Annotated in this window: 54 protein-coding genes (2 of these 54 cut by a window edge); 33 read left to right on the top strand and 21 right to left on the bottom strand. The window is 47.1% G+C overall.

The window, feature by feature from the left end:
* The 15 genes from D9Y29_RS05710 to D9Y29_RS05640 all read left to right on the top strand — a co-directional run.
* A protein-coding gene (locus tag D9Y29_RS05710) for a SusC/RagA family TonB-linked outer membrane protein (RefSeq protein WP_127125889.1) crosses the window boundary here: on the top strand, positions 1 to 2,558 show its 3' portion. Its footprint begins 661 nt before the window's first position; 2,558 of the gene's 3,219 nt are visible here — the last part of the coding sequence; the start codon falls outside the window, past its left edge; it ends in the stop codon at positions 2,556 to 2,558.
* A gap of 18 nt (positions 2,559 to 2,576) precedes the next feature.
* Positions 2,577 to 4,139 carry a RagB/SusD family nutrient uptake outer membrane protein gene (locus D9Y29_RS05705; RefSeq protein ID WP_127125887.1) on the top strand — a complete coding sequence of 521 codons (1,563 nt, stop codon included), beginning with the start codon at positions 2,577 to 2,579 and terminating at the stop codon, positions 4,137 to 4,139.
* 18 nt (positions 4,140 to 4,157) lie between these two features.
* Positions 4,158 to 4,985, top strand: coding sequence for a hypothetical protein (locus D9Y29_RS05700; RefSeq protein WP_127125885.1), 828 nt, complete (start codon positions 4,158 to 4,160; stop codon positions 4,983 to 4,985).
* 21 nt (positions 4,986 to 5,006) lie between these two features.
* Entirely contained in the window at positions 5,007 to 6,596 is a 1,590-nt protein-coding gene (locus D9Y29_RS05695) for a glycoside hydrolase family 31 protein (RefSeq protein ID WP_127125883.1), read from the top strand.
* A gap of 47 nt (positions 6,597 to 6,643) precedes the next feature.
* Positions 6,644 to 8,161 carry a DUF4832 domain-containing protein gene (locus tag D9Y29_RS05690; RefSeq protein WP_127125993.1) on the top strand — a complete coding sequence of 506 codons (1,518 nt, stop codon included), beginning with the start codon at positions 6,644 to 6,646 and terminating at the stop codon, positions 8,159 to 8,161.
* 25 nt (positions 8,162 to 8,186) lie between these two features.
* Entirely contained in the window at positions 8,187 to 10,133 is a 1,947-nt protein-coding gene (locus D9Y29_RS05685; RefSeq protein ID WP_127125881.1) for a right-handed parallel beta-helix repeat-containing protein, read from the top strand.
* A 14-nt stretch (positions 10,134 to 10,147) separates the two neighbouring features.
* Entirely contained in the window at positions 10,148 to 10,579 is a 432-nt protein-coding gene (locus D9Y29_RS05680; RefSeq protein ID WP_127125879.1) for a hypothetical protein, read from the top strand.
* A gap of 99 nt (positions 10,580 to 10,678) precedes the next feature.
* On the top strand, positions 10,679 to 10,942 hold the full coding sequence (locus tag D9Y29_RS05675; RefSeq protein ID WP_127125877.1) for a hypothetical protein: 264 nt from the start codon (positions 10,679 to 10,681) through the stop codon (positions 10,940 to 10,942).
* Between the two features lie 102 nt (positions 10,943 to 11,044).
* Positions 11,045 to 11,644 carry an RNA polymerase sigma factor gene (locus D9Y29_RS05670; RefSeq protein WP_127125875.1) on the top strand — a complete coding sequence of 200 codons (600 nt, stop codon included), beginning with the start codon at positions 11,045 to 11,047 and terminating at the stop codon, positions 11,642 to 11,644.
* 95 nt (positions 11,645 to 11,739) lie between these two features.
* Entirely contained in the window at positions 11,740 to 12,909 is a 1,170-nt protein-coding gene (locus D9Y29_RS05665) for a FecR family protein (protein ID WP_127125873.1), read from the top strand.
* A 164-nt stretch (positions 12,910 to 13,073) separates the two neighbouring features.
* Positions 13,074 to 16,352: a TonB-dependent receptor gene (locus D9Y29_RS05660; protein WP_127125871.1), complete on the top strand. Its 3,279-nt coding sequence runs from the start codon at positions 13,074 to 13,076 to the stop codon at positions 16,350 to 16,352.
* 30 nt (positions 16,353 to 16,382) lie between these two features.
* A complete protein-coding gene (locus D9Y29_RS05655) occupies positions 16,383 to 17,774 on the top strand; it encodes a RagB/SusD family nutrient uptake outer membrane protein (protein ID WP_127125869.1) in 1,392 nt (463 codons plus the stop codon).
* Positions 17,771 to 19,582, top strand: a complete 1,812-nt coding sequence (locus D9Y29_RS05650) for a TlpA disulfide reductase family protein (protein ID WP_127125867.1) — start codon at positions 17,771 to 17,773, stop codon at positions 19,580 to 19,582. Before D9Y29_RS05655 ends, D9Y29_RS05650 begins: the two co-directional genes overlap by 4 nt.
* Before the next feature lie 45 nt (positions 19,583 to 19,627).
* Positions 19,628 to 21,025 carry an aminopeptidase P family protein gene (locus tag D9Y29_RS05645; protein WP_127125865.1) on the top strand — a complete coding sequence of 466 codons (1,398 nt, stop codon included), beginning with the start codon at positions 19,628 to 19,630 and terminating at the stop codon, positions 21,023 to 21,025.
* Between the two features lie 62 nt (positions 21,026 to 21,087).
* Positions 21,088 to 23,208: a type IA DNA topoisomerase gene (locus tag D9Y29_RS05640; RefSeq protein ID WP_127125863.1), complete on the top strand. Its 2,121-nt coding sequence runs from the start codon at positions 21,088 to 21,090 to the stop codon at positions 23,206 to 23,208.
* A 5-nt stretch (positions 23,209 to 23,213) separates the two neighbouring features.
* On the opposite strand, the gene D9Y29_RS05635 is transcribed toward D9Y29_RS05640, so the two are convergent.
* A complete protein-coding gene (locus D9Y29_RS05635; protein WP_127125861.1) occupies positions 23,214 to 23,681 on the bottom strand; it encodes an Lrp/AsnC family transcriptional regulator in 468 nt (155 codons plus the stop codon).
* A 157-nt stretch (positions 23,682 to 23,838) separates the two neighbouring features.
* Here D9Y29_RS05635 and D9Y29_RS05630 point away from each other — a divergent pair, with 157 nt between their 5' ends.
* Positions 23,839 to 24,471: an RNA polymerase sigma factor gene (locus tag D9Y29_RS05630; RefSeq protein ID WP_164735273.1), complete on the top strand. Its 633-nt coding sequence runs from the start codon at positions 23,839 to 23,841 to the stop codon at positions 24,469 to 24,471.
* Positions 24,472 to 24,518: 47 nt separating this feature from the next.
* Entirely contained in the window at positions 24,519 to 24,743 is a 225-nt protein-coding gene (locus D9Y29_RS05625) for a hypothetical protein (RefSeq protein ID WP_127125857.1), read from the top strand.
* Positions 24,744 to 24,819: 76 nt separating this feature from the next.
* Here D9Y29_RS05625 and D9Y29_RS05620 read toward each other — a convergent pair whose 3' ends face one another.
* Positions 24,820 to 27,258: an alpha/beta hydrolase family protein gene (locus D9Y29_RS05620; protein ID WP_127125855.1), complete on the bottom strand. Its 2,439-nt coding sequence runs from the start codon at positions 27,256 to 27,258 to the stop codon at positions 24,820 to 24,822.
* 14 nt (positions 27,259 to 27,272) lie between these two features.
* Here D9Y29_RS05620 and D9Y29_RS26485 point away from each other — a divergent pair, with 14 nt between their 5' ends.
* Entirely contained in the window at positions 27,273 to 27,416 is a 144-nt protein-coding gene (locus D9Y29_RS26485; RefSeq protein ID WP_164735272.1) for a hypothetical protein, read from the top strand.
* A gap of 257 nt (positions 27,417 to 27,673) precedes the next feature.
* Here D9Y29_RS26485 and D9Y29_RS05615 read toward each other — a convergent pair whose 3' ends face one another.
* Positions 27,674 to 28,108 (bottom strand): SRPBCC domain-containing protein, encoded by a 435-nt coding sequence (locus tag D9Y29_RS05615; RefSeq protein WP_127125853.1) that lies wholly within the window; start codon positions 28,106 to 28,108, stop codon positions 27,674 to 27,676.
* A gap of 19 nt (positions 28,109 to 28,127) precedes the next feature.
* Positions 28,128 to 28,883, bottom strand: coding sequence for a superoxide dismutase (locus tag D9Y29_RS05610; RefSeq protein ID WP_127125851.1), 756 nt, complete (start codon positions 28,881 to 28,883; stop codon positions 28,128 to 28,130).
* 176 nt (positions 28,884 to 29,059) lie between these two features.
* Between D9Y29_RS05610 and D9Y29_RS26480 the strand changes: the two genes are divergently transcribed.
* From D9Y29_RS26480 to D9Y29_RS05600, 3 genes are all read left to right on the top strand, one after another.
* Positions 29,060 to 29,224 (top strand): hypothetical protein, encoded by a 165-nt coding sequence (locus D9Y29_RS26480; protein ID WP_164735271.1) that lies wholly within the window; start codon positions 29,060 to 29,062, stop codon positions 29,222 to 29,224.
* A 79-nt stretch (positions 29,225 to 29,303) separates the two neighbouring features.
* Positions 29,304 to 29,921, top strand: coding sequence for a hypothetical protein (locus tag D9Y29_RS05605; protein ID WP_127125849.1), 618 nt, complete (start codon positions 29,304 to 29,306; stop codon positions 29,919 to 29,921).
* A 37-nt stretch (positions 29,922 to 29,958) separates the two neighbouring features.
* On the top strand, positions 29,959 to 30,636 hold the full coding sequence (locus D9Y29_RS05600; protein ID WP_127125847.1) for a protein-L-isoaspartate(D-aspartate) O-methyltransferase: 678 nt from the start codon (positions 29,959 to 29,961) through the stop codon (positions 30,634 to 30,636).
* On the opposite strand, the gene D9Y29_RS05595 is transcribed toward D9Y29_RS05600, so the two are convergent.
* Positions 30,603 to 31,115 carry a nuclear transport factor 2 family protein gene (locus tag D9Y29_RS05595; protein WP_164735270.1) on the bottom strand — a complete coding sequence of 171 codons (513 nt, stop codon included), beginning with the start codon at positions 31,113 to 31,115 and terminating at the stop codon, positions 30,603 to 30,605. The genes D9Y29_RS05600 and D9Y29_RS05595 overlap by 34 nt on opposite strands.
* Before the next feature lie 108 nt (positions 31,116 to 31,223).
* On the opposite strand from D9Y29_RS05595, the gene D9Y29_RS05590 reads away from it, so the two are divergent.
* Complete coding sequence (locus D9Y29_RS05590; RefSeq protein ID WP_127125843.1) at positions 31,224 to 31,727, top strand: GNAT family N-acetyltransferase; 504 nt, start codon at positions 31,224 to 31,226, stop codon at positions 31,725 to 31,727.
* 3 nt (positions 31,728 to 31,730) lie between these two features.
* Here the strand turns inward: D9Y29_RS05590 and D9Y29_RS05585 are convergent, their stop codons facing one another.
* From D9Y29_RS05585 to D9Y29_RS05555, 6 genes are all read right to left on the bottom strand, one after another.
* Positions 31,731 to 32,675 carry a helix-turn-helix domain-containing protein gene (locus tag D9Y29_RS05585; RefSeq protein WP_127125841.1) on the bottom strand — a complete coding sequence of 315 codons (945 nt, stop codon included), beginning with the start codon at positions 32,673 to 32,675 and terminating at the stop codon, positions 31,731 to 31,733.
* Complete coding sequence (locus tag D9Y29_RS05580; protein ID WP_127125839.1) at positions 32,659 to 33,681, bottom strand: NAD(P)/FAD-dependent oxidoreductase; 1,023 nt, start codon at positions 33,679 to 33,681, stop codon at positions 32,659 to 32,661. Before D9Y29_RS05580 ends, D9Y29_RS05585 begins: the two co-directional genes overlap by 17 nt.
* A 523-nt stretch (positions 33,682 to 34,204) precedes the next feature.
* Positions 34,205 to 34,984, bottom strand: a complete 780-nt coding sequence (locus tag D9Y29_RS05570) for a class I SAM-dependent methyltransferase (protein WP_127125837.1) — start codon at positions 34,982 to 34,984, stop codon at positions 34,205 to 34,207.
* Between the two features lie 63 nt (positions 34,985 to 35,047).
* Complete coding sequence (locus tag D9Y29_RS05565; protein WP_127125835.1) at positions 35,048 to 36,178, bottom strand: hypothetical protein; 1,131 nt, start codon at positions 36,176 to 36,178, stop codon at positions 35,048 to 35,050.
* A 1-nt stretch (position 36,179) separates the two neighbouring features.
* Positions 36,180 to 37,187, bottom strand: a complete 1,008-nt coding sequence (locus D9Y29_RS05560; RefSeq protein ID WP_127125833.1) for a FecR family protein — start codon at positions 37,185 to 37,187, stop codon at positions 36,180 to 36,182.
* Position 37,188: 1 nt separating this feature from the next.
* On the bottom strand, positions 37,189 to 37,707 hold the full coding sequence (locus D9Y29_RS05555; protein WP_127125831.1) for an RNA polymerase sigma-70 factor: 519 nt from the start codon (positions 37,705 to 37,707) through the stop codon (positions 37,189 to 37,191).
* Between the two features lie 470 nt (positions 37,708 to 38,177).
* On the opposite strand from D9Y29_RS05555, the gene D9Y29_RS05550 reads away from it, so the two are divergent.
* Positions 38,178 to 40,052, top strand: a complete 1,875-nt coding sequence (locus tag D9Y29_RS05550; protein ID WP_127125829.1) for an ABC transporter ATP-binding protein — start codon at positions 38,178 to 38,180, stop codon at positions 40,050 to 40,052.
* 133 nt (positions 40,053 to 40,185) lie between these two features.
* A complete protein-coding gene (locus D9Y29_RS05545; protein WP_127125827.1) occupies positions 40,186 to 40,620 on the top strand; it encodes a DUF3276 family protein in 435 nt (144 codons plus the stop codon).
* Between the two features lie 83 nt (positions 40,621 to 40,703).
* On the opposite strand, the gene D9Y29_RS05540 is transcribed toward D9Y29_RS05545, so the two are convergent.
* The 8 genes from D9Y29_RS05540 to D9Y29_RS05505 form a co-directional block, all read right to left on the bottom strand.
* A complete protein-coding gene (locus D9Y29_RS05540; protein ID WP_127125825.1) occupies positions 40,704 to 41,027 on the bottom strand; it encodes a T9SS type A sorting domain-containing protein in 324 nt (107 codons plus the stop codon).
* Positions 40,972 to 41,835 (bottom strand): reprolysin-like metallopeptidase, encoded by an 864-nt coding sequence (locus tag D9Y29_RS05535; RefSeq protein WP_164735268.1) that lies wholly within the window; start codon positions 41,833 to 41,835, stop codon positions 40,972 to 40,974. The genes D9Y29_RS05540 and D9Y29_RS05535 overlap by 56 nt, the downstream gene beginning before the upstream one ends.
* The gene (locus D9Y29_RS05530) at positions 41,825 to 42,436 is read right to left on the bottom strand and encodes a hypothetical protein (protein ID WP_127125821.1); all 612 of its coding nucleotides are present in this window, start codon (positions 42,434 to 42,436) and stop codon (positions 41,825 to 41,827) included. The genes D9Y29_RS05535 and D9Y29_RS05530 overlap by 11 nt, the downstream gene beginning before the upstream one ends.
* Positions 42,437 to 42,483: 47 nt before the next feature.
* Positions 42,484 to 44,136, bottom strand: coding sequence for a glucose-6-phosphate isomerase (pgi, locus tag D9Y29_RS05525; RefSeq protein WP_127125819.1), 1,653 nt, complete (start codon positions 44,134 to 44,136; stop codon positions 42,484 to 42,486).
* A 226-nt stretch (positions 44,137 to 44,362) separates the two neighbouring features.
* Complete coding sequence (locus tag D9Y29_RS05520) at positions 44,363 to 45,391, bottom strand: threonine aldolase family protein (RefSeq protein WP_127125817.1); 1,029 nt, start codon at positions 45,389 to 45,391, stop codon at positions 44,363 to 44,365.
* A 958-nt stretch (positions 45,392 to 46,349) separates the two neighbouring features.
* Positions 46,350 to 46,787, bottom strand: coding sequence for an META domain-containing protein (locus tag D9Y29_RS05515; protein ID WP_164735267.1), 438 nt, complete (start codon positions 46,785 to 46,787; stop codon positions 46,350 to 46,352).
* 65 nt (positions 46,788 to 46,852) lie between these two features.
* Positions 46,853 to 47,281, bottom strand: a complete 429-nt coding sequence (locus tag D9Y29_RS26645; RefSeq protein ID WP_206513716.1) for a YqaE/Pmp3 family membrane protein — start codon at positions 47,279 to 47,281, stop codon at positions 46,853 to 46,855.
* 119 nt (positions 47,282 to 47,400) lie between these two features.
* Positions 47,401 to 47,703 carry a YtxH domain-containing protein gene (locus D9Y29_RS05505; protein ID WP_127125813.1) on the bottom strand — a complete coding sequence of 101 codons (303 nt, stop codon included), beginning with the start codon at positions 47,701 to 47,703 and terminating at the stop codon, positions 47,401 to 47,403.
* 218 nt (positions 47,704 to 47,921) lie between these two features.
* Here D9Y29_RS05505 and D9Y29_RS05500 point away from each other — a divergent pair, with 218 nt between their 5' ends.
* Positions 47,922 to 49,337, top strand: coding sequence for a sensor histidine kinase (locus D9Y29_RS05500; protein ID WP_127125811.1), 1,416 nt, complete (start codon positions 47,922 to 47,924; stop codon positions 49,335 to 49,337).
* Between the two features lie 146 nt (positions 49,338 to 49,483).
* Here D9Y29_RS05500 and D9Y29_RS05495 read toward each other — a convergent pair whose 3' ends face one another.
* The gene (locus tag D9Y29_RS05495; protein ID WP_127125809.1) at positions 49,484 to 50,323 is read right to left on the bottom strand and encodes a dienelactone hydrolase family protein; all 840 of its coding nucleotides are present in this window, start codon (positions 50,321 to 50,323) and stop codon (positions 49,484 to 49,486) included.
* Between the two features lie 71 nt (positions 50,324 to 50,394).
* Here D9Y29_RS05495 and prfB point away from each other — a divergent pair.
* From prfB to D9Y29_RS05455, 8 genes are all read left to right on the top strand, one after another.
* Positions 50,395 to 51,484 (top strand): peptide chain release factor 2 gene (gene prfB / locus D9Y29_RS05490; protein WP_420902508.1). Its coding sequence is split into 2 segments (ribosomal slippage): positions 50,395 to 50,442 and positions 50,444 to 51,484, totalling 1,089 coding nucleotides; the frame shifts between segments, so codons are not numbered across the junction.
* A gap of 32 nt (positions 51,485 to 51,516) precedes the next feature.
* Positions 51,517 to 53,148 (top strand): L-glutamate gamma-semialdehyde dehydrogenase, encoded by a 1,632-nt coding sequence (gene pruA / locus D9Y29_RS05485; protein ID WP_127125805.1) that lies wholly within the window; start codon positions 51,517 to 51,519, stop codon positions 53,146 to 53,148.
* A 177-nt stretch (positions 53,149 to 53,325) separates the two neighbouring features.
* The gene (locus tag D9Y29_RS05480) at positions 53,326 to 53,907 is read left to right on the top strand and encodes a porin family protein (protein ID WP_127125803.1); all 582 of its coding nucleotides are present in this window, start codon (positions 53,326 to 53,328) and stop codon (positions 53,905 to 53,907) included.
* Positions 53,908 to 54,300: 393 nt separating this feature from the next.
* Positions 54,301 to 54,879, top strand: coding sequence for a porin family protein (locus D9Y29_RS05475; protein WP_127125801.1), 579 nt, complete (start codon positions 54,301 to 54,303; stop codon positions 54,877 to 54,879).
* A 145-nt stretch (positions 54,880 to 55,024) separates the two neighbouring features.
* Positions 55,025 to 55,567: a bifunctional pyr operon transcriptional regulator/uracil phosphoribosyltransferase PyrR gene (pyrR, locus tag D9Y29_RS05470; RefSeq protein ID WP_127125799.1), complete on the top strand. Its 543-nt coding sequence runs from the start codon at positions 55,025 to 55,027 to the stop codon at positions 55,565 to 55,567.
* Between the two features lie 26 nt (positions 55,568 to 55,593).
* Positions 55,594 to 56,535, top strand: a complete 942-nt coding sequence (locus D9Y29_RS05465) for an aspartate carbamoyltransferase catalytic subunit (protein WP_127125797.1) — start codon at positions 55,594 to 55,596, stop codon at positions 56,533 to 56,535.
* Between the two features lie 24 nt (positions 56,536 to 56,559).
* Positions 56,560 to 57,051 (top strand): pantetheine-phosphate adenylyltransferase, encoded by a 492-nt coding sequence (gene coaD, locus D9Y29_RS05460; protein WP_127125795.1) that lies wholly within the window; start codon positions 56,560 to 56,562, stop codon positions 57,049 to 57,051.
* 4 nt (positions 57,052 to 57,055) lie between these two features.
* Complete coding sequence (locus D9Y29_RS05455; RefSeq protein ID WP_127125793.1) at positions 57,056 to 57,481, top strand: hotdog fold thioesterase; 426 nt, start codon at positions 57,056 to 57,058, stop codon at positions 57,479 to 57,481.
* Between the two features lie 139 nt (positions 57,482 to 57,620).
* Here D9Y29_RS05455 and D9Y29_RS05450 read toward each other — a convergent pair whose 3' ends face one another.
* Positions 57,621 to 57,671, bottom strand: partial view of an NUDIX hydrolase gene (locus D9Y29_RS05450; protein ID WP_127125791.1) — the 3' portion only. Its footprint extends 573 nt past the window's final position; only the last 51 of its 624 coding nucleotides appear in the window; the start codon falls outside the window, past its right edge; the stop codon is at positions 57,621 to 57,623.

Genomic DNA, 57,671 nt, shown 5'->3' with positions numbered 1-57,671 from the left:
TCGATATCCTGAAAGATGCAGCGGCACTGTCTATTTACGGTGTGCGTTCCGCCAATGGCGTGGTGCTCATCAAAACAAAGAAAGGCACAAGTTCCGGGAAAGTGAGAGTGACTCTTGATGGTTTTACCGGCGTATCACAGGTCTGGAAAAAAATGGACGTGCTGAATATTCAGGAAAAAGCGACACTGAATACGAATATCATCAGGGCCTACAATGAACAATTCAAAGATGTTGTTTCCTTTGTGCCCATTGCTGTCAACCCGGAATGGGCAACACCGCAGCGCATTGCCAATCTTCCAAAATCCGGCACCAACTGGCAGGACCAGGTTTTCCATACAGGAAAAGTGGTGGATGGCAGCATTGGTGTTTCAGGAGGCGACAGCAAATCCACTTATTATTTTTCCGTTGGACATAGAAAAGAAGACGGAACGATGGTGAACAGCGGATTCCAACGTACATCATTACGCGCCAATGCGGAAACTAACGCCAACAAATGGTTGAAAGTAGGAATTACATTGGGCTATTCCACTTCCAACAGGAAAGTGGTGGCCGGCACTAATGACGACAGAACAGGTTTCATGCAGTCGGCTGTTTTCTATTCCCCCGATATTCCGGTGTATGGCAGCAATGGTGAATATGGCGTGGCGCCAGTGGCCAATATCAACTGGTACGGAAATATCTTTCATCCCGTCAACACCATACAAAAAAGCAATCCGAAGTATACCGACAATAATCTTTCCGGCAGTGTATTCGGACAGGTGAAACTGCCTTTCGGCATTACATTCCGTTCCACTTTTGCAGCAGGACAGTATTCAGGCAGCTATTCCGTTTTCAATGGAAGCCTGGTGGGAAGCGCTGCTGCGCCTGTGTCTGCCACCAATCTCTATGCAGGGCAATACGGTGGTCATAACTGGAACTGGGATAACTATGCCACCTGGTCCAAATGGTTGAAAGGTCACAGTCTTGAACTTACTGCCGGTTACGTTGCACAATACGTGTACAACAAAGCCATCAATTACAGTCAAAGTAATTTCTCCAACCAGACGCCCGATTTCCAGCAGCCTGGTCTGGGTGATCCCGCCACCATCAGTTTCCCTTTCACACCACCTTCTGAGATCGCCTATACATCCATGTTCGGACGACTGAGCTATAACTACAAAGAAAAATATTATCTCCAGTTAACAGGCAGGCAGGACGCCGGCTCACCCGCATATGTAACCGATAAACCCAGGGGCTTCTTTCCGGCCGCCTCCGTTAAATGGAGGATGGCTAAAGAAAAATTCATGGAAGCGATAGAACAGATCGATGAGCTGAGTTTCCGCGCCAGTTATGGTGAAATGGGCAATATCGGCAATCTTGCCTATCCAGGTTATTCACTGGTTAAGATCAATTCCAATTATGGACTGGGCGGTGTATCGCAGAATGGAATTTCACTGGGACAATATGCGAGCGTTACCGGAACAGGATGGGAGCGGTTGAGGCAAGCGGATATCGGGCTTGATCTCACTGCATACCGCGGGCGTTTGAACATCACACTCGACTGGTACAACCGCATCACCAAAGGAATGCGCGTGATCCCCAAAGTGCGCGATATTTTCGGTTCCAGCACCAATCCTCCATTGATCAACCTCGATGGCGACAATATCCGCAACACCGGCTTTGAAGCTACTGTTACTTATAATAATGCAAGCGGGAAATTACATTATTCCATTTGTGCAAATGGAAGTATCAACAAAAATGAAGTGATCAGTTTAGGTGATATGGATTTCATCGTTCCACCGGATGGTACGCTGGTAGGCGCTTACCAGCCTTCGAGAACAATGGTGGGGCATCCCATTTCCGCCTTCTATGGATTTGTGTACGATGGCATCTATAAGTCTGATGCGGAAATACAAAATGCACCGGTTGACCAGGTAGGATCGGAACTGCGCCCCGGCGATATCCGTTACAAAGACCTCAATGGTGATAAAAAGATCAATGAAGAAGACAGGACCATCATTGGTAACCCTACTCCCAAATACACTTACGGCATCAACCTGAATCTGAGTTATGAGAATTTCGATTTCAGTATGCTGCTTCAAGGGGTGGCCGGTAACAAGATCTACAATTATTTCTACCAGCAGGGAACAGTGGGCGATCCCAGGTACAATGAAGGTATTAACAGGCTGGCCGATGTGAAGAAAAGCTGGACGCCTGATAATCCTGATGCCAGTTTACCAAGGATCGCTTTCCGTGATTATGATAATGCGAAGAACAGCCGGTTTTCCAGTTTCTGGCTGCAGGATGGATCTTATCTGCGATTGAAGAATATTCAGATCGGTTATACTGTACCGACAGTACTTTCAAAGAAAATGCAGATAGAGCGGATCAGGTTCTATGTGAGCGCCAGTAATCTTTTCACGATAACAAAATACAAAGGATTCGATCCTGAGATCGGCATCAACTCAACGGGATACAGCGATGTGTTCTCCGCCAACAGGGATTTGCAGATCGGTGTAGACCGGGGCGTATATCCGCAACCCCGAATGTTGCTGTTTGGACTGAATGTTACTTTTTAACGATTAACAACTCTTGCAATGGAAAAATATAAAAAGATAATTATTGCAACGCTGACGATCGCCATGATGGTAGTGGTGGTATGGGGTTGCAACAAAGGATTTCTCGATAAGAAACCTATCGGTCAATATACAATAGAAACCTATTTCACAGATGAGGCGAAAGCTTTCCAGGCAGTGGTGGGTGTATACGATGTTTCCGGCTGGGACAAAACATTCGACCGCATGTTCTGGACCCTGGGAGACGGCGCTTCCGATGATAGCAATTTCGGAATGAACCGGGATGATGGCAGCCCTCCCTATGTTGATATCAACCCAATCACCGATTATGCCAATGTTGCTGAAGCGAAATTCAGTCCTGCTTTCGAGAATATGTACAAGGGATTTTATGAAGGCATCAACCGCGCCAATGTGGCCATCAATGGCATCGAAACCGCACCCATCTCCGATCAGAAAAAAGCGCGCTTCATTGCGGAATGCAAGGCATTGCGGGCTATCTATTATTTCATGCTGGTGAATTATTATGGTGGGATCCCCTTGTTCACGAAGCCCATCAATCCGGGCAATGCAGATGATGTGAACATGCCCCGTGCTACGGCGAGACAGGTGTACGATCAGATTGAAAAAGACCTCACCGAAGCTATCCCGGCACTCCCGACAAAACAGACAACCATCGATGAAAAAATGGTGGGCCGCGTTACCAAAGGCGCGGCAGGCGCGTTGCTGGCGAAAGTATTCCTCTTCGATAAAAAATACACGGAAGCCGCTGCTGCCGCCCAGGTGGTAATGGCATCAGGCGAATACAATCTGAATCCCGACTATTACGCAAACTTTGTCCAAGCCACAGCCAACGGTATTGAGTCGGTTTGGGAGATCCAGCGTGTTGAGAATTTTACAGACAATGGCGGCGGCTGGGGACCTGACTCTTTCGATGGAACGTTAACGCCTATACGAGTTGGTTGCGGCAATGGCATGTGGGGGCAAAATGCGCCTTCGGGTGACCTGTACAGTCAGTTTCAGCCTGGCGACGGAAGACGCAAATACACAGCCACCACCACCGATGATGTGATCTCCGGAGTAACGATGTGCGGCAACGCTGGCGCACCTGGCATGGGCAAACACGTAGTGCCCGGAAAAGAGATCAGCGATTACAAACGTTATGATATCATTCCGCTCAACTGGCCTTTGTTCCGTTTTTCAGACGTTTTGCTGACCCGAGCTGAAGCGCTGATGTCTGAAGGCTCTGTAGGTACTGCCGCCAAAGATGAGGCCATCGATCTGCTGCTGCGTGTGAGGAACAGGGCAGGACTGACCTTACCATCCGAATCCGATTACCAGTCATACAACAATGATGAGCTCCTGCGCAATATCAGGAATGAAAGACGTTTGGAATTGGGCATGGAAGCCTGGCGTTTGTTCGATCTGAGACGATGGGGAGTGGATTCCCTGAAGAATGCACTGATCCGTGTTGGAAAGATCAACACCACCACACGTCCCTGGCAGGACCATTACATGTTGTACCCAATTCCACAATCTGAAATAGAATTAAGTAAGGGTATTGTAAAACAAACACCTGGTTACTGATCAAATAAATAATTTCTTATGAATAAGAAAAGCAAGTGGCTGTTTGCCGGGTTCATGGCCTCTTTGGTGTTGACGCTTATCATTGTCAGCTGCAATAAGAACGACGATCACAACGGCGCTCCCTACGATATCGAAAATTCCCTCACCATATTCAAAGTGGACAATGTGAACAATGACCAGGATCTGACGGCTGAAGATACAGTAGCAAGCATGTCCGGCCTGCAGGGAAAATATATTCCCGTCAATGGCAATACCGGTTCCACTACCGGTCTGGGAAAGATCTCCTTTCAACTGATGAATGAAGAAGATGAACTACTCAGTTCTGCTGAGATCACTTCCTTCTATCGTCCTGAATATCATATTTTCAATGTACAGCTTAACATACCCAAAGAGGCAAGGGGAGGTGTATATAAAGTACTGGTTACCTCCTTTGATACTCACAATACTGAAATAGGAAAAAAGAGTTTTTATGGAAAAGATGTGCTGACCTGTGATCCGGTTGCAGACTGCATTGTAGCCAACCAGATCACCATCATGCTGGAAACACCGGCTACAACGCCTGCCGATGAAGACCTGTATATTTTTGGCAGTATCAATGGATGGGGCAGCCGCAATGAGCCGCAATACAAATTCCACAAGAACCCTGACATGAATAACTGCTATTGCCTGTCTATTCCTTATCCACCCGGACATACAGACTGGCAACTGACAGAGATCTTCGTTTGCCGTGGCACCTGGGAAACACAGGCTGTATCATTGACCGGCGCTGATGTTACCTGGAATTATACCACCACTGAACGTGGCGGGATATGGAGGATCAAAGTAGATAAATGGAGGGATAAATAAATGGAAAAACGTACATCTTATATGCGACTGTTACTGGGCATTTTATTCCTGATGAATATGATGATTTCATCTGCACAGCAAACAGTGGCATTGTTACCCGGTGAAAAATGGTATGGTGCTGCAGTGAATGAAAGTCAGCACATGCCTTTCCCAAAAGGTTTTACACTTGACCTGAACGGAGATGTAAGAGGAAACCAGGCCGCTCCTTTATTGCTCTCCAATAAAGGCCGGTATGTCTGGAGTGATCAGCCTTTTGCTTTCACTTTAACAGATAAAGAAATAAAATTCAGCAAACAAAAAAATATAATCATAGAAAAAGCCGGAAGCACATTGTCAGAAGCGTACAAAGCTGCCGCCAGTAAATGTTTCCCTCCATCAGGCAAAATACCTGACGAGTTGTTGTTTTCCAAACCCCAGTACAATACCTGGATCGAGCTCATTTACGATCAAAATCAGCATGATATTTTAAAGTATGCGCGCTCCATTATTGACAACGGTTTTGAGCCGGGTGTGCTGATGATAGACGATAACTGGGCTCCTTACTATGGCCGGTTTGAATTCAGGAAAGACAGGTTCGATAACGCCAAAGCCATGATGGATACTTTGCACCGGCTGGGCTTTAAAGTAATGGTCTGGGTTTGTCCGTTTATCCGTCCGGATTCCGAAGAGGCGCGCTTCCTGATGAAGAAGAAGTGGGTGATGATGGAAAAAGAGAAAAACGGAACCTGGGAAAATGCCACCAGGCCAGCGATCATACAATGGTGGAATGGTTTCAGCATGGTGATGGATTTTACCAATCCCGAAGCAATAAACTGGTACCAGCAGCAATTGGATAAACTGATCAGAGAATACGGCGTTGATGGTTTCAAGTTCGATGCAGGTGATCCGGAATATTATCCTTCTAATACAATTTCTTTTCAACCCGCAACAGCCAATCAACACACGGAATTGTGGGGAGCTTTCGGCCTCAAATACCCGCTGAATGAATACCGCGCTATGTGGAAGCGGGGAGGTGAACCACTTGCAGAAAGACTGAGGGATAAACTGCATACCTGGGAAGACCTGCGGAAACTGGTGCCGGGCATGACAGCCGCCGGATTGCTGGGCTATCCTTTTACCTGCCCGGATATGATCGGTGGCGGCGACTACAGCTCCTTCGATAATGTAGATGCCAGTAAGCTGGACCAGGACCTGGTTGTGCGCTCTGCTCAATGTCATGCGCTCATGCCAATGATGCAATTCTCCGTGGCGCCCTGGCGGATACTGGACCAACCACACCTGGCTGCCATCAAAGAAGCTGTTGCACTGAGAAAGAAATACACGCCGCTGATCATGGAACTGGTAAAGAAAAGCGCCATCACCGGTGAACCTGTGGTAAGACATATGGAATATGTTTTTCCCAATGCAGGATTTGCGGGCTGCAACGATCAGCTGATGATCGGCGATAGCATCCTGGTGGCGCCGGTCCTTGCAAAGGATAACAAAAGGAACGTTATGCTGCCGAAGGGAATTTGGAAGTATATCGATGGAAGAAAATTCAAGGGGCCGGTCAGGATCACTGTGGAAGCGGCTTTGAACGAGTTGCCATTCTTTGAACTGGTATTGAAGTAGATTTTTTCATTATTATCATTTTACACAAAATGGATGTCGGCGTGAAAATGTTTTTCTCTTTCCTGGTGATTGGACTTACAACTATAGTTTGTTCAAAACCGGTAAAATCATCTGCCCAGGATACGGAAACCATCACCGTCAGTTATACTGAAAGTAATGAAGACTTCCCCAATCCGGAAAGAGGTTTTTACCGCTATAGTGAAACCACTGCCGGCAATTTCATTCCATTGGATCAGGACCAGCTGAAAGAATGGAGAAATGGGAAAAAGGCCGATGGCGGTAATTACAGTGTGAAAAGCACGCTGGTATTCCGTTATTACATTTTGAATGTATTTAAGGACAAACCTCTGTCTGCAGAATTCCTGGACAATGTCAGGGCCGATTTTGAAATAGCCCGGAAAGCCGGATCAAAACTGATCCCCCGGTTCACATACACCAATACCTCAAATGCCGGCGCCTGTCCGGAAGGATTTATTTGTCCGCCTTATGGTGATGCGCCCAAATCAATTGTACTCGGCCATATTGCACAATTGAAAGATCTCTTTCATAATAATGCAGATGTGATCGCATGTGTGCAAATGGGCTTTATAGGAGTTTGGGGCGAACAGTATTATACTGATCATTTTGGCGACGCTTCGCAGACCGGAGCGGCGGGAAAACTGCTGGATGATAACTGGCGCGACAGAACAGATGTGCTTCGCGCTCTGTTGGAAGCGGTGCCCACAGACAGGATGATACAGGTCCGTTATCCGCAATTGAAGCAACGATTCGTGTATGGTATACAGGCGCTGACCAGTGTTGCTCCATTGCTGGACAATGAAGCATTCAAGGGAACCGATAAAGCGCGTATCGGATTTCACAACGATTGTCTCCTTGCTTCTCCCGATGATTACGGCACTTACGAGGATTATGGTAACTCCTTATCCGTACGCAAATCAGACCTCGGTGTACTGAAAGGATACAAAAAGAAAGACAGCAGGTTTGTTGTGGTGGGCGGCGAAACCTGCACGGATGATTACAGCCCGCAAAACGATTGCGCACCAGCAGGTATTGCACAAAGCGAACTGGAAAGCCTTCATTACAGTTTCCTGAACTGTGCCTACAATAATGATGTGAACAACGATTGGCAGACCGGTGGTTGCATGGAAGAGATAAAGAAAAGATTGGGATACAGGTTCGTGCTGCAGTCGGCCAGTTTCCCTAAGACGGTGGCCGCCGGACAAAAAATGAATTTCAGTATCGAAATGATCAACCGGGGGTACGCGTCCTGCTACAATCCCCGGCAGGTGAAAATAGTTTTAAGGAACAGCACAACAGGACAACAGTTTTCCTTCGATACAGATGCCGATCCCCGCACATGGTATAGCGGAAATATTAAATTGGAAAGCGCCATAACAGTACCCTCAACAGTTACTCCCGGCGAATACGAGACTTTTTTATTCCTGCCCGACAAATACGGAAGCATTGGTGAGCGCCCTGAATATGCTGTCCGCTTCGCAAACAATGATACCTGGGAACCCGCTACCGGCTTGAATAAGCTGGGTATTTATCTAACCATAAAATAATCTTTCACACTTAAAATTTGCCATTATGGAACACATGAGAAAAGCTGCGATGATCGCGGCACTACTATTCTATTGTCTGAACTTACTTGCGGTTGACAGGCATGTATATGCGCCTGCTTCCATTCAAACACAAATTGATGCCTGCGTGGCCGGGGACCGGGTGCTGCTACATGCCGGAACTTACAGTCAGGCGGTGGTGATCGCCAACAAGAATAATATCACCCTTACCAGTGCAGGTGATGGTGAAGCCGTCATTGCCGGGAATGGTTCAGCTGTGCATACCATTTATATCGAGAACTCAAGTTCTGTAACTATTTCCGGGCTAACTATCAAGAACATCCGAAAACAGGCATGGTCTACCGGGATCACTTTTATTGGCGCAGGAAATAATCTTACTATTTCCGGAAACAAGATCACTGAGATCTCTTACGTTAACAAAAGCTGGGACCCTTCGGACAATCCCGGTAGCAGTGGTGTTGGCGCCAATGGAATTGCGATTGTTGGGGACAATGCATCTTCAGCAATCAGCAATGTTTCCATTCTCAACAATGAAGTGTCTTATTGCATTACAGGTTGGAGTGAAGGCATTGCATTGAAAGGGAATATAAACAATTTCAATATTGAAGGGAATAATGTACATCATATCACCAATATCGGGATCGATGTACTGGGATTGGCTACTTATCCGGCAATTACCACCAATAACCAGCCATCGAATGGTACTATCAAGGGGAATACGGCCTACAACTGCATTTGCAACTATACGGATAATGGCGCCATCTACGCTGATGGTGCGATAAATGTTTTGATCGCCAACAACAAAGTGTACAATAGTAAGTTTGGGATCACAGTTGGTTGCGAGAACCAGATAGATAAACCCAATGCCACCTCAAGCGGTATTCATGTAAGGAACAATCTTATCTATAATAATTCACTGGCGGGGATCTTGTACGGTTCCAATGGCGTGAACAATGGAAGCGCGGAAGGCACTGTTTCTTACAGCTCCATCACTGGTAATACGCTTATCAAAAATGCTTCTTCCAGCCAGTGGGCGAGTGAGATCGTGCTGCAAAACGCGAATAATATCGATTGCTTCAACAATGTGATCTATGGCCGTTATACGCAGATGTTCACGGTGGCTACCGGCGTTTCAGCCATCAATTGCAGGGCAAACTATTATTACAACAATACTGCTTCCTTCAGCGCCAGCCAGCAGACCGGTGCCGGAACCTGGACTGGTTTGGACCTCACAGCCTTCCGAACACTGACGAATGATAACGGTACAGATCAGTCCATTTTTTCTGATCCGGAGATTACCAGCGCCAGTGAAACTAACCCTGATCCTCACCTGCAGTCTGGCTCTCCCTGTATCAATGCGGGAAAATCCGGGTTCAGCCCATTTTCAGGAGAAGTGGATTTTGATGGCCAGCCAAGACTGAACGGAACAAGAGTAGATATAGGAGTTGATGAAACCGGAACGCAAAGTTCCTGTCCTGCTATTACTGTAAATGGAAATCTGAACGACTGGAGCAGTATTGCTGCCATAGCAACGGCTACAGGTCAGAGCGCATTGACTTTGAAGGTGACCAACAATGCGCAGTTATTGTTCTTTGGTGTTGCCGGCAGCGGGATGGACAATACACAATATCAAATTTATATCGATTCCGATAACAATGCGGGCACTGGGTATCAGGACAGTCAGTTTGGATCTTCCGGCGCCGATTACCTGATCGAGAATGGCCTTTTGTACAGGTATACCGGCACCGGTGGTTGGTCATGGACGGCCGTTTCTGCTACTGTAAATGCCAGTAAATCCGCAACCGTCACCGAGTTGAGCATCAACAGGTCTGCATTCACAGCGCTGGGCGCCACCATTACTGTTGCCTATAAAGACATGACAAACTGGGTTACACAATCGAAGTTGCCGTCTTCCGGTAGTTACGCAGCTTATTCCTTAATCAATTGTCAATAATTAAACTGAATAAGATGAGAAATATATATTGTATTGCAGCTGCTTTCATTTGTCTCTTTTCCTGCAAGAAAAATGTAGAAAGCATAAATGATAAAAATGTAAATAGTATTTCAGGCCAGTGGGCCTCCGTTCATATGGGGAATCCATTCCAGGTTACCATTGCAGAAGATAAGAAGTTCAGTATGGAATTGCCGGTCATCGTGAAAAAGGAGAGTGGTTCAAAGCCTGAGACATTGCTTTGCAGACTGAGCGGATCATGCATTCAACAGGATGGCCGGAATGAATTGCAGGCTGATCAGTTCAGCATTCTGAATGAGGCTGGCAGCAGTGATCTGGAATATTCGATCTTTCAATCCATAGCCAACCTTGAACTTGTGATCCAAAGGGAAAACACTGCACCATTAGGATTTCGTATCACTGCCGGAAGGGCGCTGATGAATAAATGATTTGATCAGTTCCCGGATAAAGACTTATTTATTTTCAGTTCCATTACTGAATCTCCTGAATGCGGGCGATATTTGCACCTGAACCAACCATGTAGCACCATGATATCAGTAGGAGGAACAGCGATAAAGAATTTCAAAAAGGATTTCACCGTTGATGGCGAAACCATTACTATCGATTTCATCACCATGAATTGTGTAGAAAAGCAACTTTACCAATTATACATTCCCTATAACGATGGCACCGTCAGGGTGCATGTACAAAGAAATGAGAATGGGGATTTTAAGATAATGGGAGATAATGTTTGTCCGGCCAAATTCCTTCCCCTGGAACCGGCATTTGATGAGGCTATCAAGAATTACTGATTTCTGTTTTCCATTATTCGATTATTCAGGCCATGCAATCCATTTACGGATGGCATGGCTTTTTCGTTTTGAATCGATATTTTTGATACCAAAGGGTTGTTTTTGGCAGAGCCGGTACCATACGATGAAAAAGAACTGATACTACGGATTGCGGAAGGAGATCAGCAGGCGTTCAGAATGCTGTACGATCAGTATGTGCAGCATGTGTACGGAATAGCACTGCAATTGATGAAATCACCGGAACTGTCGCAGGACCTCACACAGGAGATCTTTGTGCGGGTCTGGATCAAAAGGGCCACCCTTACTGAAGTGGAACAGTTCAGACCCTGGCTGAATACCATCACCCGTAACCTGGCCCGCGATTATTTGCGTAAAAAAGTAATTGCTCCTGAATATGAGCCCTACCTGCTCGGCTTCTTTGCCGATCTTTCGCCGTCTGCGGAAGAAGAACTGGCTCACCGCCAATTGCAGCAGGTGATGAAAGAAGCTATCGATCAGCTTTCCCCCCAACTCAAAACCGCTTTCACACTGAGCCGCTTCAGGGGGCTCACGCACGAACAGATCGCGCAGGAGATGCAGATCTCTCCCACAACTTCCAAAAGCCACCTGGTACGGGCATTGGCTTCCATCCGCCTTTACCTGAAAAAACATTATCCTGAAGTGGCCATTGTGGTAACGGTACTGCTGAGCCCCCGGGGCTGAAATTTTTTTTCCATTTCGATGCCTTACCCCTGGTATCGTTTTGCGTCCTGTAATAGAATACCCAACAACATTGCATTCCAACGAAAAAACAGACTATGGCCGACAAAGAATTTGAGGATTTGTTTCGCACATATCTGGCTGACACGATGACGCCGGCCGAGTTCCTGCGTTGGAAACATATGATGCAGGATGATGCTTACAGCCCTGAGCTGGAAGCGCAACTGGAGGAGTTGGTGAATGCAGATCAGTCTTCAGCGGGTATCGATGCTCCTGTTGAAAAAATGTACCGTCATATTGCAGCGGGAGGTTTCCCGCAGCATGGAAAGCCTTTACTGATGCGCAGTTATGTCCGGTGGGTTGCCGCGGCAGCAGTGTTGCTGCTTGCCGGCGTGGCAATTTTTGTTCTGTTTTTGGATAATGGAAAAAAACACAGTGTGCCGGTGGAGCAGGTCATTGCCGAATCGCTGGATATGCTGCCTGGTAGTAATGGGGCTGTACTTACGCTGGCCAATGGAAAGAAAGTAGTACTTGATAGTATGAAGAATGGCGTGATCTCCCTGGAAAGCAATGGTAAGGCAGTGTTGGAAAATGGCGCATTGAAATATGAAGCGGATGGCGCAGCCGCAGGGGAGATGCAATTCAATACAATTACAACGGCCAAAGGCCGTCAGTTCCAGGTTCGATTACCCGATGGTTCCAAAGCCTGGCTGAATGCAGCCAGCAGCCTGACATATCCTACCCGTTTTTCAGGGGAGGAAAGAAATGTAAAAGTGAACGGCGAAGTATATTTTGAAGTGGCCAAACAAAAGAATAAGCCTTTCAAAGTGATAGCGCCTGATCAATCCTTTATCGAAGTAACGGGCACCACCTTCAACGTGAACGCTTATCACGATGAAGCGGCCATAACCACCACGCTCACGGAAGGCGCTGTAAATATACATGCGGGAAATAGCTACAGGGCTATCAGGCCGGGGCAGCAGGCAGCTGTGAAAGCCGGACAGATCAATGTGATCGATGGCGCAGATACCAGCCAGGTGCTGGCCTGGAAGAATGGTGTGTTTGATCTGAACAATGCAGAACTGACAACCGTAATGCGGCAGCTGGCGCGCTGGTACGATGTAAATGTAGAATACGAAAAACAACCGCCTGTACGCTTCGGTGGAAAAATGCAACGCAATTTGAAGCTTTCGCAGGTATTGAACGGACTGTCCGGCATGGGCGTGCAGTTCAGGATCGAAGAAGGAAGGAAGCTGGTTGTATATTAGCCAATAACGGACATCGCATCTCTTGCCAATAAAGAACACTTCAGATACTGTTAAACCTGACCTGAATTCATTCCAATAAAAAAGACCGGAAGTGATTCGAGCACCTCCGGCCAAAGTTTGGATCGACTGCTAATTATTGTTCAACCCAAAACTGTTACGAAGTTATGCAAATCAAAGCGCTTTGTGACCAGGCTGCTATTGTCTGGCGCGGCCTGGGTACCAAAACAATTCTGAAAACAATGAAACTGACCGCCTTTTTCATGCTCGCTTTCAGCCTTTCCATTTCCGCCAGTGGCTTAGCCCAAACGGTTACCCTGAGTGGGAAGGAGATCCCCCTGAAAAAGATCTTTGCTGAAATAGAAAAGCAAACAGGCTATTTTGTAGTGTGGAGCAAAGATCAGATCAGCCACTCAAAGCCTGTAGATGTACAGGCCAGCAAACAACCCCTGGAAAGCTTTATCAAACAGGTATTGAAAGACCAGCCGCTGGAGTATACCATCGAAAATCAAACCATCTTCATCCGGCTGAAAAAAAGCCCCCCTTCTAAAAATCAACTGAGCATTACCGTTGCAGCCGACCCTGTGACAGGCTATGTGAAAGACAGTAACGGTGAGCCCCTGACCGGCGCAACGGTTACTATCAAGGGGACCAGCATTTCCGTGGCAACGGGTATCAAGGGTTATTTTTCAATTAATGCCCAGCCCGGACAAACTCTCATTTTCTCATTTGTGGGTTATGAAACGCAGGAACAGAAAGTGGGGACTGGAGAGATGCTGGTGGTATTGCCGGCCTCTGCCAATGCGCTGGATGAAATGGTGATCATTGGATATGGTACTGCAATGAGAAGAAGCAATACCGGAACAGTGGCAACGGTGAAGAATAAAGATATCGTTTCACAACCTGTAGCAGATCCGCTGGCTGCACTGCAGGGGCGTGTGGCAGGTTTGTTTGTTTCCACTACCAGTGGATTCCGCGGCTCCAATTTCACCGTTCGTTTGCGTGGGCAAAACTCGATCGGTGAAGGAAATGATCCTTTATATATAGTGGATGGTGTTCCCTACTTTTCCGAGTCCCTGGACCAGTTCACCAGCGCCGGGGGCAACCAGAGCCCGCTTGCAAGCATCAACCCAACCGATATCGAACGCATCGATGTTTTGAAAGATGCCGATGCCACCGCCATTTATGGGTCAAGGGGCGCCAATGGCGTTATCCTGATCACCACCAGGAAAGGGAAAGCAGGAAAAACACAATTCGATTTCAATATCTATTCCGGCGCCAGCAAAGTGACCAATAAAGTGGACATGCTGAGCACGCCTGAATATGTGGCCCTTCGTAAGGAAGCATTTGCCAATGATGGCGGAACGCCTGATGATCAAAATGCTCCTGACCTCGTACTGTGGGACCAGAACAAAGCAACGGACTGGCAGGACCTGATCATCGGGAATACAGCCAAACTCACACAGGTGCAGGCTTCGGTATCCGGAGGCAATGAACAGACCAGGTTCCTGCTCAGTACTTCCTACCGCAATGAAACCACTGTACTGCCCAACGACCTTCCTTTTCGTCGCGGAGCTGTTTATCTCAACCTGGACCATTCCAGCGTTGACAAGAAATTCAACATCACCGCTTCGGTGAATTATTCAGGAATAAAAGACAGATCGCTTGCGTCAGACGTTACATCTTTCTACAATATGGCGCCGAACTATCCCATTTATGATGATGAGGGAAAATTTTACTGGTTCGGCACTTTGCAAAACCCGATGGCTTACCTGCAAAGGAGGAATACCAACAAAACAAAGAACCTTGTGGCAAATTCCGTGATCAGGTATACTGTGTTGCCGGGTCTGAGTGTGAAAACCAGGCTGGGTCTTACACAGACCAATATGGACCAGATGCAGGTATATCCAAAGGTGGTCTTCAATCCAACATCTTCAATCGGAAGTATGACCTATTTCGGTAACAGTGAAGTGAGTTCCTATATCATCGAGCCGCAGGTGGATTATACGCGCAAAATTGGCGAAGGCAAACTGCAATTATTGGCTGGTGGCAGCTGGCAGGAAAACACCAGGCAGGGTAAAAGCTTTATTGCTGATGGTTTTTCAAGCGAAGCACTGATGGAAGATATTGGTTCGGCAGAGGAGATAACAGTGCGTACTCCTACGCTTTACAAGAAATATAATTACAATTCATTCTTCGGTCGTGCCACTTATAACTGGAAAGAAAAATACATTGTGAATGCCAGTTTCCGGAGGGATGGCTCTACACGTTTCGGGCCCGGATACCGGTTCGGAAATTTCGGCGCCGTAGGCGCAGCCTGGTTATTCACTGAGGAAGGTTTCTTCCCTGAAAATAATGTGATCAGTTTTGGTAAGTTGAGAGCCAGCTATGGTACAACAGGTAACGATCAGATAGATGAATACGGTTACCTGGAAACATGGAGGTCTACTTCTTTCGCTTATGACGGCGTTGCAGGTATCTACCCCTCGAGACTCGCCAATCCTTTGTTCCGCTGGGAAGAGAATAAAAAGCTGGAAGCTTCGCTGGAACTGGGTTTTCTGAATGATAAGATCTTACTCACCACCAATTTTTACAGGAATATTTCAGACAACCAACTGGTGGATTTTGCACTCACGCCACAGGTAGGTTTTGCTGAAATGACCGCTAATTTCCCGGCTACAGTCCTGAACACTGGTTGGGAATTTGAATTGAATTCCACCAATATCAGCAATAAGGAATTTACCTGGAAAACAGCGTTCAACCTGACTGTGAACAAGAACAAACTGAAAGCATTTCCTGACCTGGAGTCATCAACCTACAAGGATACTTACGTAGTCGGTCAATCGCTTACCATCGTCAGGGGATTCCAGTTCAACAGGATCGATCCGCAAACGGGTTTGCCTGAATTCCTGGACCTGGATAAAAACGATGATATTTCCGATCCTGATGATTTCGTAACACTGGGCAAAACGATGCCCGACTATTTTGGCGGTTTCAGGAATACCTTCAACTATAAAGGGTTTGAACTTGATTTCCTTTTCCAGTTCGTAAAACAGGAAGGACGTAATATCAATTATGGATATCTCTCCAGGCAACCAGGTGCTTTACAAAATATGACCATCGATGCGCAGGACCGTTGGAGGAAAACAGGGGATATCGCAAATGTTCCCAAAGCCAGTCTCACTGGTGCAGGAGCCGATTACAACAATTACCGTTTATCTTCTGCCATGTGGGGAGACGCCAGTTTTATCCGGTTGAAGAATCTGTCGCTGCGATATGATCTGTCCAAGCTGGTGAAACGTTACAAGCTGAATAACCTGAGTGTGTATGTGCTGGGCCAGAACCTGGTCACCATCACCAGTTATGATGGCTTCGATCCGGAAACACAGGGGCTGGTAATGCCGCCGATGAAAACGATCACAGCAGGTTTACAGTTCAATTTCTAAATGGTATTCCTACAATCAAAAAATGAAATCATGAAACGCATTCATATACTATTGGCAGGGTGGTTGATTATCGGGTCAATGTCCTGCAACAAATTTGTTGAAACGCCGGATCCCAATAACGAACTGGCTTCCGGACTGGTGTTCACCGATGATAAAACAGCTACAGCCGCCATGGTGGGCCTCTACAGCAATATGAACTCCTTCAATTATTTCTGGGCCAATGTGCTGATGAATTATCTCACTGCCATGCAGGCGGATGACCTGTACTATTTTACAGGTTTCGAGAATTATGATGTGTTCAGGAAAAATTCACTGCTGCCATCCAGCCAGTATGTGCAAAGCATGTGGGCCGATCAGTATTCCTATATCTATCATGCCAATTCCTGCATTGAAGGATTGACAAAAACAACTTCCCTGTCTGAGCCTGTTAGGAAACAATTACTCGGTGAAGCTTATTTCATGCGGGCTTTCTTACATTTCTACCTGGTGAATATGTATGGCGATGTTCCCATCATCACCAGCACAGATTATATTGCCAATGGTGTGAAGCCCCGTGAAAAGACCGCTGTGGTATATGATCAGATCATTGCGGATCTGAAAGAGGCTAAGAACCTGATGGCTGATAATTATCCGACCGCCAACCGCGTACGACCCAATAAAGCTGCTGCCACTGCCTTACTGGCTCGCGCTTACCTGTACACGAAACAATGGTCGCTGGCTGAAGCGGAAGCTACACTGGTGCTGGATAATTCCCTGTATGATCTGCTGACAGACCTGAACACCGTATTCCTGGCCAATAGCCGTGAAGCGATCTGGCAACTGATGCCGGTGAATGTAGGCGGCGGTCGCAATACCTGGGAAGGTTTTACTTCTACGCCTGCAACGCCAACGGGAACACCGCTTTTCAGGCTGGACACCACCAATCTTATAGAGAAATTCGAACCCAATGATAAGAGGCTGGCTAACTGGACCGGCTTCAGGAAGCTGAGCTCCGGGGCTACTGTGTATTTCCCTTACAAATACAAAGTTCGTACAACCACCACCGGTACCCTCACTGAATATTCCATGGTGATGCGCCTGGCTGAACAATTCCTGATCCGCGCAGAAGCGAGGATCCAACAGGATAAACTGGATGATGGCCGCGCAGACCTGGATTCTGTTCGCATCCGCGCAGGACTGCTGCCTTTGCCTGAAAGCCTGGATAAAAGTGAACTGCTGCTGGCTGTTGAGCAGGAGAGGCATATGGAGCTGTTTGTTGAATGGGGACATCGCTGGTTCGACCTGAAACGTACTGGCAGGTCCGATGCTGTTTTGAAACCCATTAAGGAAGCCAACTGGCAGTCAACGGATACACTGTATCCCATTCCATTGAATGCGATGAAAACGAATGTTTACCTGGAACAAAACGACGGATACAAATGATGATAAAAAAACTGATCAGTATAGCCATGGCCATCATGGCTGTACTGATTGTTACTGCACAAAAAAAACGCCTGAGCATTATTCCTGAATTCCCGCAGCGGGGAGAAACAGTTACCGTTCATTTCAATCCGCGTGTGCCCGTAGCCGGTAGTATGGAAAATAAAATAAGTGCGGATGCAGGCGCTGTTACCCTTGTATTCAGCTCTTCCACTTTGTATGATCAGCCATACCGGGTTGATATGGAAAAGAAAAAAGGGATATGGACGGCATCTTTCCCACTGGAACGCTATGCTACCTTTGCCAGTTTCTATTTGCAGAGTGGAGAGATCATTGAAACTCCGGCCCGGGGGCATTACGAAATAATGGTGTACGATAAAAAAAGAAAACCCGTATTCAGCGCCAACCTGCACCGGGGCTATAGCCTGAACCAGCAACTGGGTAAATCGCCCGGGCTGGCAGCAGCACAGGCTGCCTTGTTCAAAAAAGAACTGGAACTCTATCCGGATAATTATGAAGCAAAGCTCCGGCTGCTGACCAGTCAGATGAATGCTGCACCGGAAAATGGAAAAGAAAAATTGAGGAAAGAGGCATTGAAGGTAATAGCCGACCGGTTTTATACTGCCCCCACCAACGGGGGTAACCTGAACAAAGTAACGATGGGTTATCATATCATCGGCGAGCCCCGGCGGGTGGACAGTATCCGGAAGATAGTAATCGAAAAGTATGCAGGTTCCGATCTCGCCTGGGAATATTATATAGGTCAGATTTCCCGGGAAAAGGATACAGCTACAAAAACCGGGCTGCTTGAAAAAGCGTTGCAGCATGAAACTGCAGCCAATAGTAATGTATTTACGAGTGCGCATGAGCGTTTGTTTGAATTGTATGCAGCAAAAAAAGACAGCGCAAAAGCCCTGTACCATTTGAGCTTTATGAGAAAAGCTGAAAAAGATCCCTATACGCCGCGTATGTACAAAGAGATCACCCAGACCTTGCTGGATAATAACCTCGCGCTGGATAGTGCAGCCTGGTATGCTGAATATACCTTATCAATGGCCGATAGTTTTCCGGTAGGACTGATCCGCTACTGGCCGGAAACGGGCTATGTATATCCTTATACCAATGACAGTATGAGGCAGGCTGTGTACAGTACTGCCCGTGGAAATCTATTGTCTATGCTGGCGCAGATCAATTACAAACGTGGCCGGATAAACGAAGCTCAGCAAAACATGGATGCTGCTTTGCAGGCGTCCCTCGACAAAGAAACTGCCGATAATGCCGCCTGGTTCTTTCGTAAAACAAATCAGCCTGACCGCCTGGAGCAATTGCAGGCAGCCAGGATGAAGCTGATGGAAAAAGAAGTGGCGAAAAAAAGAATAAGGATCCCGGCCCCTTCACTGGAACATTTCACCACTTTGGATGGAAAACCGGTAGACACGAATGCCTTGAAGAACAAGGTGCTGCTGATAGATTTCTGGGCAACCTGGTGTGGCCCCTGCATGGAGGAAATGCCGTATATCCAGAAGCTATACGATGCCTACAAACAAAACCCGGATGTAGTGTTCATGGTGGTGAACAGCGGTTCCCGCAATACGCTTAAAGATGCCCGGGGCTGGTTTGGAAACCGTAAATACAGTTTTCCGGTTTACTACAATACGGATCCCGCAGTAGGGGATAAGTTCAAATTCAATGTGATTCCTGCTACTTATATCATCAACCGTGAAGGTTTTATTGAATTCAGCAATATCGGTTTTGAAGGAGCAGATATCGAAATGAAACTGAAGTTGCAGATCGATATGGCCCTGCAATGATGTTCCGGGAGTAATCACGTAAATTGCCGGTCAAATCCGATTGCAATGCACTTGAATACTTTCAGCAAAGACGTGTACGTATACCGAAGAAATCAGTTGAGCCAGACCATGCAAAAAGGTCTCCTCGTTTTCATGGGCAATGAAGAAAGCAGCATGAATTACCGGGATAACTGGTATCCGTTCAGGCAGGACAGTAGCTTCCTTTATTATTTCGGACTGGACATTGCCGGGCTGGTGGCAGTGATAGACCTGGACAATAACAAAGAGATCATTTTCGGGAATGAACTGAGCATCGATGATATCATCTGGACCGGTCCTCAGCCCGGATTGCAGGAACTGGCGCAGGCAGTAGGTGTGCAGCATAGCGGCGCCATTACGCAGTTGGCTACCTTGTTGCAGCAGGCGCAAAGAACAGGACAAGCCATCCATCTCCTTCCGCCATACCGCCCGGAAAACAAGATCAAATTATCCTCCTGGCTGAATACAACATTGCCAGGCATCGATCAATATATTTCTGTTCCTTTCATCAAAGCCGTGATCAGCCAGCGTGAAAGAAAAGAAGGGGTCGAACTGGAAGAAATGCACAAAGCCTGTTCCATCAGTGCCGATATGCACCTGGCCGTGATCCAAAATGCAAAGCCCGGTATGAAAGAATATCAGCTGGCTGCGATGGCGGAATCAATCGCCATGAGCCACTGGGGGCGGGTTTCTTACCCAACAATTCTTTCCGTAGATGGACAGATCCTGCATAATCACTACCACGGCAATACGATACAGGACGCGCAAATGATCCTCTGCGATGCAGGTGCAGAAACCAACAGGCATTATGCAGGTGACCTCACACGCACCACGCCATCGGGTAAGCGCTTTACCGGCCAACAGGAAGTAATGTACAATATTGTGCTCGATGCCATGGACCATGCAGTGAGCCTGCTGAAGCCAGGCATCAGTTTCAGGGAAGTACACAGGCAGGCCTGTATCAGGCTGGTAAGTGGTCTCAAACAGGTTGGATTGGTGAAAAGCGATCCCGAAGAAGCAGTAGCCAATGATGTACATACACTTTTCTTCCAATGCGGGCTTGGACATATGATCGGCCTGGATGTGCATGATATGGAAGACCTCGGTGAAGAATATGTAGGGTATTCGGATATACTGAAAAAAGGAACAAGTTTTGGATGGAAATCGCTCCGCCTGGGAAAAACGCTGCAGGCAGGATTTACGCTCACGGTTGAACCCGGCATTTATATTATTCCTGAATTGATTGATAAATGGAAAGCAACAAATAAGCTGAATGACTTCATCAATTATGAATTGCTGGAAGAATACCGCCATTTCGGTGGCATCCGTATCGAAGATAATTATGTGATCACCGGGACCGGAAGTGAAAAACTGGGCAAACACCTTCCTAAAACATTGGATGATCTCTATGCCGCGCGAGGGTAGCCCAATTTCCCATAAAGGATGCTCCGAAAAATTACGACATTTGCCGTTTCTTACTACGGACTATGAAGGTGTGCATTGCAGAAAAGCCCAGTGTGGCGAGGGATATCGCCGACATCATCGGGGCAAAACAACGCAAGGAAGGTTATTACGAAGGTAATGGGTACCAGGTCACCTGGACCTTCGGGCATTTCTGTACCCTCAAGGAACCGCATGACTACACTGAACAATGGAAGTTCTGGCGACTGGAAGACCTGCCCATGATCCCCGCCAGCTTCGGCATCAAACTGATCGAAAATGCGGGTGTAAAGAAACAGTTCAAGGTAATTGAACAGCTGGTGCAGCAATGCGAGGAAGTGATCAATTGTGGTGACGCCGGCCAGGAAGGGGAGCTCATCCAGCGATGGGTATTGCTCAAAGCGCAATGTACGGCTCCGGTAAAAAGACTTTGGATCTCCTCCTTAACGGAAGATGCTATCCGTGAAGGTTTCCAAAAACTGAAAGACGCAGATCAATACAATAACCTCTATGCCGCAGGCAGCGCGCGCGCTATTGGCGACTGGCTCCTGGGCATGAATGCCACACGCCTTTTTACAAAAAAATTTGCACAAGGCAAAACCGTGCTGTCTATCGGTAGGGTACAAACGCCAACGCTGGCTATGATTGTGGCGAGGCAGAAAGAGATCAACGCTTTTGTATCTGAAGAATACTGGGAGCTCAAAACCATTTACCGTGAAACCGAGTTCACCGCTACCATCGATCGTATCAAAATACAGGAGCGCGCAGAGAAAGGACTGGCCTATCTGAAAGAACATCCTTTCGAGATCACCAGTTTTGAAAGAAAGGAGGGGAAGGAAGGAAACCCTCGACTGTTCGACCTTACAGCCCTGCAGGTGGAAGCGAATAAGAAATTCGCATTCTCTGCCGATGATACACTGAAATATATCCAGAATCTCTACGAGAAAAAAATGGTCACCTATCCCCGGGTAGATACCACTTACCTGTCCGAAGACCTGCATCCGAAGATCGAAGGGATCATGAAGGACCTTACACCTTATGCAACGCTTACCGCACCCATCCTGGCGCAGCCGGTCCCGAAGCTCAAAACCGTCTTTGATGATAAGAAAGTGACTGACCACCATGCCATCATCCCCACCGGTGTTTTCCCTTCCAATCTCAACCTGGAAGAAAAGCGTATCTACGACCTGGTGGCGCGCAGGTTCATCGCGGCATTTTATCCGGAATGTAAGATCGCCAATACCACTGTGCTTGGAAAAGTTGGACAAGTGGAATTCAAGGCAACGGGAAAACAGGTCCTGGAACCAGGCTGGAAAGAGGTATACGCTAATGATGCCGCTCCCAAAAAAGAAGGGGAAGAAGAGGAAAAGATCCTGCCCGTATTCACCGTTGGAGAAACCGGCCCACATACACCCAGGGTACACCAGGGAAAAACAACTCCGCCAAAAGCCTTTACGGAAGCCAGTTTGCTGAGGGCGATGGAAACTGCGGGAAAGCAGGTGGATGATGAAGGGATGCGCGAGCTTTTGAAGGATAACGGCATTGGCCGTCCATCCACCCGGGCTAATATCATCGAAACGCTTTTCCGCCGGAAGTATATCGAAAAAAAGAAAAAGAACATCTTTGCCACACAGACCGGCATCGATCTCATTGATACCATTCAAACAGAACTACTGAAAAGCCCGGAACTAACGGGGATCTGGGAGCGAAAACTACGTCTCATTGAAAAAGGCGAATACACCATCGATACTTTCAAGCAGGAGCTGATCCAGATGGTGATCGATCTCACGGTGGAAGTGAAAACGGCCAATTACAAAGTGATCGCCATTGCTGAAAAAAAAGCGCCACCTGCAGAAGAAAAGAAGAAAGAGGCAAAACCCAAAGAGCCTAAGAAACCTGTGGTGATAGAAGAACAGCAATGCCCGAAATGTAAAGAGCATCCGCTGAAAAAAGGAAATACTGCCTATGGCTGCGCCAATTTCAAAGTGTGCGGCTTCAAACTGCCTTTCGAGATCTTTGGAAAGAAACTTACAGACAAACAAATTGCCGACCTGCTTGCCAAAGGCAAGACCTCGAAGGTAAAAGGGTGGAAGCTGCCGGGCGCTGAAGGAGAATCGGAAGGCAAGCTGGTGTTGAATGCAGGTTTTGACTTTGAAATAGAAAAATAGAATGATCAAATAGGATAAGCTGTGATGCTCTTCGTTTCAGACAATACAAAGAAGCTTTGCACCGTGGTGATATTGGGCAGCTTTGCCAGTTTGTTGCGGTAGAAATCGTGGTAGGCGTCCATATCACTGGTTGCTATCCTGAGAACGAAATCGAAAGTTCCCGTCATCTGGAAACATTCCATCACTTCAGGGAATTTGCTTACTTCCCTTTCAAAAGTAGCCAGCGTTTCTGCGGTATGATCGTGCAGGAGTACCTGCGAGAATGCGATCAGGCTTTTGTTGATCTTCTTCCTGTCTAAAATGGCAACCACCCGTTTGATGTATCCCTGTTCCTTCAGCCTGCGTACCCTTTCATGCACGGTGGCAACCGACTTGTTAAGTTGAGAAGCGATTTCCTTATTGGTTAAGGAAGCGTCTTTCTGGAGTATCCTGAGGATGTTGAGATCAAACACATCTAATTCTGCCTGGGCCATGATGTAAAAAAGAATAATTGAAAGATGGAAAAACAGAAAATTCCGGATAAAATTACGAAAAATCGTCCTGTTTCCATAAAATTTACGGGATTCAGGCTTAACTATTGGAATAAATATGGGTACTCCGCAACTTTATGGAAACGAACAAACGATGCCTATGTTGTTTACATCAACCGTTGCGGAGAGCAGTTCATACAATGAACAGGAGTTACTGTTAAGAGTGGCGAAAGGCGACCAGCAGGCATTTTCGCGGATCGTTGAACGTTATGCTTCACTGATCAGTATGCATATGTCTGTCCGTGTGAAAGACACCATGCAGGCGGAAGAAGTGATGCAGGATATTTTGATGAGCATCTGGAAGCACCGCGACAAGCTGCCGGAGATGCAGAACTTCGCAGGCTTCGTGTATGTTGTAACAAAGAACAAGGTAAAGAATCAACAGAAGAGGAAAGATGCTATCATGCCTGAGTTGACCGAAGAGCGGGCTGAGCAATCCCTGGCCGCTTCAGATTCTACAATGGAATTGAAGGAACTGAGATCTATCCTGTACCGTGCTATCGAGATGTTGCCACAGAAGAGAAAGGAGGTTTTCAAAATGAGCCGGCTGGAAGGGTTCAGCAATGAGGAGATCGCTGAGAAATTGAAATTATCCAGGAATACGATAAGGGAACATATCCGTGAATCGCTTGCTTTTTTGAGAGGCTGCATTCCTCCCTGTTTTCTCTATACCGATTATTGTACTTGTGTTACGGCTTCAAAAGAAACCAGCACAGCCAGGTTGGTAGCATAGTCTTCGTTGTACAATTATGATTGTACATTTGCAGTAAATAGGCATTCATGGAAGATTATGTAATTGTTGTGAACAGGATCGAAGAGCTGCAAACCATCAAAGACAGGCAGGAACTGGAGCTCATCTTTGAGAGAGCGAAACGTACTATCATCGGCGGCCAGGAAGTGATCCTTGTCAGACAGAACAGCGATGGGCAACAATACAGGTTTGAGACTTTTTCCAATGAACAGGATTTTGAAGAATACAGGAAGCGGGTTTTTCGCTTTTTGTAGTAAGTGATCATATAAAAAAGTACGCCTTCAGACCTGACCCTGAAGGCGTTTATAGTTTTATACTTTTCTATCTTTTCTAAAACGATCTTTTCTTTTCCTCATTTCCACTTTTCCCTGCATTCTTCACATACTTCTCCAACCAAGCATTTTGTTCATAGAGCATATGCAGGATATTCTCCCGTCCGCGGTAACCATGTGCTTCATAGGGCAGCGTAACATAGCGCACAATGCCGCCATGACCTTTCACGGCATTGAACAAACGCTCACTTTGGATAGGGAAAGTGCCGGGATTATCGTCCATTTCCCCGTGGATGAGGAGCATCGGTGTTTTGATCTTATCGGCATAACTGAAGGGGCTCATGGAAAAATACAGATCCGGCGCCTGCCAGTAGGTGCGGTCTTCATTCTGGAAACCGAAGGGCGTAAGTGTCCGGTTATAAGCGCCGCTTCGTGCGATACCTGCCTTGAACAAATTCGTATGTGCCAGCAGGTTAGCTGTCATGAAAGCGCCATAGCTATGGCCACCTACAGCTACACGGTTCCTGTCGCCCACGCCCAGCTCAGCCAGTTTATTGATGGCGGCTTCTGCGTTCATCTTCAACTGGTCAACGAAATTGTCATTGGGTTTCTTACTGGCGCCGGTGGCTACAATGGGCATTTCTGCATTATCCAAAACTGCATATCCCTGTGTAACCCAGAATACAGGACCTCCATAGCTCACCATTGTGAATTTATCTTCGGAGCCGCGGACCTGCGCTGCATCTGCAGCGGAGTTGAATTCACGGGGATAGGCCCACATGAGTACGGGGAGCGGCCCATCTTTTTTTGCATCGTAATTCTTAGGAAGATAGAGATCGCCGCTAAGGTCTACGCCATCGGCCCTCTTGTACGTGATCTTCCGTTTGCTGATGCCTTCCAGTTGCGGATAGGGATTGGTGAAATGAGTGATGGGTTGATCTGCAATGCGAAGTACCAGGTTTTTGATGTAATAGTTCGGCATGTCTTTCTGGGATTCCCGGCGGGTGATCAATACCAGCTTTTCCACATCGGGAATATCTGTCACGTATTCAAAACTTCCTTCGGTACAACGCCAGATGATCTCATTCTTTTTGGTGGCGAGATCAAATTTGGCAATGAAGGGAAGATCTCCTTTTGGTGAGCTGCCCACGGGGTTGTTCATCAGCATTTTTGTATTGTTGTCGATCAGCCTGATCACGCTTCGTCCATATTTATTCTTTTCTGTTACAGGATTTCCTGGATTGCCGTAGGAGTCGGTAGAATTCCGTTCCAGCAATGTTTCGAGCTGGCCGGTGGATGGATCGAAACGGCTCATGCGGCCAGACTGTTTACTGGCAAGTCTTTCATTGACGAGCGCGAATTTTTCATTCCCCCATCTGATGCCTGAAAATCTCCAGCTTGTTTTGAACAATTCTTTTGCTTTTCCGGTGAAGGGAGCGCTCAGCGCATATACGGCATCGTGATAATCTGATTTGCTTTTATAGATGCCACTGTCCAGTGGCTCGCACCAGGTGATGGTGGCTGCTTCGTCATCCCGCCAGTCGAAACTGCGGGGCGCATTCAATACATTATCGTAACCTGAGGGGGAGAGTTCAGAAGAAGGGAGTTCTGCCAGCGTTTTGATGATCTTCCCGTTGAGATCAGTGATGTTCACGGTTGAATTGAATCCGTTGGCCGGCACAAGGTAGGAGAATGGTTTCCTGATCACGCGGGTGAGCAGGAATTTTTTATCGGGAGATATGCTGTACATTGTATAGATAGCAGGTTTTCCGATTTTCGTTTCTACTCCATTTACATTTTTTACCAGTTGTACAGTACTGTAAAAAGCGAATAACTGCTCATCGTACGGAGATTTGATCAGGTCCTGGTAAGTGCGGCTGGGCGCCACCTTCCCGAGATTCTGCTGAATGGCCGGGCCGGAAGGCATCAATGATCTCACCGGCGCTGCGGATGCGGGTTGCAGCGTTGTTTTATAAAGGATCGTGTTGTTGTCCATCCAGGTGAATTCCTGTCCGAGCACCACGTTGAGGGCTTGCTTATTCAGTTTGGTGGCTTTGCGCGTGGCGATGTCGATCACATAAAGGTCTACGTTCTTATTGGTGGTATTGGTGAAGGCGATCTTTTTTTCATCGGGGCTCCAGGCGATATTTCCAGCCAGCATATTCTGCGGCAATCCGGCAACAGGATATTCTTTTCCAGCTTTGATATCTTTCAATTTGAAATTGTTGATGAAATTCTGACGGCTTGGGGCATAGTTATTGGGATTGATCCTTTGCCCGGCGATCCTCAGTTCTGGTTGCGCCAGTTCTTCAACTGAGGGATAGCTGTTGCGTTCCATCAGGAGCATCCAGCTGGCCTTACTATCGATACTCACGGCAGGTGTAGGTTTGGCAAGCAGGAGGTCTGCAATTGCCTGGGGAGGCGTCTTGTACCCGTCTTCCTGGGCAAATCCAAAATGAAAAGTAAGGATCCCGATTAATAGCAGGAATTTTCTCATATGCGGTGCTGTTTATGAATAATAGAATAATGGAATTCGACGACAGGAATGCCAGGAACTTTCGCTGGTCAGAAACCGTAAGCGACGAACCTGTTCCTGTACCGGCCTTTGACGACCCTCCGGATCACGTGGTGGTAATTGGTTACCCGGTCCTTTAGACCAGTACCCAACACAGTTCCAATGATCATGGGAAGGAAATATGTTGTAGTGAAAAAATAAACAACAGAGTCTGACTAAACAGATTGCTTCTTTGAATTTCGGAGAGTCCACTCGCTCGCCTCCCGGCGAGTGAGTTTTATTCAGTCGCTTCCGGCGACGCGGTGTTCGCCGGAGGCGAACAAATACAAGTCACTCGCCGGGAGGCGAGCGACTGCCAGCTTCTCCGACTTTTTAGTCAGCCTCTATTCATACAGAGCTAAGCGCGGGCTTCAGCCAGTTCTTTGATCCTGTCGCCCGCTGTTTGCAGGAATTCTTCCGAGGCTTCCACATAGTTGGGCGCTTTATCACCCAGCGCTTCGAAATCTCCAACAGTAATTTTCAGTACTGTCTGGTTCTGCCGGTTGATGATGCGGTAATGATAGGCAATATCATAAGCTGAAGGTGGAGATGGCCATCTGGTTACATACAGCTTTGTTCTCAATTCACTATCCGGCTCAAATACAGTTACTGTAATACTGCTCTGGTGGCCATCTTCCAGGTCCCAGACCAGTTTGCTGCCCATACTTAATTTGCTGTCTGTAAAACTGCCGGGCACATCATCCCAAAGGCTGATATAAGAAGTATCTGTCAGCACCTGCCAGATCTTTTCTACCGGTGCATTAATGGCAATATCCCGTTCTACTGTATTCATAAATGTATCCTTTTACATTTTATGCTTTTGCAAACCTTTGTTGTATATAGTCCCAGTTGACGGCATTCCACCAGGCTGAAACGTAGTCGGGTCGCTTGTTCTGGTATTTCAGATAATAGGCGTGTTCCCAAACATCGAGACCAAGAACAGGGAAGCCTTTGAGGTCTGAAACATCCATCAGGGGATTGTCCTGGTTGGGTGTGGAACCGATCACGAGTTTCTTGTCATTGGTAAGTACCAGCCAGGCCCAGCCGCTCCCGAACCTGGTTTTCGCTGCTTCATTGAACTGGTTTTGGAATGCTTCGATGGAGTTGAAATCTTTTTTGATCTGATCGGCGAGAGGGCCTGAAGGCGCATTGTTGTCGGCAGGAGTTCTCAGTGATCTCCAGAACAGTTCATGATTGTAATGCCCGCCTGCATTGTTCCTCATCTTGGTGGAGTATTTTGAAATGCCGGCCAGTAATCCCGGAATGGTGGTGCTGCCGGTGTTCACATTTTCATCTTTTACAGCTTCTCCCAGGCTTTTGGCATAAGAGGCAGCGTGTTTGGAATAATGGATCTCCATGGTAAGCGCATCCACTACAGGCTCGATGGCATTGTAAGCATATTTAAGCGGGGTCTGCGTCCAGGTAATATCTCCGTCTGCATCGCCTCCGGCCGTTTCTCCGGCGCAGGCAACGGAAGATATGATGGGAATTGCAATGGAAGTGGAGAGGGCCGCCTTGCTTACATTTTTGATGAAAAGCCTGCGGGCTGGATTGAAGTTGCTGTTCATGACGACAATTTTATGATGAAGGTATGTGGCGATTCCTACCCGTTAACAAACATTTGCAGGGAAGGTTGACGCTAATCTGCTTGAATCCGCAAAGTTATTGCCAGCCGCTTACGCTTCAGGTCCCAATTTTCCCGTTTTCCTGTTCAGGGCCTTGTGTCAGGGATAAATTCCTGGCCATGATTATCGTATTCATAATCGTTGCAGCTGTGGCCAGTGCGCAAACAGGTAATGGGAAATTGAATGAGGATGAGAAGATGGAGTTGATTGAAAAAATGGAAAACTTTAAATCCAGACTGAACGTTTTCCAGCCGGCCATGGAAGGCATTCATTCTTTTGCATGAAAAAGGGGGAAAAATAACGGCAAAGACCGCACTGATGGGCAATTAAACCAATGGTACAGTTTTTTTGTTTTCCATTAACATGGCTACATCATCCGATAAAAAGATCGTTCCTTCGCAGGAGGAAGGCAAATCCATCACTGCTGAATCTGTGATCGAATTCCCAAATCACAGGGAAGCCGCCATCTTTTTCGATACAGTGAGGTCCCGCCTGATGCAGGTGAACCGGTGGCATGAGATTGCCGGAGGATTGTCTGCCCGTTTTCAATTGATGGATCCGAACGGAGAGCCCGTCAGCAGGGAGCCGCACCAGGGTGATTATTTCAGGATCGATATTCCCGGCCCCGGAACAGTTGCCGGTGAGGGGTTCGACTGGGCGCGAGTGGAAGAGGTCACGCACCAGGTATTGCCCAATAGTGAACGTTATGGATTCCGCGTAAGACCAGCAAGGAATCCTGGTAAGGATGATCTTGACATTGCGCATTTCTTTTCAGCAGCAGCCACCAGCAGTTTCATTGTATACCGGGAAGCTGAGGTAATTACGGCTGCAGTATTTGACCGGAATATCCAACCCAATAAAGACGCCGGGAATATAGTGGACAAAGTCAGGGATCTGATGGCAGGCAGTGCGGGCATGCTGATCTTTTCCAAACTGCAATGGAAAAATCTCACTGAAGGATTGCTGAAAAAGGGGCCATAGTGCTGGCATCACTGCAATTGTGTTTAAAAACAGGATCATGGAATACGAAGACTCCCCGAAATGTCAGATGCAACGCCGGAAACTGGTGGAGGCCATTCAATCCAAAGGCATCAGGGATGCGAGAGTGCTGACCGCCATCGGAAGAATTCCACGTCATCTTTTCATGCCTGAAAGCCTACGTAACAAAGCGTATATGGATAATGCATTTCCTATCGGTAATGAGCAAACGATATCACAGCCCTATACTGTTGCCTATCAAACCTGGTTATTGAATGTGGAGCCGGGCATGAAGGTGCTGGAAGTGGGCACCGGAAGCGCTTACCAGGCTGCTGTACTGGCTCAGATGGGCGCTGAGGTATACACGATAGAAAGGCAAAAGAAATTCTACGATCGCAACAAGCAATTCACCTACCTGCAAAGATTCTCCAATCTGCATTTTTGTTATGGCGATGGGTACAACGGCTGGCCGGAAGCAGCGCCATTCCACAGGATACTGATCACGGCAGCCCCGGAAAAGATTCCCGGAGAACTGATCAAACAATTACTTCCCGGTGGTTTGCTGGTGGCTCCAGTTGGCCGCCCCGGCATGCAAAGGATGGTCAGGATCACGAAAGGAATGGATAATACCATTACCGAAGAACAGTTCGATCATTTTGCATTTGTGCCGATGTTGCCCGGCATTCAGAATCTCCCTGAAGGTGGTGCTTCGCCATGATTGAAGCTCAGAACAATACTCATCTTCCAAACGCCTCCCTGCTTCAGCCATAACTGTGAGAAATTCGCTATGCCAACCCTTTTTTCAGGCTGATCTTTTTCTGTGGTGTAGAAATAATGTTCTCCTGAAATAAGCGCGCCGTAAATATCGCCGTTGTTCCGCATGGGGTACACTTTTACAGTGCCGGGAACGGCTTCTCTTCTGATCTTGAAACTGCCATTGCAAAGATTGCGTGCAAAACCGTTCACCATGGTCTGGTAATCATAACTGGGCCCGCCTTTGTCGTGATAGAATTGAAGGTTCTCTGTAAAGTACTGCCGCATACTGGTAGTGTCGCAGGTATTGTAGGTTTGCCAGAATAAGCTGTCGAAGTGCAGGATGGTGGCAGTCAGTTCTGAATCAGTATTCTGGGCGAAGGAGGATTTGCTGCAAATAAAAATGGAAAAGGAGAAAACGATGCCGCTGATAATTTGTTTCATGATTGTAGAATTTAGCGGCTGAAAGTTGGAATAATGAAGATAGATAAAAACCGTCAATCGGTCAAACCGTAGTAAATTGTGCGTCTCCATTCCTAAAAAAGTATTGGTATGATGATAACCGAAACCAGCCGCATGACTATCAGGGAGCTGACCAGGGATGATGCTGACTTTGTTTTGGAGATCGTGAATTCTCCGGGTTGGCTGCAATATATCGGCGACAGGGGTGTGAAAGATCTTGAAGGTGCGGGGCGCTATATTCAGAAAAACCGCAACAATTACCAGGTCCAGGGATTCGGGTTATTTGCATTGGAATTGAAGGGATCCAAAGAAGTTGCGGGCATGTGTGGTTTGCTGAAGCGGGATTATCTTCCTGCTCCCGATATCGGTTATGCTTTACTGCCGCAATTCGGTGGGCGCGGGCTGGCGCTGGAAGCTGGCAAAGCTGTGATGGAGTTTGCGCAAAAGCAATTGAACCTGGATACAATCTTTGCTATTGTTACACCGAAAAACAGCAGGTCAATTGGATTGCTTGATAAGCTGGGATTTGTTTTCGACAGAACCATTATGGAAGGAGAGGAGTTGCTGGTGTACCGTTGGTCATCAGTGATATGATCGTTAGTGAAAATGTTTTTTCCGGAATTCCTGCGGACTCAGGCCTGTATGCTTCTTGAAGAAGCGGCAAAAATAACTCTGGTCTGAAAAATTGAGCTCTGTTGCAATCTGCGTTACAGTATTCTCTGTTTGAATCAGGTGCGATTTGGCTTCCCTCACCAATTCTTCATAAATGAATTCACTGGCGGACTTGCCGGAGATCTCCTTCACGGTATCATTCAAATAATGAGGCGTTACGTAGAGCAGGGACGCATAATCATTTACCTGCCGCTTTTGCAGATAATGTTGGGACACCAGCTTGCGGAACTGCGAAACCATCTGTTGTCTTTTTGGAACATTGGTTTCTTCGGCAGCGTGTTTGTGCTGGTGCAATCTTTCGATCTCAATGAGCAGGATATTGAGGTACATTCTCACCAGCAGATCATCATTGTGGTTTTCCCTTTTACAATATTCGAAATGCATTTTCTCGAACAGCGATAATAAGATTCCCGTTTCTGTTTCAGTGATCTTCATGAAGGGATCCCTGTCCGGTTGAAAAAATGGATAGCGGCTCAGCTTCACCTGGTTCCTTAGACAGAGCAGGAAATAATCGGCATCGAAGATGCAATGGTATCCTTTCACATCGTTGCTCCAGTGTTCGATGGTATGCAGTTGGTTTTCCGGAATGAAATAAAGCGTATTGGCGCCGAAGTTGTAATTCCTGTAGCCGATGGTTTCACGAATGGAGCCGCGTGTTACCAGCACCAGGGTGTAAAAATTCCTCCTGGTGCTGGTGAATGATTTTTGTTTGTGGAGCATTTTAAGTTTCTCCAGCGGAACTGCTTCAAAGAAATTATGCGTTTTGCTGTTATTGCTCAGTTCGCAACCTGATTGCCCGGGTACAGACAAGTATTGTTGCTGGAAATCTGTTGGATTCCGGATCAATCTCGGTTTACTGCGCGTGCTCATAATCTTCCATTATCAAACTGTTATTGCAGGCCATTCCTGCTTTTGCGCCACCCGCTGCCGCAATGATCACCTGGTGGGCGGAGGCATGGGCCAGATCGCCTACAGCATAAACGCCGGGTACTGTGGTGTTGAACATATCGTCCACCTGTACAGCTCCTTCTTCACTGATCTTGCAGCCGAGTTGTATAGCCAGCTCATTGTGGAATTTGTATTTATCGCCTTTTGAATAAATCCCTGTAACAAGATGCGTGCTGCCGTCTTTTAATTTCACCAATACACCATCGGCAACATCTGTCAATTCATTCAATTCCGTTTCGGTAATGCGGATCTTCTGTTTGTTTGTCCATTTCAGGAATTGCTCTGAGAATTCCATTTTCCCATTGGTGAAAATATGGATGCTCTTGTTGAGGTTGAACACCATTGGTGTAATATGTTCTGCATTTTTTCCGTTCATCAGGATTCCGATGGGTTGGTCTTTCAGCTCATAGCCATGGCAGTAGGGGCAGTGCACGATCTTCGTTCCCCATAATTCGGGGAATCCTTTGATAGCGGGCAGTACGTCTGTAAGGCCGGTTGCCAGTATCAGTCGTCTAACCGTGATCGTTTCATTGGTATCTGTTGTGAGCGTGATCAGGTTATTGTTGGGAATGGCGCTGAGCACTTTTCCTGTTTTGAACTTAACAGTAGTGTAAGGCTCCAGCTGGGCTCTTGCAATACTGAGCAGCTCCAGTGGTGGCGTTCCATCACGCGTGAAGATATTGTGTGCATGTGGTGCAGGTTTGTTGCGCGGACTGCCACTGTCTATCACGATCGTTTTCCTGGTGCTGCGCCCAAGGGCCATTGCTGCTGAAAGGCCGGCAGCTGCTCCACCAATAATGGCTACTTCAAATTCCATTGGCTTATGATTTTTTTGTGTTGATTCCTGTTGTGAAAACAGGGCCTTCCTTCCGGTGATGGTTGCCATAAGCGCTAAAACCGATCTGTTGATGAAAGCTTTCCTGTGCATATTCGGTATTTTTTCGATTAAGGACAAATCACAGGGGTAAAATGACTGATTTTTAACGAAAGCCCTGTTTTCCCTTTATTACAGGCAAAATTAACCAATACGAGTTTGACCTGATTGCACTATTCGTACCTGTTTAGGTACAAATCGCCGGTAGATCCAAATGAAAAACAGGAAAAGTGGAAGAATGAGCGGGAAGAAATTTGGGAAGCTGGATAGGGGGAACCTGAAAGTTAATTGTCTGTTTCTTTGTAGTACAAGAATATCTGTAGTTAGAATTCGGTTGAGCAACATGGTTAGACCAGCATTAGTACCTCAATGCTGGTCTGCCATGTTCACTATTTGGTAAGATGAATATCAATGGGGGAGCCGTTCGCGGAAATAACCATATACCCATGTGCCGGCAATGGCGCTTAATACTACCACTATTACTGCAGCCGTAATTTTTAGTTGCTCAAAGTTGCCTATTACCGATGTCTTTTTCTGTGATAACGGTCACATAACTAAATTACGGATTTTCAGAAGCTTATCTTTTTTTCAATTCCAGGAAGAAATCTAAGCAATTGCCTGCGTGCGAATCCAGGAAAAAATCAGTGTGATGGATGGCGCTGGTAATATCCGGAACCTGTTTGGCGATCAGCAGCCGGTTGTAATTGTTGAGCAGACTGTAAATGCCCCGCAGCATGAAGGCAGGCAGCCGGTATTGCAGGTGCAGCAGATCGTAACGGAGAATTTTATCAACGCTGTTCTTGTTGCTTTCGTAATAATCCATCACCAGCTGATTGCCGAAGATGCCGCGTATTTCAGGGCTATCGAAATGCTCCGCTGCCAGCGCAGCCATTTGCACTGGAGAATACTCCCGTATATGGAAGGGATTACGGGTGAGCGACATTCGTTTGTTGGGTGTGGTGAGATAGAGGATTCCCCCGGTTCTCAATATTCTTTTCATTTCCCGCATCAGCGCATGATCATCACTGATATGTTCTATCACCTGGAAGCAAATAATGGTATCGAAACTTTCATCATTGAATGCAGAAAGGTCTGGCAATATACATCTTCTGAAATCCAGGTTGCCGCTGAAATGGATCTGCGCCGGTCTCTTTTTGTCTACCGCCGTCCAGCTGGTAACATTTCCGCAAAGCATCTCCATACCGTAACCTTCGCCACATCCCAGTTCCAGTACCATTTTGTTGTGAATGGCAGCTGGGGGAATTGCTTTATAGGCAAAAACATGACGCTGATATACATAGTTGTTCGAGTAGCTATGGCTGTTAGCCCGCTCCGCTGTTTTCAATATGCCGATCATATAAGTGGGATTGTTATTTCCTGTGCTTATATGATACACTTGAAGTAAAAAATACCCTTACAGTTACTTTGAAAAGTTAAGGTTAAAATAGATACCAGCCTGCAGCCCGATCCAGCTTTTGGTAAGTGTACCGGCCCTTTGACCTACTTCATCTTTGATGGTATAGAGGGTGTTCATATGATTGCCCAGCATCTCCAGTTCAAATTGTGTGAGCATGTAATGATCTGTATCCTTGAAGAAATTAGTTTTCGATTTGAGCAGGTTGTAAACAGGGCCGAACATGATCCTAACCTGTTCTGAAATCTTGAATTCCATTTTCAGTGCAGCCTGATGCCAGTTTGTATTGATCACTTTGGTAACGGACCTACTGGAATCGTATTTGAAATCCAGTTTTCCGGTGGATAGCTGCAGATGCAGGTCCCATCTGGTTTTTACGGGCATTGAGCCTCCGATCCCGTAGCGAAGCCCGCCTTGTTTCAAATTGGTGGTATAGCCGATGATCCCATATGCATACGTATGTCCTACCAGGATGGAATTGTGGAGGTACAGTACATCGTCTGTTGCAGCGCCAGCTTTTGAGAACCAGCCTTTGTAAATATCGAATTCCTTTTTGTTGCGGTATTTGCGTTCTTTCGGTACAGGCTTTGTGGTGATTGGCAGTTTCGTTTTCTTAATAAACAGTTTTTGTAGCTGGGCTTTTCGGGGAGCAGAAACGGAAAAGACATTGGCAGGTGTTGAAGCAGTAGTAAGTGGAATAATGGATAACCGGACTGCTGTGGGATTCAACAAGGTCTCTGAAGCTGTATGATTTTCCGGTGAAGGCTGAATGCCGGGCTTTGCCGGCATAACCAGTTCTGGTTTCTTTTTTGTTGTAGCAACAGTTTTCCTGGCTGGTAACTGGTCCAGTAAAATGATATGCGTGCCTACCTGCGTATAAGCGATGCCGGTAGTATTCCTGATTTCTGCCAGCAGGGCACTGACCGGCTGCTTCAGCGTTTTGATCCGTAGCGTGCGGGAGGGCGGGAATTTTCGCGTGTTGATAGAAAAGCGAACGCCTGTCTGGCTGGTTACCTGCTGTAATAAGGCATCCAGCGGCCATTCATGTTTGTGCAGCCGCACTTCCTGTTTCAGGTTCTGTGCCCGGGCTCCGATGCATAAGAACAGCAGGCAGGTCAGGCAATTGAATATTCTCATTCTATTCACAACTATTCCCGCTTAAATAGATCTTATTGTTTTCTATCCTGTATTCAATATTGAGGGTGGCTGCAATCACATTCATGATATAATCGATCGATTGGTTCTCGAAGGTACTGCTCATGGTGCAGGTGGCCAGCGCTTTATTATTGAAGATGATGTTAATGCCATAGGCTTTACTGATACGGGCAGCTATTTCTTCCAGGCTGGCATTGTGGAAATCGAAAACGCGTGTGGCATAGCCTGTCTGATTGTGATTGTACTTGCTGGCAAGGGTAAAACGCCGTGCTGCAATATCGTAGATGCCTTGTTGACCGGGCTGCAGGGTGAGGCTATCCGGGCCGGCACACAGGCGTACTGCTCCTGAAGCCAGCGAAACCACAATTGAGTCTTTGTTTTCGAGAATATTGAAACTGGTGCCCAGAATTTTCACCTGGACCGGCCCTGCCTGGATGATGAACGGCCAGTTTGGTCTTTGTTGAATATTAAACCAGGCTTCGCCCTGCAGTTGCAACCGGCGTGTTGTTCCGGTAAATTCCTTCGGGTAAATGATACTGGCGCCGCTATTCAAAACCAGTGAGGAGCCATCCGGGAGAGTATCGTGGAGGAGTTGCAGGTTTGCTTTGCGGGTGATCATCTGCGTTATTACTTCGTCCTGTTTTGTTGTTTGATGAAAAACGAGGAAATACAGGGCTGTTGCAATAAAGAAAAATAAACCGGCAGCGATACTGATCTTGTAAATTATTCCTGTTTTCCATTTTCCGGCAACAGGTTTGTTGCTGATCATAGCCGGGTGAAGTTCCTGCCAGGCAATTTCCTGATCTGGCAGCTGATGAGGCGTTTCTCCGCTCAGCGCCGTCCACATGGTGGAAACCTGCCGGAACCGGTTGTTGTTGTCAGGATCTGTAAGCCAGGTTTCCACCAGGATGGCTTCTTCAGGCGCAGCTTCGCCTGACAGGTATTTTGCCAGTAACTGATCGTTCACTTGATGGTTGGTGTGTTGGCTCATTTTATGTAGTTACATACAGAATGATCATTACCAGAACGCCGGACAATTTCTTCCGGAGAATGCGCAATGCCTTTCCTATCTGTGCTTCCACTGTTTTTACGGAAATACCGAGCTCTTCCGCAATGGCGGCATATTTCATTTTATCGAACCTGCTCTTGTAAAAAATGATCCTGCATTGTGGTGGCAGGCTTTCCAGTGCATCGGTGATCTGCTGCAATCGTTCTTTCCCAATCAGGTTATCGCGAAAGCCGGGTTGCTGGTAAATGGACAACTGCTGTAACTGATAATCTTTCCTTACCAGCTCGTGTCTTTTCGCATTCAAACAAAAATGATACACGGAAGTATAGAGCCAGCTTTGTACGGATTGCTGTTCATCGATCTCCTGTCGCTTTTCCCAGAGCCTGAGGAAAACAGCCTGAACCGCATCTTTGGCAGCTTCATTATTGCGCAGGATGGACCAGGCATAGCGATGCAGTCCGTTCATATGTGTACGGAAATACGTTTCAACGGCTTTCGCCATTTTTGCTTCTGCGCCTGGTATGCCTTCTTTATCTTTCAGAGCAGGTGATTGAAATGGTGTTCTATAATGATAAACACTTGACAGAGAAAACCCTTATGCGCTATGAATCTTTTTTGAAAAAATTATTTATATACTCAGGTTGTTCTTCAGTTCACCACGTGTGATGTCAGGACCGTCGGTTACTTTCCAGACCATATTTCCCAGTCCGGGTTCATTGGTAACGCCCGGTATCACGATCTCCATATCTTTTTTGTTTTTAGCGATGAGGTCCTGCGTCTATTGGCGTTTATAGCTGCAATTTCCTGCCAGGCAAAAAATAGAATGTTTATTTTCCGATGAACTGCCATATGCCCCGTCGGAATGCCTGTTTTACCCTGCTGACCCAATAAATTATTAAATACGTGCAGAGGCTTCCAGCATCGGCAGCAATATTCTTTCATATCCTTTACCTTTGCGTAAAATTTCCCCGATTGAAGCATTTAAAGGCGATCAACAAGTATTTCTGGAAATATCGGTGGCGATTCCTCTTCGGTATTCTATTCATCGTGCTTTCCAACTATTTCAAAATACTTTCTCCGCAACTGACGGGCTTTGTGATTGATGAAGTGCAGCTGGAGCTGATCCAGAAGAATTCACCCGGTCACTATTCCGAAAGAGTAGGTGAGGTAACCAAAAAGCAATCCAATTATGATATTGGCGTAAAAGAACTGATCGATCAGTTCACCAGCGCTGAACTGAGCTTTGGGCAGAAAATTGTGTGGACGGGCATCGTATTGCTGTCTCTGGCCATCCTCAGTGGATTTTTCCTGTTTTTGATGCGGCAGACCATCATCGTGATGAGCCGGCATATCGAGTTCGATCAGAAGAACGAAGTGTTCAATCATTACCTGAAACTCGATTCCAATTTCTATAAGACGCATAGCACGGGAGACCTGATGAACCGGATTGCGGAAGACGTGAGCCGGGTGCGCATGTACACAGGTCCGGCGCTGATGTATTTCATCAACCTGGCGGTGACCATTGGTTTCAGTGTATACTTCATGCTTGCCACCAATGCGATGCTTACTTTGTATGTGCTGGCCCCGCTGCCATTGCTGGCCATCACCATTTATTTCGTGAACAATATCATCAACAGGAAAAGTGAACGGATCCAGAGTCTGCTTTCCGATCTTACCACCAACGCACAGGAATCATATTCCGGCATCCGTGTGATCAAATCCTTTGTGCAGGAAAAAGCGATGTTCTCATTTTTCAATAAGAATGCAGAGGCTTATAAGGAAAATGCGATCGGGCTGGCGAAAGTGGAAGCCATCTATTTCCCCAGTATGGCGCTGCTGATCGGGCTGAGTACCCTGCTCACTATCATGATAGGTGGAATCTATGCCATCCGTGGCGATCAATCCATTACAATCGGTACTATTGCTGAATTTGTGATGTATGTGAACATGCTCACATTTCCTGTAAGCGCTATCGGTTGGACGGCCAGTATGATCCAGCGCGCAGCGGCATCACAGAAACGCCTGAACGAATTCCTGGATACGACGCCTGCCATCGGGGAGCCGGTTGCCGCCATCGAACCATCACTGGATGGCGTGATCGATTTCAATAATGTGGATTTCGTTTATCCGAATACCGGTATACACGCGTTGAAATCATTCGATCTGCATGTGAAGCGAGGAGAGAAGATCGCCATCATCGGGCATACCGGTTCTGGTAAGACTACGATAGCGCAATTGCTGTTGCGCATGTATGATCCCGGCAGCGGAAATATAGAAATCGATAAAACAGATCTCCGGAAAATGGACCTGCAGGGCCTTCGTAAACAGATCAGTTATGTACCACAGGATGTTTTCCTGTTCAGCGATACCATCTCCAGCAATATCAGTTTTGGACTGGATGGCGAACCCGACCTGAATAAAGTGCAGCAGGCTGCCCGCCATGCAAGCGTTGAAAAAGAGATCGCAGGTTTTCATGATCAGTATAATACGATGATCGGTGAACGTGGTGTTACACTCAGTGGCGGACAAAAGCAAAGGATCTCCATTGCACGTGCCCTGATCAAGGACCCGCATATTGTTGTGTTTGATGATTGCCTCAGCGCAGTTGATGCCAGAACAGAAAAAGAAATTCTCGGTAACCTGAACCGTTACCTTAAAGACAAGACTGCTATCATCATTACGCATCGCATTTTTACACTATTTGACTTTGATCAGATCATCGTGATGGAAGATGGGAAAATGGTGGAGAAAGGAACGCACAGCGAACTCCTGGCCCAAAACGGGTATTACTCATATTTGTATGAACAACAACTACTGGAACGATCCGATACTTCTGACGACAATTAAGTAGTTAACTTACTATTCTCCGGTTAAATAAAACCACGTAAATTCCGGCCGGAAATTTTGCCGGTTCAAAAACAATATTATATTTGTGCCTACTTTTTTGTAAAACTGCCAATTATTAAACTGCAAAATTAAAATGACTGTGGCGTACGAAAACAACGACAAACGAATGGAAAGCGTTTACAGTAAGCGCATCAGAGCTGGGAAAAGAAGAACATACTTCTTCGATGTGAGAGCTACCCGCGGCAATGACTATTACATTACCATCACGGAGAGCCGGAAGAAATTCAACGAAAACGGTTACGACAGGCATAAGATCTTCCTCTACAAAGAAGATTTTAATAAGTTCCTGAAAGCGTTGACCGAAGCTGTTGACTATGTAAAGACCGATCTGATGCCTAACTTTGATTTCGATGCTTACAACCACGACCAGGAAAATGAACAGGGAGTAGAAGGTGAAGTGGCCGATGAACAAGTGGACGCTTCGGAAGAGGTGGTTGTGGTAGCCAATGCAGCTGCTCCTTCACATAGCGCATCATCCGATGCAGGTGAAGAAGTAGACAAATGGTAATCTCACTTTAGTCTCAACTTTATTTATTATAAAGCCTCCGGTACCTTATACCGGAGGCTTTTTTACTTTCTACTTTTCCTCTTTTATAGTTTTACGAACCTGGAAACGATGGTGCCTGCATCACGGTGAATTGTAACAAAGTACAATCCTTTCGCCAGGTGTTGCAGGTTAAATTGAAATTGATTCACACCTTGTTTTGCATTTACTTTGGTCTGCCTTATTACCGCGCCCTTGCTATCTGTGATCACTAACTGTAATTCTTCCCTGTTGTTTGTAATGTATTCCACATGCAATGGCTGATCTTTCAAAGGGTTGGGACGAAGCCGCAGCATCGTGTTGCCATCAATACGCTCAGCCCTGGCGATGATGCTCATCACCGTCTGTGCGTCCAGGTTCACCTGACGCACCCGGTAACGTATAGGGGTAGGTGTAACCGCCGTCAACCGAGAAGAGGATGTTCACGGAAGTACAGTTCACTGGTGCTTCGCTGCTACTGCCGGGATCCCAGGAAATGATTGCTGTATTGGCGCCGTTGGCCGTCCAGGAAGTGGCGCTGTTCTGTGAAGTTACCTGGAATGGTGTGGCGCCTGCGGTGGTAACAGTCACATCGGCTTCTGCTGTACAACCACCGCCGGGGGCGCCGTCCCTCACCGTTACCCTGAACTTCATAGAGCGTGCCACCGTGGGCAGCATTTCATAATCAGGAATGGTATTAGCGAGAACAGCAGATATCATCGGGAACACACGACCGGGATTATCATTGGGCGGAAATGACCTGAACAATGGCCCCGAACCCGCTCTGGAACTGGGTTTTTCATTGGTCAGCGGACCAGCGTCCATCTGTTCCCAGCTATACAGCAGGTTGCTCCCGGCATCTGTTGCAGATGCTTTAAGCTCGAAGGGAGTGCCTGGCGGTATGATATAACTGTTATTACTAACCGAAACTACGGGTGATGTATTGCTGGTTTCCGTGATACTGGCGCAGGTGCCAGCGTTCATAGCAAAGCTGGTGATCTGTTCAATGCTTCCGCCATGGAAATAGAGATCGGTATTGTTCTGGTAGCTATTGCCTGTACAACTCCCTGCATATGCTATGATGGTGGAGCCGCCGCCTGGTTCCCAGGCCGTGCTTTCCGTGGCATTGCTGCCGCACTGCCCATTGCTGGCGGAAAAGGAGTGTGTTGCGCTGAACTGATGGGCTATTTCATGCGCCACCGTTCCGATGAATACAGGTCCCTATTTCGTTTGTGGCTACCCGGGAGAACTCTTCTGCTTCTGCCCCGCAACGAAGGAGAACCGGCAGTTCGATATCTTTTACATAGTACACTACATGTGCGCCAGTCCCGAATTCCGGGGCGCTTGAAATGTAAGCGGCGCCACTGTCTGTAAATATCAATCCATTTACTCCATCAGGGGTGATGGTAATCCTGCCGGTGAATCTTTTCGTTTGCTCATCGCGAAGCCTGTAGGTTTTGATGGAAGGGTAGAGTATTTGTAAGTCGGAGGAGAGTACGGGAGATTCTGTAATGATGTCCGGATGCAGTCCTCCTTCCGGAAGCGGTATCCCAAAGGGAACAGCAGCTACGGGAAAAGGAGCCTGTGCATTTTCCATGGGCGCCAGTTGCTGTAACTGCTGTGCTATTGCTGTATTGAGTTTTACCAGGCGGTGTTTTCCCGGCCAGGGTGATGCTGATAAAGGGCGTCGGGCCATTCCCTGGTCTGTTTGACTCAGATCATTCCAAAGCTGCTCCTGCGCTACACCGCACAGTGAAAGGAACACACTGAACAGTAACAGGACTGAGGGTTTGTTTTTCATATGATGGGGGCAAGGTTTTCCGGGGCGGTAAAATAGCAATTAAATGGCTATCCCCGCATTTTTTTGAAGGCATTGATCAGCCCGTTGGTGCTGGAATCATGCGATGCCACAGGCTTATTGTCTTTCAATTCCGGAAGGATGGCATTGGCCAGTTGCTTGCCCAGTTCAACACCCCATTGATCGAAGCTGAAGATATTCCAGATCACGCCCTGCACAAAGATCTTATGCTCGTAGATAGCAATGAGTTGTCCCAATGTATAGGGAGTGATCTTTTTGATCAGGATGGAATTGGTGGGCCTGTTTCCGGAGAATACCTTGAAGGGCAGGAGGGCTTTGATCTCATCATGCCCCTTGCCTGCTGCAATCAGTTCCTTACGCACCACATCCTTCGGTTTACCATTCATCAGCGCTTCCGTTTGTGCGAAGAAGTTAGACAATAGTTTCGTATGATGGTCCCCGATAGGATTGTGACTGATAGCCGGTGCAATGAAATCGCAGGGGATCATCACGGTACCCTGGTGGATCAGCTGGTAAAATGCGTGCTGGCCATTGGTGCCGGGCTCGCCCCAGATCACTGGTCCGGTTGCATAATCGATTGCTTTGCCGCGGCGGTCAGTGCTCTTGCCATTGCTTTCCATATTGCCCTGCTGGAAGTAGGCGGCAAATCTATGCATGTATTGATCGTATGGCAGGATGGCTTCTGTTTGTGTGCCGAAGAAATCGGTATACCAGAGACCGATCAGGGCCAGGACCACGGGAATATTTTTATCGAAAGGCGTATTGCGGAAATGCAGGTCGGTTGCATGTGCGCCCCGGAGCAATTGCTCGAAATGATCATACCCGGTAGTGAGGGCGATGCTGAGTCCGATAGCGCTCCAGAGTGAATATCGTCCGCCAACCCAGTCCCAGAACTCGAACATATTGGCTTTATCGATACCAAACTTCACCACTTCCTTTTCATTGGTGGAGAGGGCTGCGAAATGTTTGGCCACATGCGCTTCCTCGATGGCTGATTGCAGGAACCACTCACGCGCTGTGAGGGCGTTGGTCATGGTTTCCTGCGTGGTGAAGGTTTTGCTGGCCACCAGGAACAGCGTTTCTTCGGGGTTCACTTTTTTCAATGTTTCGGCGATATGCGTGCCATCCACATTGGATACGAAGAAAGGTTCAATCCCTTCCACCCAAAAAGGCTTCAGCGCTTCGGTAACCATATAGGGGCCGAGATCGCTTCCGCCGATCCCGATATTGACGATGTATTTTATTTTCTTGCCGGTATATCCTTTCCATTCACCACTGTGCACCCTGGCGCAGAAGTCTTGCATTTGCTTCAATACGCGCTGCACATCGGGCATTACATTCTTACCCTCTGCCTTCACCGGTTTGCCGGAGAAATTGCGGAGCGCAGTATGCAGCACGGCGCGGCCTTCCGTTTCATTGATGGCCTCTCCAGTGAACATGGCTTCGATGGCGGGTTTCAGCTCGCTTTGCTGGGCCAGCTCTTCCAGTAGCGACAAAGTCTTATTAGTGATGCGGTTCTTGGAAAAATCAACCAGGATATCTTCCAACTGCAGTGAAAACCTATTGAATCTTTCAGGGTCTTCTTCAAACAGTTCCTTAATCTGGACGTCTTTTATTTTTTTGTAATGCGTGTTCAGTTTTTTCCACACTTCGGTACGCTGAGGTTTAATTTTCGGTAGCATCTGGTTAGAATTATGGTCAAAAATAAAGTGCTTTCAATATTCTTTACTTATCAAGTCATAGGTGTATACACGTAGGATGCGTAAATAATGTTCCTTAAATATTGCGGTCAGGCGAAAATCCCTTCTCTTTACATAGTTACAATTTTTACCCTACGTATTTCCCCTAAACCCTGCAACCTACGTGAATGAGGTACGGACCGGACAGCGAGAGCTGTCCGGTCCTCGTTTATTGTGTATCCAATTTCAAATTTCGTATAGTATCCACCGTTATAGCTGTCATTTCAGGGGTAATACCCAGGTGTAATACCATCCTGATCTGTGTTGGTGACACTGGCAATGCCAGGATTTGTTTTGCTTTCAGCAGCTCCGTGATCTGTGCCGGTTTCCGGGGCGCTTTGATTTTTGCGATCACAATATTGGTGCTCACGGGCAACAGGCTCTCCACGTAATCTGTCTGCATCAATGCAGCTCCGATCTGCTGCGCATGATCATGATCTTCAGCAAGTCTACCGATATGATTGTCCAGCGCATAAAGTCCGGCTGCGGCCATATAGCCAGCCTGCCGCATGCCGCCGCCAAGTACTTTCCTGATCCTTCTTGCCCTGCGGATAAAATCCTTATTTCCCATCAACACACTGCCGATGGGGCAGCCCATACCTTTATTTAGACAAACACTGATACTATTGAAAAGCGGACCATAATCACTGGCTGCCTGTTGCTTTGCCACCAGTGCATTGAAAAGCCTGGCGCCATCGAGGTGCAGCAGGAGCCGGTGCTCATCGCAAACCTCGCGGATGCGCCGGATCTCCTCCAGGTCATAACAACTGCCACCCCCGCGATTGGAAGTATTTTCCAGGCAGACCAGACTGGTCCTGGCCTTATGTACATCATCGGGATTGATGGCCATCACTACCTGCTCAGCCCTGATCCTTCCCTGTTCACCCTCCAGCGTGCGCACCTGCGCCCCTGAATTGAAAGCAATTCCGCCCCCTTCATAAATGTATACATGGGCCGACTGCTCACAGATCACTTCATCACCCGGCTGTGTATGCGCTTTTATACCGATCTGGTTACTCATGGTGCCGGTTGGACAATATAGTCCTGCCTCCATATTGAAGTGGCTGGCCATCCTTTGTTCCAGGAGGTTTACGGAGGGGTCTTCACCAAAGACATCGTCGCCCACCGGGGCCTTCATCATGGCTTCCAGCATGCCCGGGGTAGGGAGGGTGAAGGTGTCTGAACGGAGGTCGATCATGGAAAAAATATTAGGGTACGAATGTACACATTGGAATTCGCAATCCAATTGCCCGCATGTTACGTATTTAAAGTGGAGCGGGTGGTGCCGCTCCGATTCCAGCGATTCTCAATACCCGAAAAAGAAAATTTGATCCGTTCCCGGAAACTGCCGGTCCCTCATTGGTGGGCGACCGGCTTTTTGTTTTTGTTTTGTGATGGGGGAGGCGGCCGGCGGGGGAATATGATCTGCGGCTGATGAAACAAACCGGCGCGGGAGGATATTTTTTGTTCTTCTGTGGGGAGAGATGGGCAGTGGGAATGCTATGGGACTTCTTCGCTTATGTTTCATAGGCCGCGACCCATATTCCCTCCGGCGGCCTTGAGCGCCGATAGAGCATCGGCAATAAAACAATAAATTAAAAGGCGTTCGCAAGTAATATCGGGGCGAGGATGGCCGGCAATTTTGAGAGAGCTATCAATTTTCTATGGGATAATAGAGTAGCCGCTGGCGCTGTTCCGGAGCGGTTGGGAAGGAGGGATGGGGAACAGGTGCATCAGCGAAAGTAATGGCGGTCAGTTTTGCTTGAGAATTGGACAGAAGGTTGTTGCTGAGAGATGGGGAGTTGATTGATGACTTATGTATGAAGATGAGGGGAAAGAATGATAATGGAAATAAACGGTGAGGAGTTGAATGAAGGAGATTGCAAAAAGCAAAAAAAGGGAAAAAAGAAAAGGAGAAATACAAAAAATAGAAAATCCATGTGAATAATCCGGTTTTCTAATATTCCATCATTGTATCAGCACTGCTGCACATTCGGGGGCCATAAGCGAAGGGGTATCTCATTCAGGGCCTTGAAAATATAAGCGATGAGGCCGGGCAAAGAATCCACCGCCCCATCTTCCTTACTACAGAAGAAAAAAAATCCTCCCGCGTTGGTATATTTTCCAGACCTGAATGAGACCCCCTGAGCGAAAAATTATTTTGGTATCGTTCGGGATGCTTCAAACCTCGCCAGCGTATCAGCTCCTTTCAGCAGCGACAACCATTTGCCCTGTATAAAGTAGCCATCAGTATTATTGATCGACTGCATCAATCCATCCTCTACTTCCATAGCTCCCTGGCAGAACATTTTGGTACTGGCCACTCCGTTGAATTTGAGGGAGGAGCCATTCAGGCTGTAAGACCCGAAGTACCTGTTGCATCCGCCGCTGCCAAACACCCTTCCGGTATCCAGCTGCATGGTCACTTCCTTGGGAGTTTTGGGCAGTTCTCCGTTGATAGAGCCGAGTTTTATGAGCTTCCAGGATGTGCCTTCCAGCTTTTGGTTTCCGCCAGTGGTATTCATGCTGTTGCTGCATGCTGCCATCATTAGCGTCACCGCCATACCGGATAGGGCGAACGATAATTTTTTCATGCATTTGTATTTACAGGTGAAAGATGTTTTTGAAGTCATCTTTCTACGGTATGGGATGCTTTCGATTATACTGCATCAAATACTACCAGTAATGCATATACTACACCGGGGATCCAGAAAAGCAGGGTGAGGATAAGGCTGATCCAGAATTTGCTGTTGATCTCACCTTCTTTCAGGTATACAGCCAGTGGCGGAAGTAGGATAGCGAGAATAGCCAGCAATACCTGGTCTGTTTCTGCGGCTTTGCCTGCACGTTTGTCTGCCTTATATTCCTTCAGCATCTTTTTGGCGTCCTTCAGTCTTTCTTTCCTTTCCTTGCGGGGAAGCGCCCTGAATGATTCCATAGCTGCTTTTACTTCAGCAGGTGTGGGTTCTGTGGACCCGGGCACAGTTACGGGAACAGGCTCAACAACTGCAGCGGCAAGAACAGGGGTGGTGATGGTTGTGAGTGCAAGAGCAGCACAAACAAAGAGACGAGTGTGAAGTTTTTTCATAGTGAGTAATTTGTGATGATTATAGCACAATGTTAATGATTTTGTAATTAGCAAGTATAAAAAAAGCTACCGTCTGTTTTCACAAACGATAGCCTATAGCTTTTCGGTTAATGCTTACGCTACAGCGTAGCCTGTTCCCTGATATTGTTGCCACTTGCCTTGGTTGCTTTGATCAATTCAAGAACTCTTTCACGAACATCCTCTTTGAGCCCTGAGATCTCGGAGGAGAATACATCTTTCAATTCATCCAGTTCATCGGCAGACGCTCCAATCAAACGGTTGAACTTTTTCCTCAATGCACCGGCGCTGTCCGAGATCTTTTGACGGGTTTCCGCTCCCGATGCCGGGGCACACAACATTCCGATGGCCACTCCCGCCAATACCCCGGTTAATGTGCCGAGCATTACTTTTTGTGTACTCATAGCTGCTTATTTAAATGATGAATAATACAATTGGGCGATACCTGATTTTTTTTCAAGAATCCTGCCAGAACGGCCCGGGCTATTAAAGGGGAATTAAATCTGTTACAGCAATTTACATATAATAATTGTACAATGCTTTTCCCGCCTTTCTTTTCATCGAAATAAAACAAGTCTCCGGACGTTACTGTTTCCGTTCAATATCCTGAAAATTACCTTATATGCAAACCCGCGGCCAGGCTCTGATCAGGCAATGGAAACAACTCCGGTCACTGGGCGTTACCGGCGGTATGGACGATTTTGAACGGCGCAAGCTGATCATTTTCAACCAGCTCAACTGTATCAGCATGCTGGCAGGACTGATGCTGATCTTCGCCGGCCTGTTCAGTAACCGGCACCTGCCGCCCCTGACCTGGTATGTGTCCCTGGCCCCGATTCTTATCTGTACCCTGGTGCTTTGGCTCAATCACGAAAATCATTACCGGTATGCCCGGCTTGTTTACTTCGCGTTATACCCCCTTGTAACCTGTATCGTTTATCTCGGGAAAGTGAATGTAGGGGTGGGGCTCTTCTTCCTTTTGTATATCGTGATCGCCGTTTTTTTCCTGCAAAGAATGGTAAGCATGGTGTTCTCCTTTCTCTGGAGCAGCAGTTGCTACCTGCTGGCGGTTGTTGTTCCCCGTGAGTACTACTTTCAGTTGTCGGAGATCAGCTACTGGGTATTTGCATTCAATCATATCCTTGCACTGGGATTCATCTTTTATGCACTCTTCCTGATCAAGCAGGAACATATCCGTTATCAGTATACGCTGATGGTGAAAAGCCGCGAGCTTCGCCAGCAGAACCTGGCTATCGGCAAACAAAAACGGGAGATCGCCGAAAAAGCAACATTGCTTGAATTGCAGACCAAAGAACTCACTGAGCTCAATCAAATCAAAACTAAGCTGTTCTCCGTGATCGCACACGACCTGAAAACGCCGATGTATGCCCTGCGTAATCTTTTCCTCAGCATGCAGCAGGCAAAGCTTTCCGCTAAAGAGATCAAAGAAATGATCCCCGGAGTTACCAATGAAATGAATTATGTGACCAGCCTGATGGAGAACCTGCTGCTCTGGGCCAGATCACAAATGAGACAGGAAACGGTACAGCCGGAAATGCTGGACCTACATCATATGATCGATGAAACGGTAGCCCTGCTGCGCCTGCAGGCGGACAATAAAAAGATATGGCTGGAAACCAGCTTGCAGCAACCGGTGTATTGTTATGCCGATCGTGAAATGATCAGCCTGGTATTGCGCAATATCCTCTCAAATGCCATCAAGTTCACACCGGCACATGGCACCATCTGGGTGAGCGCCAGGGAGCATGAAGCAATGGTGGAAATTGCTGTTCAGGATACAGGTATTGGCATGAGCGAGGAAGCCATCACGCAACTTTTCGGAGATCATTATTACACCACACGCGGCACCAACAGTGAAACGGGAACAGGGCTGGGACTGAAATTGTGCAGGGATTTTCTTGAGAAGAACGGGGGATGCATTAAAGTGAACAGCAACCCTGGTGTAGGAAGTACTTTCTCGGTTATATTACCTCGTTATGAGACGGTAGAGGACGAGCAGGAGTTGCAATATGCATAAAATGGAAAAGGATAAAAAACGGAGGTTTCGATCACTCAAAAAAGGCTGAGAACGGCCTTCTTTTTTTGTCCAATGCACAATAGAAATTATCCATTATGCTAATGATCTTTCCCTGAGTTTCTTATCCTTTTCCGGATAATTTTTGTTTACTTCAAGACTGTTTTGAAGAAGTCCTGCATGTCTTTCCAGGAGGCGGTATCTGCTGCAGCATTATAGGAGATGGGCATGTTGAATTTTTTTCCTTTCTCCGTTGCTTCAGGATTGCTGAAAGCATGCGTGGCGTCTGCATATTGCTTGAATGTATAAGGCGCACCCACAGAGTCCAACTGCTTTTTGAAAGCAGCGATCTGATCTGGCGTCACATAGGAATCTGCCTCTCCGTTGCACACCAGGATATTCGCTTTGGTAAGACCCTTCTGAGGAACTACACCGCCTTCCAATGCGCCGTGGAAACTCACCACGCCTTTGAGGTTGGAGCCGAGCTTGGCGGCATTCAGCACCATCGAACCACCGAAGCAGTAGCCTATAGCTGCGATCTGTGCTGTATCCGTAACCGTATTGCCTTTGATGAAAGCGGCGGCGGCATCGAGGCGTTGCTGTGCAGCTTTGGGGGCCTGGTACCAGGGCATGGCATATTCTTTCGCTGTTTGGGGGTCTTCTGCTATCTTCCCCTTTCCGTAAAAATCCACTGCCATGGCGATATAACCCAGTTTTGCCAGTTCACGCGCACGCATTTTGGGATATTGCGTGAGGCCCCACCATTCCGGAACGATCAGTATGGCCGGGCGTTTGGTGTTGATGCTTTCATCGTAAGCAATGTAGCCATTGAGGGTATCTTTCCCGTCTGTATACACCACTGATTCCTCTTTGATCACAGGCGATGCGGGGTTAATTTTAGTGGCTTCGCCTTCTTTTTTGGTATTGTCGGCATTGTTGCAGGCGGCAAAAAATGATGCGGCCGCAAGCATTAAAACGTAGGTCTTCATGATATATTTGGTTGAAGGGTGAAGTTCGGAAAAAGTCCGCAATCGGTTAGTTTTTTGTAACTTGCGCCCCTATGACACAAGAACAAATCAAGGCTATGAGGGACCGGATTGTGGTCCTGAGGAGGTTTCTTTGACGTCGATAACAGACGTGATAAGATCAACCAGGAAAAACAATTGAGTTTATCTCCCGGGTTCTGGGACGATAACAAACGCGCCACAGAGATTCTCAAGAACATCAAGCAGAATGAATACTGGGTTAAGTTGTACGAAACAACTGTTACTTCGGTAGAGGATTTTGCTGTGCTCTTCGATTTCTGGAAAGCCGGTGAGGCAACGGAGGAGGAAGTCCGCGTTGCGCACGATGAAGCTATCAGTCATCTTGAAGATGCCGAGTTCAAGAGTACGCTCAATCAACCTGAGGACGAACTGCCTGCCGTGCTGCAGATCAACAGCGGCGCCGGCGGAACAGAGAGCCAGGACTGGGCCGAAATGCTTGCACGCATGTACCGCATGTACGGTGAGAAGCAGGGATGGTCCGTTACGGAACTCGACTGGCAGGATGGCGATGGCGCAGGCATCAAGAGTGCTACGCTCCAGTTTGACGGACCATTCGCTTACGGCTTCCTGAAAGCCGAAAGCGGCGTTCACCGGCTGGTGCGCATCTCCCCGTTCGACAGCAATGCCCGCAGGCATACTTCTTTCGCCAGCATCTATGTATATCCGTTAGTAGACGACAGTATCGAGGTGGAAGTGAACCCGGCCGATCTTGAATGGGAATTCTACCGTTCAGGTGGTAAGGGTGGTCAGAACGTGAACAAAGTGGAAACCGCCGTACGTCTGAAACATATTCCCAGCGGGATCATCGTGGAATGCCAGAAAGCGCGTACACAGGGTGAGAACAGGGAAATGGCATTACAGATGTTGAAGAGCCGTCTCTACGAAGAAGAGCTGCGCAAGCGCGAAGCATTGAAGAATGCTGCCAATGCCAACAAGAAGAAGATCGAGTGGGGTAGCCAGATCAGGAGCTATGTTTTCCATCCTTACAAAATGATCAAAGACCATCGCACCGACTTCGAAGTAGGTAACGTACAGCCCGTGATGGACGGGGATCTGAATGGATTCATCAAGGCTTACCTGATGATGGAAAAGGAAACTGCCTAATTACCATTGCTCAAAAACAAAAACTACATGATATGAATCTTGGATATTTTTCATACCCTATGCCAGCGAATGAGCCGGTATTGAGCTATGCTCCGGGATCCCCGGAAAAAAAGCGACTGAAAGAAGTTTTGGCAGAGCTGAAAAATACACAGGCTGATATCCCGATGTATATCGGTGCAGAAGAAGTGCGCAGCGGCAAAAAAGTAGCGCTCCGCCCGCCTCATGAAACTGCCCACACACTGGGGCATTTCCATGCAGGAGACGCCAGCCATGTTACCAAAGCCATCGACGCAGCACTCGCTGCCAGAGAGAGCTGGAGCAACCTGAGTTGGGAGAACCGCGCCAATATCTTCCTGAAAGCGGCTGACCTGATTGCCACAAAGTATCGTCCGTACATGAACGGTACCACCATGCTCGGACAGAGCAAGAATGCTTACCAGGCTGAGATCGACAGCGCATGTGAGCTCATCGATTTCCTTCGTTTCAATGTTCATTTCCTGAGTGAGATCTACCGTCAGCAGCCGATCAGCGCGCCAGGGATCCACAACAGGCTGGAGTTCCGTCCGCTCGAAGGTTTCGTGCTGGCCGTAACGCCTTTCAACTTTACTGCAATCGGCGGTAACCTGCCCACTTCCGCAGCCATGTGCGGCAATGTAGTGGTTTGGAAACCTGCCAATACACAAGTATATGCCGCGCAAATGTTCATGCGCATTCTGAAGGAAGCTGGTCTTCCAGATGGTGTGATCAACCTCATTTACGTGGATGGTCCTACAATCGGAAGCGTTTGCTTCAGTCACAGGGATTTTGCAGGCGTACATTTCACCGGATCTACAGGTGTGTTCAACAATATGTGGGAAACCATCGGTAAGAACATGCACAATTACAAATCCTATCCTCGCATCGTGGGTGAGACCGGTGGTAAGGATTTCGTGCTCGCACACAAGAGCGCTGATCCGAAAGTACTGGCCACTGCCTTGCTGCGCGGCGCATTTGAATACCAGGGACAAAAATGTTCTGCCGCTTCACGCGCTTATATCCCTTCCAATATTGCAGAGGAAGTGAAAACGCTGCTGGTGGAAGGTATCAACAGTTTCAAGATGGGTACAGTGGAAGACTTCACCAACTTCATCAATGCCGTGATCGATGAAAAGAGTTTCGACAAGATCAAATCTTATATCGATAACGCAAAGAATGATGCCAATGCTTCTGTACTGGTTGGTGGAAACTGCGACAAAACCAAAGGTTACTATATTCAACCTACCGTGATCGAAGCAAAGGACCCGAACTATGTAACCATGTGCGAAGAGATCTTCGGACCTGTACTCACTATCCATGTATACGATGCAGAACAGTTTGAAAAAGCGCTGGAGCTGGTAGACAATACTTCTCCCTATGCGTTGACAGGTTCTATCATCGCGCAGGACAGGTATGCTGTAGAACTCGCTACCAATAAGCTTCGCAACGCTGCCGGCAATTTCTATATCAACGATAAACCAACCGGCGCAGTGGTAGGTCAGCAACCCTTTGGTGGAGCAAGAGCCAGCGGCACCAACGATAAAGCGGGATCTATCCTCAACCTCTATCGCTGGTTGAGTGCAAGGACCATCAAGGAAACTTTCAACCCTCCGGTTGATTACGGTTATCCTTTTATGTTGGAAGCATAAATATTTTTTTTATCGAAATAAAATTATCAAGAGCGCTTCATGCGCTCTTTTTTTGTGCAGTAACTGTTCCGGATACACGAAAGAAAGAATAGAGGTTAACAAATCGTTACGAACAATTTGTTTTGCTGACCGTTATGTTTGCAGTCATTATCAACGCTCCTTTTAAATTTTCACATTATGAAGAAGGTATTGCTCTCTCTTATTTGCTTAGCCTCTATTGCTACTGCTTCTGCACAATTCAGCCTGGGTGCGAAGGCTGGTGCACAGCTCACTGATTTTCGCGGCGGATCTTATTTTGCAGAAGATTCCAAAATGAAAATTGGTTATTATGGCGGTGCTTATGGCCGTTATCATTTTACAAAAACCATGGCTGCACAGGCGGAAGTATTGTATTCTGCGCAAGGTGCAAAGATCGAAGATGGAAGTGATGATTATGACCACAACCTCAATTACATCACGGTGCCTGTAATGTTCCAGTATCATTTGCCACTGGGTCTTTATTTCGAGACAGGTCCCCAGATCAGCTTCCTTACTAAAGCAGAATTGAAAGATGGCGACGACAAACTGGACGTAAAAGATGCAACAAAGAAAACAGATTTTGCCTGGGTTGCCGGTGCTGGTTACAAGATCACTGAAGAAATTGCGGTGAATGCCCGTTACAATTTTGGTATCTCTGATATCAATGATACAGAAATGGGTGGGAAAGCGCATAATAACGCTATTCAACTTGGTATCAGCTGGAAACTTTTCGGTAAATAATAAGTGGGCCTCAACTGATTTTGAAAATGACTGAAGTGAATACTTCGGTCATTTTCTTTTTTCAATATTAACGGTTGGAGGGGAGCGAAAACGGAAAAATAGCAATGTTTCTTTTGTGATAGCAACTGTTAAAACAGGGGTATGAAATAAAATTCCCATTTCAACGTTGCGCACAGTTGATAAGATTCAATACTCGCTGAAATGCAGCTTAGTAGCTGTTTTTGGGATAAGTGCAAAAATGGGAATTTAAAACATGGCATGAAAATTTCTGCTAATTGTAACATGTAACATATTGTTGGATTCATAACTGCACTATATGTTTGCATCCGTAAATGAAAACGGGATTTTTCTGTTAGCATTTACAACAAGTCAATAAACTAAACAAGAAGAAACATGAAAAGGATTTTTTTGCTGCTTGCTTTTGCCGGAACATTTGTTGCAGCTAATGCTCAAACAAAAATTGGTTTAAAAGGTGGAGTGAACGTAGCCGATTGGGGTGGGGAAGATGCTGATAATTGGGATTCCAAAATAGGATTGCATGTAGGTGGTTATGCCAACTTCGCAGTAGGTAATAAATTCAGTATTCAACCTGAGTTGGTTTATTCAACGCAGGGAGCAAAGGCAGACAGATCCGGTGATGATTTGAAAGCAAGATTCAATTACATCAATATCCCTGTGATGATAAAGTACGAACTTATTCAGGGATTACATGCACAATTGGGCCCTCAGTTTGGTTTTGCAGTAACAAGAAAAATGAAACAGGGAGATGTTACCGTAGATGTAAATGATGCATACAAAGGATTCGATCTTGGCCTTGGTCTTGGCGCCAGCTATCAATTCCCTTCTACTCCAGTAGGCATCGATGCCCGTTATATATTCGGTCTGAGCAGGCTGGATGATGACGGTGATCTCAAACGGTTCAACCGCGTATTCCAACTGGGCATTACATACACGCTTTGGAGCGAAAAATAATCTTCTGTAAATAATTCAACAGCGAAACCTGCAATGATGTGAAAGCATCAGCGGCAGGTTTCGCTGTTTTAAGGATGCAAAGCAACCGTTCCAATAATTTGGTGTTATTTTGCCTCTTTGAAGTATTTTTATAAAAATTTCGGGTTTGAAAACTGTATTGAACGAGCAGCAACTGGCCATTACCATCAAGAGATTAAGTCACCAGATCCTGGAGAACCATACCAACCTGGAAAATACTGTTCTTATCGGTATTCAGCCGCGCGGCGTTTTTGTGAGCGACCGTGTGGTGCAGGAGATCCGTCAGATTGTGCCACCCGGCACCGTGCAGTATGGAAAACTGGACATTACTTTTTACCGTGATGATGTGCGCAGGGAATTGCATGTTCCCAATCACACCGATATATCATTCAGCATCGAGAACAAGAATGTAATCCTGATAGACGACGTGCTGTATACCGGCCGTACCATCCGCGCCGCGCTGGACGCCCTGCTGGATTTCGGCAGGCCAGCAAAAGTGGAGCTCTGTGTGCTGGTAGACCGCCGCTTCAGCAGGCAGCTTCCCATCCAGGCCGATTATGTAGGCAGGTCCATCGATTCCATTATCTCCCAGAAAGTGAAAGTTTTCTGGAAAGAGAAGGATGGAAAGGACGAAGTTGGCCTTCTCGGAGGTCCTGATGACATGTATTGATTTTTCCTTTAACTTCGCCCCCTGAAATGCGACTTTCTGTAAAACATCTGCTCGGTATCAGGGATCTAACCCGCGAGGATATTCAGATTATTTTAGACACTGCCACAGAATTCAAGGAAGTGTTACAGCGCCCTATCAAAAAGGTGCCTTCTTTGAGAGATGTGACAATTGTGAATTTATTTTACGAGAATTCCACCCGCACAAGAATCTCCTTCGAGCTGGCCGAAAAAAGGCTAAGCGCCGATACCATCAATTTTACCGCTTCCGGCTCTTCCGTTTCCAAAGGTGAAACGCTTCTGGATACTGTCAATAACATCCTTTCCATGAAAGTGGATATGGTAGTGATGCGTCACAGCGCAACCGGGGCCCCCCATTTTCTGGCCAGGCATATTCCCGCAGCCATCATCAATGCCGGCGACGGTATCAATGAGCACCCCACACAGGGATTGCTGGATGCTTTCTCCATGCGCGAAAGACTGGGAAAGCTGGAAGGTTTGAAAGTGGCTATCATTGGTGATATCATGCATTCCCGTGTTGCGATGAGCAATATGTACCTCCTGAAAAAAATGGGAGCGGAAGTGATGGTGGCAGGGCCGCCCACACTGATCCCCAAACATATCCGGGAAGCCTTCGATGTGCGCGTGGAATACAATCTTAGAAAGGCGCTGGAATGGTGCGATGTGGCCAATGTGCTGCGTATTCAACTGGAAAGACAGAACCAGGTGCTCTTCTCTTCACTCAGGGAATACAACCTGGCTTATGGAATCAATAAAAGACTGCTGGAAAGCCTCAATAAAGAAGTTGTGATCATGCACCCCGGACCTATCAACAGAGGGGTGGAGCTGGATAGTGATGTGGCAGACAGCGGGCAATCGATCATCCTGAACCAGGTGGAGAATGGTGTGGCCGTGAGAATGGCTGCCCTATACCTGCTTTCGGGAGGTAGGGATGTGCCAGCGGCATCCTGATTTGCTAAACTTTAATGCATTGCCATGCAAAGAATCGCTTTGTTCCCCGGGACCTTTGATCCTATCACAATCGGTCACCTTGATATTATCAACCGTGCCTTGCCGTTATTCGACAAACTGGTGATCGGTATCGGCCGTAATATCAATAAAGTGCCCATGTTCACCGAGGAACAGCGTCTTGGCTGGATCCGCGAGATCTTCAAAAACGATCCCAAAGTAAGTGCAGTAGTATACGAAGGCCTCACTGTGAACGCCTGCCAGCAGGTAGGAGCACAGTTCATCCTCAGAGGCATCCGCTATGTGAACGATTTCGAATATGAAAAGGCGATTGCAGATATGAACCGCAGCCTTGACCAGAATATCGAGACCGTTTTCCTCACCTGCCTTCCCCAATACACTTCCGTAGCCTCTACACTTGTACGTGATGTGCTGAAGAATGGAGGCGATGTAATGCAGTTCCTGCCCAAAGAAGTGGCGGCCAGCATCAGCCAGCAGCCTGTCAAGTCTAAAAGCTAAGTCTATGATCTGGTTTCAGAAAGATGTTACCCTTGAGCATGTGCATCATCTCCGGCAATCGAACATGGCTGAGCATATAGGGCTCGAGTTCACGGAGCTGGGGCCGGATTTCATTAAAGCAAGTATCCCTGTAGATCATCGCACCAACCAACCTTATGGTATTCTTCATGGCGGCGCATCCTGCGTACTGGCTGAAACCCTCGGCAGTATTGGTTCTGCGCTGGTGATAGATACTGAAAAGTTCATCTGCGTTGGACTTGAGATCAACGCCAATCATATCCGCAGCGTTTCTGAAGGATTTGTTACCGGCACAGCAATCCCCATTCATATCGGGCGTTCAACACATGTATGGGATATTAGGATTGTTGACGGTAATCAAAACCTGATTTGTATCAGCAGACTTACTGTAGCAATTCTTCCAAAGAAATAACAGCGTGCTGCCAGTTGGGGGTGACTAAAAGGGCGGAGAGCTGGCAGTCGCTCGCCTCCGGCGAACACCGCGTCGCCAGAGGCGACTAAATAAAACTCACTCGCCGGGAGGCGAGCGAGTGGGCACAGCGTGTGTAAACTCAATACCCTGCTTTCTGCAGGCATTCTTTCACTGAAGGGAAAGTATTCTT

Source organism: Pseudoflavitalea rhizosphaerae (genome assembly GCF_003991355.1).
GTDB classification, from domain to species: Bacteria; Bacteroidota; Bacteroidia; order Chitinophagales; family Chitinophagaceae; genus Pseudobacter; species Pseudobacter rhizosphaerae.
This window is presented reverse-complemented; position numbering and strand designations above follow the sequence as displayed.

Bases quoted from the DNA above. Each gene is read 5' to 3' on its own strand.
- D9Y29_RS05705 (WP_127125887.1), top strand. From the start codon at position 2,577: ATGGAAAAATATAAAAAGATAATTATTGCAACGCTGACGATCGCCATG.
- D9Y29_RS05590 (WP_127125843.1), top strand. From the start codon at position 31,224: ATGATGATAACCGAAACCAGCCGCATGACTATCAGGGAGCTGACCAGG.
- D9Y29_RS05465 (WP_127125797.1), top strand. From the start codon at position 55,594: ATGCGACTTTCTGTAAAACATCTGCTCGGTATCAGGGATCTAACCCGC.
- pgi (WP_127125819.1), bottom strand. From the start codon at position 44,136: ATGCTACCGAAAATTAAACCTCAGCGTACCGAAGTGTGGAAAAAACTG.
- D9Y29_RS05480 (WP_127125803.1), top strand. From the start codon at position 53,326: ATGAAGAAGGTATTGCTCTCTCTTATTTGCTTAGCCTCTATTGCTACT.
- D9Y29_RS05600 (WP_127125847.1), top strand. From the start codon at position 29,959: ATGGAATACGAAGACTCCCCGAAATGTCAGATGCAACGCCGGAAACTG.
- D9Y29_RS05650 (WP_127125867.1), top strand. From the start codon at position 17,771: ATGATGATAAAAAAACTGATCAGTATAGCCATGGCCATCATGGCTGTA.
- D9Y29_RS05680 (WP_127125879.1), top strand. From the start codon at position 10,148: ATGAGAAATATATATTGTATTGCAGCTGCTTTCATTTGTCTCTTTTCC.
- D9Y29_RS05615 (WP_127125853.1), bottom strand. From the start codon at position 28,108: ATGAATACAGTAGAACGGGATATTGCCATTAATGCACCGGTAGAAAAG.
- D9Y29_RS05555 (WP_127125831.1), bottom strand. From the start codon at position 37,707: ATGGCGAAAGCCGTTGAAACGTATTTCCGTACACATATGAACGGACTG.
- D9Y29_RS26485 (WP_164735272.1), top strand. From the start codon at position 27,273: ATGAATAATAGAATAATGGAATTCGACGACAGGAATGCCAGGAACTTT.
- D9Y29_RS05585 (WP_127125841.1), bottom strand. From the start codon at position 32,675: ATGAGCACGCGCAGTAAACCGAGATTGATCCGGAATCCAACAGATTTC.
- D9Y29_RS05595 (WP_164735270.1), bottom strand. From the start codon at position 31,115: ATGAAACAAATTATCAGCGGCATCGTTTTCTCCTTTTCCATTTTTATT.
- D9Y29_RS05545 (WP_127125827.1), top strand. From the start codon at position 40,186: ATGACTGTGGCGTACGAAAACAACGACAAACGAATGGAAAGCGTTTAC.
- D9Y29_RS05565 (WP_127125835.1), bottom strand. From the start codon at position 36,178: ATGAGAATATTCAATTGCCTGACCTGCCTGCTGTTCTTATGCATCGGA.
- D9Y29_RS05655 (WP_127125869.1), top strand. From the start codon at position 16,383: ATGAAACGCATTCATATACTATTGGCAGGGTGGTTGATTATCGGGTCA.
- D9Y29_RS05455 (WP_127125793.1), top strand. From the start codon at position 57,056: ATGATCTGGTTTCAGAAAGATGTTACCCTTGAGCATGTGCATCATCTC.
- D9Y29_RS05520 (WP_127125817.1), bottom strand. From the start codon at position 45,391: ATGATCGACCTCCGTTCAGACACCTTCACCCTCCCTACCCCGGGCATG.
- D9Y29_RS05625 (WP_127125857.1), top strand. From the start codon at position 24,519: ATGGAAGATTATGTAATTGTTGTGAACAGGATCGAAGAGCTGCAAACC.
- D9Y29_RS05560 (WP_127125833.1), bottom strand. From the start codon at position 37,187: ATGAGCCAACACACCAACCATCAAGTGAACGATCAGTTACTGGCAAAA.
- D9Y29_RS05700 (WP_127125885.1), top strand. From the start codon at position 4,158: ATGAATAAGAAAAGCAAGTGGCTGTTTGCCGGGTTCATGGCCTCTTTG.
- D9Y29_RS05685 (WP_127125881.1), top strand. From the start codon at position 8,187: ATGGAACACATGAGAAAAGCTGCGATGATCGCGGCACTACTATTCTAT.
- pruA (WP_127125805.1), top strand. From the start codon at position 51,517: ATGAATCTTGGATATTTTTCATACCCTATGCCAGCGAATGAGCCGGTA.
- D9Y29_RS26645 (WP_206513716.1), bottom strand. From the start codon at position 47,281: ATGAAAAAACTTCACACTCGTCTCTTTGTTTGTGCTGCTCTTGCACTC.
- D9Y29_RS05610 (WP_127125851.1), bottom strand. From the start codon at position 28,883: ATGAACAGCAACTTCAATCCAGCCCGCAGGCTTTTCATCAAAAATGTA.
- D9Y29_RS05495 (WP_127125809.1), bottom strand. From the start codon at position 50,323: ATGAAGACCTACGTTTTAATGCTTGCGGCCGCATCATTTTTTGCCGCC.
- D9Y29_RS05695 (WP_127125883.1), top strand. From the start codon at position 5,007: ATGCGACTGTTACTGGGCATTTTATTCCTGATGAATATGATGATTTCA.
- D9Y29_RS05690 (WP_127125993.1), top strand. From the start codon at position 6,644: ATGTTTTTCTCTTTCCTGGTGATTGGACTTACAACTATAGTTTGTTCA.
- D9Y29_RS05630 (WP_164735273.1), top strand. From the start codon at position 23,839: ATGTTGTTTACATCAACCGTTGCGGAGAGCAGTTCATACAATGAACAG.
- D9Y29_RS05530 (WP_127125821.1), bottom strand. From the start codon at position 42,436: ATGAAAAACAAACCCTCAGTCCTGTTACTGTTCAGTGTGTTCCTTTCA.
- D9Y29_RS05500 (WP_127125811.1), top strand. From the start codon at position 47,922: ATGCAAACCCGCGGCCAGGCTCTGATCAGGCAATGGAAACAACTCCGG.
- D9Y29_RS26480 (WP_164735271.1), top strand. From the start codon at position 29,060: ATGATTATCGTATTCATAATCGTTGCAGCTGTGGCCAGTGCGCAAACA.
- D9Y29_RS05675 (WP_127125877.1), top strand. From the start codon at position 10,679: ATGATATCAGTAGGAGGAACAGCGATAAAGAATTTCAAAAAGGATTTC.
- D9Y29_RS05570 (WP_127125837.1), bottom strand. From the start codon at position 34,984: ATGATCGGCATATTGAAAACAGCGGAGCGGGCTAACAGCCATAGCTAC.
- D9Y29_RS05505 (WP_127125813.1), bottom strand. From the start codon at position 47,703: ATGAGTACACAAAAAGTAATGCTCGGCACATTAACCGGGGTATTGGCG.
- D9Y29_RS05475 (WP_127125801.1), top strand. From the start codon at position 54,301: ATGAAAAGGATTTTTTTGCTGCTTGCTTTTGCCGGAACATTTGTTGCA.
- D9Y29_RS05645 (WP_127125865.1), top strand. From the start codon at position 19,628: ATGCACTTGAATACTTTCAGCAAAGACGTGTACGTATACCGAAGAAAT.
- D9Y29_RS05515 (WP_164735267.1), bottom strand. From the start codon at position 46,787: ATGAAAAAATTATCGTTCGCCCTATCCGGTATGGCGGTGACGCTAATG.
- D9Y29_RS05605 (WP_127125849.1), top strand. From the start codon at position 29,304: ATGGCTACATCATCCGATAAAAAGATCGTTCCTTCGCAGGAGGAAGGC.
- D9Y29_RS05660 (WP_127125871.1), top strand. From the start codon at position 13,074: ATGCAAATCAAAGCGCTTTGTGACCAGGCTGCTATTGTCTGGCGCGGC.
- D9Y29_RS05635 (WP_127125861.1), bottom strand. From the start codon at position 23,681: ATGGCCCAGGCAGAATTAGATGTGTTTGATCTCAACATCCTCAGGATA.
- D9Y29_RS05665 (WP_127125873.1), top strand. From the start codon at position 11,740: ATGGCCGACAAAGAATTTGAGGATTTGTTTCGCACATATCTGGCTGAC.
- coaD (WP_127125795.1), top strand. From the start codon at position 56,560: ATGCAAAGAATCGCTTTGTTCCCCGGGACCTTTGATCCTATCACAATC.
- D9Y29_RS05620 (WP_127125855.1), bottom strand. From the start codon at position 27,258: ATGAGAAAATTCCTGCTATTAATCGGGATCCTTACTTTTCATTTTGGA.
- D9Y29_RS05640 (WP_127125863.1), top strand. From the start codon at position 21,088: ATGAAGGTGTGCATTGCAGAAAAGCCCAGTGTGGCGAGGGATATCGCC.
- D9Y29_RS05580 (WP_127125839.1), bottom strand. From the start codon at position 33,681: ATGCACAGGAAAGCTTTCATCAACAGATCGGTTTTAGCGCTTATGGCA.